This is a genomic window from Microvirga zambiensis WSM3693, from assembly GCF_016735695.1.
In the GTDB taxonomy this organism is placed as follows: Bacteria; Pseudomonadota; Alphaproteobacteria; order Rhizobiales; family Beijerinckiaceae; genus Microvirga; species Microvirga zambiensis.
On sequence record NZ_JAERQD010000038.1, the window covers coordinates 1 to 56324 of the forward strand.

Annotated in this window: 54 protein-coding genes (1 of these 54 running past the window's edge); 26 read left to right on the forward strand and 28 right to left on the reverse strand. The window is 64.9% G+C overall.

Annotated elements, in window-relative coordinates:
* Positions 1-234 precede the first annotated feature (234 nt).
* Both JKL46_RS23440 and JKL46_RS23445 read right to left on the reverse strand, forming a co-directional pair.
* Positions 235-1041, reverse strand: coding sequence for a MetQ/NlpA family ABC transporter substrate-binding protein (locus JKL46_RS23440; protein ID WP_201837928.1), 807 nt, complete (start codon positions 1039-1041; stop codon positions 235-237).
* Positions 1042-1660: 619 nt separating this feature from the next.
* A complete protein-coding gene (locus JKL46_RS23445; protein ID WP_201838021.1) occupies positions 1661-2680 on the reverse strand; it encodes a polyprenyl synthetase family protein in 1020 nt (339 codons plus the stop codon).
* A gap of 108 nt (positions 2681-2788) precedes the next feature.
* Here JKL46_RS23445 and JKL46_RS23450 point away from each other — a divergent pair, with 108 nt between their 5' ends.
* Both JKL46_RS23450 and JKL46_RS23455 read left to right on the forward strand, forming a co-directional pair.
* Positions 2789-3013 (forward strand): putative signal transducing protein, encoded by a 225-nt coding sequence (locus JKL46_RS23450; protein WP_099512649.1) that lies wholly within the window; start codon positions 2789-2791, stop codon positions 3011-3013.
* Positions 3006-3746: a tRNA1(Val) (adenine(37)-N6)-methyltransferase gene (locus JKL46_RS23455; RefSeq protein ID WP_201837930.1), complete on the forward strand. Its 741-nt coding sequence runs from the start codon at positions 3006-3008 to the stop codon at positions 3744-3746. Before JKL46_RS23450 ends, JKL46_RS23455 begins: the two co-directional genes overlap by 8 nt.
* A 33-nt stretch (positions 3747-3779) precedes the next feature.
* Here JKL46_RS23455 and JKL46_RS23460 read toward each other — a convergent pair whose 3' ends face one another.
* Complete coding sequence (locus tag JKL46_RS23460; protein ID WP_201837932.1) at positions 3780-4118, reverse strand: hypothetical protein; 339 nt, start codon at positions 4116-4118, stop codon at positions 3780-3782.
* Between the two features lie 165 nt (positions 4119-4283).
* On the opposite strand from JKL46_RS23460, the gene JKL46_RS23465 reads away from it, so the two are divergent.
* The 7 genes from JKL46_RS23465 (at position 4284) to JKL46_RS23495 (ending at position 13323) form a co-directional block, all read left to right on the forward strand.
* Complete coding sequence (locus tag JKL46_RS23465) at positions 4284-5171, forward strand: S49 family peptidase (RefSeq protein ID WP_201837934.1); 888 nt, start codon at positions 4284-4286, stop codon at positions 5169-5171.
* Between the two features lie 178 nt (positions 5172-5349).
* Entirely contained in the window at positions 5350-6291 is a 942-nt protein-coding gene (locus JKL46_RS23470) for a glycine--tRNA ligase subunit alpha (RefSeq protein WP_201837936.1), read from the forward strand.
* Positions 6292-6335: 44 nt separating this feature from the next.
* The gene (glyS, locus tag JKL46_RS23475) at positions 6336-8798 is read left to right on the forward strand and encodes a glycine--tRNA ligase subunit beta (RefSeq protein WP_201837938.1); all 2463 of its coding nucleotides are present in this window, start codon (positions 6336-6338) and stop codon (positions 8796-8798) included.
* 241 nt (positions 8799-9039) lie between these two features.
* Entirely contained in the window at positions 9040-9675 is a 636-nt protein-coding gene (locus JKL46_RS23480; RefSeq protein WP_201837940.1) for a L,D-transpeptidase, read from the forward strand.
* Between the two features lie 328 nt (positions 9676-10003).
* Positions 10004-12682 (forward strand): pyruvate, phosphate dikinase, encoded by a 2679-nt coding sequence (gene ppdK / locus JKL46_RS23485; RefSeq protein ID WP_201837942.1) that lies wholly within the window; start codon positions 10004-10006, stop codon positions 12680-12682.
* 6 nt (positions 12683-12688) lie between these two features.
* A complete protein-coding gene (locus JKL46_RS23490) occupies positions 12689-12955 on the forward strand; it encodes a hypothetical protein (RefSeq protein WP_201837944.1) in 267 nt (88 codons plus the stop codon).
* 17 nt (positions 12956-12972) lie between these two features.
* On the forward strand, positions 12973-13323 hold the full coding sequence (locus JKL46_RS23495) for a GFA family protein (protein WP_201837946.1): 351 nt from the start codon (positions 12973-12975) through the stop codon (positions 13321-13323).
* A 255-nt stretch (positions 13324-13578) separates the two neighbouring features.
* On the opposite strand, the gene JKL46_RS23500 is transcribed toward JKL46_RS23495, so the two are convergent.
* Positions 13579-13980, reverse strand: a complete 402-nt coding sequence (locus tag JKL46_RS23500) for a hypothetical protein (protein WP_201837948.1) — start codon at positions 13978-13980, stop codon at positions 13579-13581.
* 123 nt (positions 13981-14103) lie between these two features.
* Between JKL46_RS23500 and JKL46_RS23505 the strand changes: the two genes are divergently transcribed.
* The 6 genes from JKL46_RS23505 to acuI all read left to right on the forward strand — a co-directional run bounded on the left by JKL46_RS23505 (position 14104) and on the right by acuI (position 22198).
* Complete coding sequence (locus JKL46_RS23505; protein WP_246529483.1) at positions 14104-14946, forward strand: helix-turn-helix domain-containing protein; 843 nt, start codon at positions 14104-14106, stop codon at positions 14944-14946.
* 104 nt (positions 14947-15050) lie between these two features.
* Positions 15051-16277, forward strand: a complete 1227-nt coding sequence (locus tag JKL46_RS23510) for a cell wall hydrolase (protein WP_343074104.1) — start codon at positions 15051-15053, stop codon at positions 16275-16277.
* Between the two features lie 90 nt (positions 16278-16367).
* Positions 16368-17753, forward strand: coding sequence for a M10 family metallopeptidase C-terminal domain-containing protein (locus JKL46_RS23515; RefSeq protein ID WP_201837950.1), 1386 nt, complete (start codon positions 16368-16370; stop codon positions 17751-17753).
* Positions 17754-17874: 121 nt separating this feature from the next.
* Positions 17875-19341: a M10 family metallopeptidase C-terminal domain-containing protein gene (locus JKL46_RS23520; protein ID WP_201837952.1), complete on the forward strand. Its 1467-nt coding sequence runs from the start codon at positions 17875-17877 to the stop codon at positions 19339-19341.
* A 391-nt stretch (positions 19342-19732) separates the two neighbouring features.
* A complete protein-coding gene (locus tag JKL46_RS23525) occupies positions 19733-20974 on the forward strand; it encodes an MFS transporter (RefSeq protein ID WP_201837954.1) in 1242 nt (413 codons plus the stop codon).
* Positions 20975-21211: 237 nt separating this feature from the next.
* Positions 21212-22198 (forward strand): acrylyl-CoA reductase (NADPH), encoded by a 987-nt coding sequence (acuI, locus tag JKL46_RS23530; protein WP_201837956.1) that lies wholly within the window; start codon positions 21212-21214, stop codon positions 22196-22198.
* A 138-nt stretch (positions 22199-22336) separates the two neighbouring features.
* On the opposite strand, the gene JKL46_RS23535 is transcribed toward acuI, so the two are convergent.
* Complete coding sequence (locus JKL46_RS23535; RefSeq protein ID WP_201837958.1) at positions 22337-23284, reverse strand: LysR family transcriptional regulator; 948 nt, start codon at positions 23282-23284, stop codon at positions 22337-22339.
* A 163-nt stretch (positions 23285-23447) separates the two neighbouring features.
* Between JKL46_RS23535 and wrbA the strand changes: the two genes are divergently transcribed.
* Positions 23448-24050 (forward strand): NAD(P)H:quinone oxidoreductase, encoded by a 603-nt coding sequence (wrbA, locus tag JKL46_RS23540; RefSeq protein WP_201837960.1) that lies wholly within the window; start codon positions 23448-23450, stop codon positions 24048-24050.
* Positions 24051-24210: 160 nt separating this feature from the next.
* On the opposite strand, the gene JKL46_RS23545 is transcribed toward wrbA, so the two are convergent.
* Positions 24211-25182, reverse strand: coding sequence for an L-threonylcarbamoyladenylate synthase (locus JKL46_RS23545; RefSeq protein WP_201837962.1), 972 nt, complete (start codon positions 25180-25182; stop codon positions 24211-24213).
* A 152-nt stretch (positions 25183-25334) separates the two neighbouring features.
* Between JKL46_RS23545 and JKL46_RS23550 the strand changes: the two genes are divergently transcribed.
* From JKL46_RS23550 to JKL46_RS23565, 4 genes are all read left to right on the forward strand, one after another.
* Positions 25335-27113: an acyl-CoA dehydrogenase family protein gene (locus JKL46_RS23550; protein WP_201837964.1), complete on the forward strand. Its 1779-nt coding sequence runs from the start codon at positions 25335-25337 to the stop codon at positions 27111-27113.
* Positions 27114-27117: 4 nt separating this feature from the next.
* Complete coding sequence (locus JKL46_RS23555) at positions 27118-27966, forward strand: SDR family oxidoreductase (RefSeq protein WP_201837966.1); 849 nt, start codon at positions 27118-27120, stop codon at positions 27964-27966.
* Between the two features lie 168 nt (positions 27967-28134).
* On the forward strand, positions 28135-29130 hold the full coding sequence (locus JKL46_RS23560; protein ID WP_201837968.1) for a magnesium transporter CorA family protein: 996 nt from the start codon (positions 28135-28137) through the stop codon (positions 29128-29130).
* 176 nt (positions 29131-29306) lie between these two features.
* Positions 29307-30053: an SOS response-associated peptidase gene (locus JKL46_RS23565; RefSeq protein ID WP_201837970.1), complete on the forward strand. Its 747-nt coding sequence runs from the start codon at positions 29307-29309 to the stop codon at positions 30051-30053.
* 234 nt (positions 30054-30287) lie between these two features.
* Here JKL46_RS23565 and JKL46_RS23570 read toward each other — a convergent pair whose 3' ends face one another.
* Both JKL46_RS23570 and JKL46_RS23575 read right to left on the reverse strand, forming a co-directional pair.
* Positions 30288-31538 carry a class I SAM-dependent RNA methyltransferase gene (locus tag JKL46_RS23570; RefSeq protein WP_201837972.1) on the reverse strand — a complete coding sequence of 417 codons (1251 nt, stop codon included), beginning with the start codon at positions 31536-31538 and terminating at the stop codon, positions 30288-30290.
* Complete coding sequence (locus JKL46_RS23575) at positions 31531-32259, reverse strand: TlyA family RNA methyltransferase (protein ID WP_201837974.1); 729 nt, start codon at positions 32257-32259, stop codon at positions 31531-31533. Before JKL46_RS23575 ends, JKL46_RS23570 begins: the two co-directional genes overlap by 8 nt.
* Positions 32260-32357: 98 nt before the next feature.
* Here JKL46_RS23575 and JKL46_RS23580 point away from each other — a divergent pair, with 98 nt between their 5' ends.
* A complete protein-coding gene (locus JKL46_RS23580; protein ID WP_246529484.1) occupies positions 32358-33071 on the forward strand; it encodes a superoxide dismutase in 714 nt (237 codons plus the stop codon).
* A gap of 264 nt (positions 33072-33335) precedes the next feature.
* Here the strand turns inward: JKL46_RS23580 and dxs are convergent, their stop codons facing one another.
* The 10 genes from dxs to ygfZ all read right to left on the reverse strand — a co-directional run bounded on the left by dxs (position 33336) and on the right by ygfZ (position 44313).
* Positions 33336-35243, reverse strand: a complete 1908-nt coding sequence (dxs, locus tag JKL46_RS23585) for a 1-deoxy-D-xylulose-5-phosphate synthase (RefSeq protein WP_210381445.1) — start codon at positions 35241-35243, stop codon at positions 33336-33338.
* Positions 35244-35344: 101 nt separating this feature from the next.
* The gene (locus JKL46_RS23590; protein WP_009764792.1) at positions 35345-35593 is read right to left on the reverse strand and encodes an exodeoxyribonuclease VII small subunit; all 249 of its coding nucleotides are present in this window, start codon (positions 35591-35593) and stop codon (positions 35345-35347) included.
* A gap of 35 nt (positions 35594-35628) precedes the next feature.
* Entirely contained in the window at positions 35629-38298 is a 2670-nt protein-coding gene (locus JKL46_RS23595; RefSeq protein ID WP_246529488.1) for a DUF2339 domain-containing protein, read from the reverse strand.
* Positions 38299-38353: 55 nt separating this feature from the next.
* On the reverse strand, positions 38354-38872 hold the full coding sequence (locus JKL46_RS23600; protein ID WP_201837978.1) for a tyrosine phosphatase family protein: 519 nt from the start codon (positions 38870-38872) through the stop codon (positions 38354-38356).
* A gap of 200 nt (positions 38873-39072) precedes the next feature.
* Positions 39073-39666: a YfbR-like 5'-deoxynucleotidase gene (locus JKL46_RS23605; RefSeq protein WP_201837980.1), complete on the reverse strand. Its 594-nt coding sequence runs from the start codon at positions 39664-39666 to the stop codon at positions 39073-39075.
* On the reverse strand, positions 39666-40274 hold the full coding sequence (locus JKL46_RS23610; protein ID WP_201837982.1) for a DNA-3-methyladenine glycosylase I: 609 nt from the start codon (positions 40272-40274) through the stop codon (positions 39666-39668). The genes JKL46_RS23605 and JKL46_RS23610 overlap by 1 nt, the downstream gene beginning before the upstream one ends.
* 236 nt (positions 40275-40510) lie before the next feature.
* Entirely contained in the window at positions 40511-40645 is a 135-nt protein-coding gene (locus JKL46_RS36375) for a hypothetical protein (protein WP_281400010.1), read from the reverse strand.
* On the reverse strand, positions 40638-41285 hold the full coding sequence (locus JKL46_RS23615; protein ID WP_201837984.1) for an FMN-binding negative transcriptional regulator: 648 nt from the start codon (positions 41283-41285) through the stop codon (positions 40638-40640). The genes JKL46_RS36375 and JKL46_RS23615 overlap by 8 nt, the downstream gene beginning before the upstream one ends.
* 96 nt (positions 41286-41381) lie before the next feature.
* Positions 41382-43328, reverse strand: coding sequence for a hybrid sensor histidine kinase/response regulator (locus tag JKL46_RS23620; protein ID WP_201837986.1), 1947 nt, complete (start codon positions 43326-43328; stop codon positions 41382-41384).
* Between the two features lie 106 nt (positions 43329-43434).
* Positions 43435-44313, reverse strand: coding sequence for a CAF17-like 4Fe-4S cluster assembly/insertion protein YgfZ (gene ygfZ, locus JKL46_RS23625; RefSeq protein ID WP_201837988.1), 879 nt, complete (start codon positions 44311-44313; stop codon positions 43435-43437).
* Positions 44314-44389: 76 nt separating this feature from the next.
* Here ygfZ and JKL46_RS23630 point away from each other — a divergent pair, with 76 nt between their 5' ends.
* A complete protein-coding gene (locus JKL46_RS23630; RefSeq protein WP_201837990.1) occupies positions 44390-45727 on the forward strand; it encodes a dihydroorotase in 1338 nt (445 codons plus the stop codon).
* A 272-nt stretch (positions 45728-45999) separates the two neighbouring features.
* Here the strand turns inward: JKL46_RS23630 and JKL46_RS23635 are convergent, their stop codons facing one another.
* The 5 genes from JKL46_RS23635 to JKL46_RS23655 all read right to left on the reverse strand — a co-directional run bounded on the left by JKL46_RS23635 (position 46000) and on the right by JKL46_RS23655 (position 49295).
* Positions 46000-46350, reverse strand: a complete 351-nt coding sequence (locus tag JKL46_RS23635) for a GIY-YIG nuclease family protein (RefSeq protein WP_246529485.1) — start codon at positions 46348-46350, stop codon at positions 46000-46002.
* A 183-nt stretch (positions 46351-46533) separates the two neighbouring features.
* Positions 46534-46797 (reverse strand): hypothetical protein, encoded by a 264-nt coding sequence (locus JKL46_RS23640; protein ID WP_201837992.1) that lies wholly within the window; start codon positions 46795-46797, stop codon positions 46534-46536.
* Positions 46798-47155: 358 nt separating this feature from the next.
* The gene (locus JKL46_RS23645; protein ID WP_246529486.1) at positions 47156-47722 is read right to left on the reverse strand and encodes a TIGR02301 family protein; all 567 of its coding nucleotides are present in this window, start codon (positions 47720-47722) and stop codon (positions 47156-47158) included.
* Positions 47719-48168 carry an NUDIX domain-containing protein gene (locus JKL46_RS23650; protein ID WP_201837994.1) on the reverse strand — a complete coding sequence of 150 codons (450 nt, stop codon included), beginning with the start codon at positions 48166-48168 and terminating at the stop codon, positions 47719-47721. Before JKL46_RS23650 ends, JKL46_RS23645 begins: the two co-directional genes overlap by 4 nt.
* Positions 48165-49295: a citrate synthase family protein gene (locus JKL46_RS23655; RefSeq protein WP_201837996.1), complete on the reverse strand. Its 1131-nt coding sequence runs from the start codon at positions 49293-49295 to the stop codon at positions 48165-48167. Before JKL46_RS23655 ends, JKL46_RS23650 begins: the two co-directional genes overlap by 4 nt.
* A gap of 74 nt (positions 49296-49369) precedes the next feature.
* Here JKL46_RS23655 and JKL46_RS23660 point away from each other — a divergent pair, with 74 nt between their 5' ends.
* On the forward strand, positions 49370-50440 hold the full coding sequence (locus JKL46_RS23660) for a citrate synthase/methylcitrate synthase (RefSeq protein WP_201837998.1): 1071 nt from the start codon (positions 49370-49372) through the stop codon (positions 50438-50440).
* A 395-nt stretch (positions 50441-50835) separates the two neighbouring features.
* Here the strand turns inward: JKL46_RS23660 and JKL46_RS23665 are convergent, their stop codons facing one another.
* A complete protein-coding gene (locus tag JKL46_RS23665; protein WP_201838001.1) occupies positions 50836-51855 on the reverse strand; it encodes a diguanylate cyclase domain-containing protein in 1020 nt (339 codons plus the stop codon).
* Between the two features lie 212 nt (positions 51856-52067).
* Between JKL46_RS23665 and JKL46_RS23670 the strand changes: the two genes are divergently transcribed.
* Entirely contained in the window at positions 52068-52313 is a 246-nt protein-coding gene (locus JKL46_RS23670; protein ID WP_201838003.1) for a DUF6894 family protein, read from the forward strand.
* A gap of 271 nt (positions 52314-52584) precedes the next feature.
* Here the strand turns inward: JKL46_RS23670 and JKL46_RS23675 are convergent, their stop codons facing one another.
* The 4 genes from JKL46_RS23675 to pdxH form a co-directional block, all read right to left on the reverse strand.
* Positions 52585-53295, reverse strand: a complete 711-nt coding sequence (locus tag JKL46_RS23675; protein ID WP_201838005.1) for an AbiU2 domain-containing protein — start codon at positions 53293-53295, stop codon at positions 52585-52587.
* Positions 53296-53539: 244 nt separating this feature from the next.
* Positions 53540-53953: a hypothetical protein gene (locus JKL46_RS23680; RefSeq protein ID WP_201838007.1), complete on the reverse strand. Its 414-nt coding sequence runs from the start codon at positions 53951-53953 to the stop codon at positions 53540-53542.
* A 105-nt stretch (positions 53954-54058) separates the two neighbouring features.
* Positions 54059-54781 carry an SDR family NAD(P)-dependent oxidoreductase gene (locus tag JKL46_RS23685; RefSeq protein WP_201838034.1) on the reverse strand — a complete coding sequence of 241 codons (723 nt, stop codon included), beginning with the start codon at positions 54779-54781 and terminating at the stop codon, positions 54059-54061.
* 105 nt (positions 54782-54886) lie between these two features.
* Entirely contained in the window at positions 54887-55495 is a 609-nt protein-coding gene (gene pdxH, locus JKL46_RS23690; protein WP_201838009.1) for a pyridoxamine 5'-phosphate oxidase, read from the reverse strand.
* 107 nt (positions 55496-55602) lie between these two features.
* Between pdxH and JKL46_RS23695 the strand changes: the two genes are divergently transcribed.
* Together JKL46_RS23695 and JKL46_RS23700 are read left to right on the forward strand one after the other, a co-directional pair.
* A complete protein-coding gene (locus JKL46_RS23695; RefSeq protein WP_246529487.1) occupies positions 55603-56016 on the forward strand; it encodes an RT0821/Lpp0805 family surface protein in 414 nt (137 codons plus the stop codon).
* 103 nt (positions 56017-56119) lie between these two features.
* Positions 56120-56324, forward strand: the start of a protein-coding gene (locus JKL46_RS23700) for a DnaJ C-terminal domain-containing protein (RefSeq protein ID WP_201838011.1). Its footprint extends 752 nt past the window's final position; 205 of the gene's 957 nt are visible here — the first part of the coding sequence; its start codon is at positions 56120-56122; its stop codon lies beyond the right edge, outside the window.

Consider the following 56324-nt stretch of genomic DNA (forward strand, 5'->3'; position numbering starts at 1 on the left):
ACTGGCTAGAGGCCCACCGCTATCTCAACATGGAGGATCTGAAAGAGCACAAGAAAGATCAGCTTCGCGAAGCCGCTTAGCCAACCTGCTGAGCCGCCCCGCTTTGCAGAACTTGACGCACACAATCCCCCGGCCTTGTGCCGGGGACCCACGCCTTTGCCGCGCTGTGGTTCCCAAGACGTGGGTGGCCGGGACAAGCCCGGCCATGACGTACGGAGGTTGTTGGGTAGCCGCTCACCAAGCCGGAATGATCGCACCCTTGAAGCGTTCTTCCAGGAACTTGGCGACTTCTGGTGACTGGTAGGACTCGACGAAGATCTTGATCTCCGGGCGGGCGTCGCCCTCGCGGGCGGCGACGAAATTGGCGTAAGGGTTGCCCTCGCGCTTTTCGACCGCGATCGTGTCCTTGCGGATGTCGAGGCCGGCATTGAGGGCATGGTCGGTGTTGATCACCGCCGCGTCGAGATCGGGCAGAGCGCGCGGCAATTGCGCCGCGTCGAGCTCCGAGAATTTTACGCCCTTCGGGTTCTCGGCGATGTCGAGCAGGCTCGGCGACAGGCCCTTGCCGTCCTTGATCGTGATCACGCCCTGAGCGGCGAGAAGGTTGAGCGCGCGGCCGCCATTGCTCGGATCGTTCGGGATGCCGACCTTGGCGCCCTTCGGGAGATCGGCGACCGATTTCACCTTGCTCGAATAGAGGCCGATGGGCTGCACGAAGGTGAAGCCGACGGGCACGATCTTGTAGCCGCGCGCCGCGATCTGCGCATCGAGATAGGGCTTGTGCTGAAAGGCATTGGCATCGAGATCCTTGCGATCCAGCGCCTCGTTGACGAGTGCGTAGTCGGAGAACGGCACGAGCTGAACGTTCAGGCCCTTGGTCGCCGCAACTTTTTTCACGACCTGCGCCACCTCTTCCTCGGCGCCCGACATGACACCGACCTTGATGCTCTTCTGTTGTGCCGCGACCGGCAGTGCAGCGGTGAGAGCGACGCCAAATGCGACGGTAGCGGACAACAGGGTACGACGGGTGAAAACGGACATGGGAGGTCTCTTTCAGACAAAGTGCGTCGCGGCTTCGACACGAAGCCGGACAGGTTGTTCGAGCGTTTGGGAGATTTCAGGCCGCGTTGCGACGACAGCGTTCAGCCAGGAAAGGCTGATCGGAAGGCATGAAAAGGCGGCGCGTCATAGCCATCGATCCTCGTGAACCACGAGGCGGGATTCGCCCGTGGCGCTCCAGCGCATCGTGCGGAAAAGTGGATCCGGTTTTCCGCGCCAACGATGCGCCTTCCTAAAAGCGAAGCATCAAACCCAAAAGTGGTTTCCACTTTTGGGTTTGATGCCCGAGCCTTTGATGACGCGGGGCAAGCTGCTCGTCTCAAATCGCCGCGGTCTAAAGAAGCTGGCTCGTAAAGCTCCCACCTCATCCTGAGGAGCAGCGAAGCTGCGTCTCGAAGGAGGATCCAGCTTGCGCTGGAGACGCCCTGATCCTTCGAGACGGTCACTGACGTGACCTCCTCAGGATGAGGGCTGGGGGTTGTAAACCCTCTATGGGCCAGCCTCCGAGGTGGTGAAAGCCACCTCAAGACAGGGTCGGTTTTAACACCGCGGGATTTTATGTCAACCGTTTTGTTCTGTAAAAAGAACAAGTCTGCTATGCTCAATGCGCCCGGGCGATGCAGAACTCGACCGCATCGAGGAGCGCCTGCTTCATCGGGCTCGACGGGAAGAGGGCGAGGGCGTCGCGGGCCATGGCGCCGTAATGGCGGGCGCGTTCTACGGTGTCCTCCAGTGCCCGGTGGCGGCGCATGATGGCGATGGCCTGTTCGAGATCCGCATCCTCGATGTCGCCCTGTTCGAGCACCCGCTTCCAGAAGGCGCGCTCCTGGTCCGAGCCGCGGCGGAAGGAGAGCACGACGGGCAGCGTGATCTTCCCTTCGCGAAAGTCGTCGCCCACGTTCTTGCCCAGCGTCGCAGCCTTGCCGCCGTAATCGAGGGCGTCGTCCACGAGCTGGAAGGCGATGCCGAGATTCATGCCGTAGGAACGGCAGGCGGCCTGCTCGGCCTTCGGGCGCCCGGCGATGACGGGGCCGACTTCGCAGGCGGCGGCGAAGAGCTCCGCCGTCTTGCCGCGGATCACGGCGAGATATTCGTCTTCCGTCGTCTCGGTGTTCTTGGCGGCAGCAAGCTGCATCACCTCGCCTTCGGCGATCACTGTCGCGGCGGCGGAAAGGATGTCCAGCGCCCGAAGCGAGCCGACTTCCACCATCATGCGGAAGGCCTGGCCGAGGAGGAAGTCCCCAACGAGCACGCTCGCCTCGTTGCCCCACTTGATTCGGGCGGCGATCTTGCCCCGGCGCATGTCGCTCTCATCCACCACGTCGTCGTGGAGGAGGGTGGCCGTGTGCATGAATTCGACGGCGGCCGCGAGCTTCACATGACCGTCGCCCTCGTATCCCGAGAGCCCCGCGGTGGCGAGAGTCAGCATGGGGCGCAGACGCTTGCCGCCGGAGGAGATGAGGTGGTTCGCCACCTCCGGAATCATCGTGACATCCGAGCCCGTGCGCGACAGGATCATCGCATTGACCCGTTCCATGTCGGAGGCCACAAGGGATACGAGCTTCTCGATGCTCGCATTCTTCTCGGGATGCTTGTCTTCGAAAGGAACGACGACGCCCACTGTCACGACCCGGGTTGCCGGCCGGGATGGCCGGTAGGAATATGAACTGGCATGGCACTTTCCATGCTGCAAAGCAAACGCTTACCGCACGGGAAGGATCTCACGCCGATGGTCGAAATCGTCCGAACCAACGATCTCGTTCTGGTCGGCTTCCTACAATCCCTCCTGGAAAACGCCAATATCCCCGTGCTCGTCGCCGACGCGCATATGAACGCGCTTGAGGGCATGATCGGAGTCTTTCCGCGCCGCATCCTGGTGCCGGACGATCATCTGGCGCAGGCCCGCCGCCTGATCGCCGATGCGGGGCTCGAAGGCGAGTTGCGCCATGCCTGAGGTGACCGAGGATCTGCTGCTCGGCGGGCGCATCCGCCTGCACCAACCGGCCAAGGGCCACCGCGCCGGCACCGATGCGGTGCTGCTGGCCGCGTCCGCGCCGGCGCGAGCGGGCGATGTGGTCGTGGATGTCGGGGCGTCTACCGGCGCCGTCGGGCTGATGGTGGCGTCAAGGCAGGGGGAGGGCCGCTTCATTTTTGTGGAGCGTGATCCCGCTCTCGCCGAACTCTGCCGCCAGAACTGCCGGGACAACGATGTGCCGGGAGACATCGCCGTTGCCGATGTGCTCGACAAGGGCTCGCGTCTCGCCGCAGGGCTGCAGCCTGAGAGCGCGGATATCGTCCTCACCAATCCGCCTTTCCTGGAAGAGGGGCAGGCGCGGATCTCGCCGGACAGGGGGCGGGCGGCGGCCCATGCCATGCCGGCCGGCGGCCTCGATGCCTGGCTGAAGGCCTGCACGGGGCTTCTCAAGCCCAAGGGGCGGCTGGTCCTGATCCACCGTGCGGATCGGGTTGCGGAATGCCTTCGGGTTCTGGAGACATGGCTCGGCGGCGTGGAGCTGCGCTTCGTCCATCCGAATTCCGGCCGGCCGGCGATCCGCTTCCTGCTCGCCGGCATCAAGGGCAGCCGGGCTCCCCTGACCATCCTGCCGCCGCTGATCCTGAACGGCCCCGACGGGCTCTTTACGCCAGAGGCCGAGGCCCTGCATCGCGGGGAGACCACCCTCATATGAAAAGGGCGCCTGATGGCGCCCTCTCTTTTCTATTTAATAGCGGTAGCCGGGCCTGCCGACCGTGCGGCAGACCTCGATCGGGCGGCGCACCCAGCGGTAGCCGTTCCAGGCGCGCCGGGGCTCGACCCAGCAGCGGCGGGCCGTGCGAACCGGGCGATAACCCCCATAGGGACGGCCGTAATAGGGACGTCCATAATAGGGGCGCCCGTATTGAACGCGCACGGCCGGGGCCGGGCGGTCATAGCGGTATTCGACCGCCCGGTCCCGGTAGCCATAGCCGGGGTAATAGGGCTGGGCCGCAGCCGGCTGCGCCGAGAGAGCGCCGAAGCCCAGGGCCGCGAAACCAAGAAGACCGAAGACGAGCTTACGCATTGTTTCTTCTCCTCACCTCCGCCGTTGAACCGGAACGATCCGGCGTCACGGCGGGGCTTTTTCCATGGTGAGAGGTTTAAACCTTCCTAACTGAACGAAGCCCGACTATTTCCCTAACGGGATGTTCATCTTGGGAAGCCGGGCCATACGCCCTACATATCGGCCATGGCCTCAACATCCGTTTCCTCCCTGCTCCCGGCGCGGCTGCAATTCCTCCTTCCGGGCAAATTCCGCACCCACCATCCGTATCCGATCGTCCCGGTGGTGCGTCTGTCCGGCGCCATCGGCGCCGTGATGCCTTTCCGTCAGGGGCTCGCCATGTCGAGCGTGGCGCCCCTGATCGAGCGGGCCTTCTCCGTGCCCGGCGCGAAGGCGGTGGCGCTGGTCATCAACTCGCCGGGCGGTTCGGCGGCCCAATCGCACCTGATCTTCAAGCGCATCCGCGCCTTCGCCGAGGAGAAGAAGCTCCCCGTCATCGCCTTCGTGGAGGATGCTGCGGCCTCCGGCGGCTACATGATCGCCTGCGCGGCCGACGAGATCTATGCCGATCCCGCCTCCATCGTCGGCTCCATCGGCGTCGTCTCCGCGAGCTTCGGCTTCCATGAGCTGATCGAGCGCATCGGCATCGAGCGGCGGGTACACACGGCCGGCAAGAGCAAGGCGATGCTCGATCCGTTCCGGCCCGAGAACCCCGACGACGTGGTGCGCCTGAAGGGCCTCCAGCGCCGGATCCACGACGTCTTCGCCGATCTCGTCCGAGAGCGTCGGGGCGAGAAGCTCAACGATTCCTACGACGATCTCTTCTCCGGCGCCTTCTGGGTCGGGGCGGAGGCGCTCGATCTCGGCCTCATCGACGGCCTCGGCGACATCCGCACCATCCTGCGCCAGCGCTTCGGCGACAAGGTGCAGTTCCGCATGATCGAGCCGGCCCGTCCGCCGCTGCTCGGCCGCCTCTTCGGCCGCCGTTCGCTCGGCCAGAGCAGCCTGATCGACCCCCACGAGGTCGTCGGCGCCCTGGAAGAGCGTGCCGCCTGGGCGCGGCTGGGGCTTTAGCACGGCGTCATCCCCGGGCTTGTCCCGGGGACCCACGTCTTTGCAGCGTTGTGGTTCCAAGGCGTGGGTGGCCGGAACAAGTCCGGCCATGACGGCGACGTTGCCCCAACGCTTGACTTAAACCGCCCATCATCCCAAGGGTTCGCCTGACCTTTTCAAAGACGAACCGGACGCCGACATGACGAGCGAACCCGCGCATATGAACCCTGCGCGCTCCTTCCAGGGCCTGATTCTCACGCTCCAGCGCTATTGGGCCGAACAGGGCTGCGTCATCCTCCAGCCCTACGACATGGAGGTCGGCGCTGGCACCTTCCATCCGGCCACGACCTTGCGGGCGCTCGGCCCCAGGCCCTGGCGCGCGGCCTATGTGCAGCCTTCCCGCCGCCCCAAGGACGGGCGCTACGGCGAGAACCCGAACCGGCTCCAGCACTATTACCAGTTCCAGGTCATCCTGAAGCCGAACCCGCCGAACCTGCAGGATCTCTATCTCGGCTCGCTCAAGGCCATCGGCATCGACACCGCCCTCCACGACATCCGCTTCGTCGAGGACGATTGGGAGAGCCCGACGCTCGGCGCCTGGGGGCTCGGCTGGGAATGCTGGTGCGACGGCATGGAGGTGTCGCAGTTCACCTACTTCCAGCAGGTGGCGGGCTTCGAATGCTCGCCGGTCGCGGGCGAATTGACCTACGGCCTCGAGCGCCTCGCCATGTATCTGCAGGGCGTCGAGTCGATCTACGACCTCAACTTCAACGGGCTCGACGGCGATCAAAAAGTCACCTACGGCGAGGTCTTCCTGCAGGCCGAGCAGGAATATTCCCGCCACAATTTCGAATATGCCGACACGGAGATGCTGTTCCGGCATTTCCGCGACGCGGAGGCAGCCTGCCGCAAGTATCTCGCGGACGGCGAGCCGAAGGCGGGCTCCAACGACAACCGCCACCTGATGGCGCTGCCGGCCTACGACCAGTGCATCAAGGCGAGCCACATGTTCAACCTGCTCGACGCGCGCGGCGTGATCTCCGTCACCGAGCGCCAGAGCTACATCCTGCGCGTCCGCGAACTGGCGAAAGCCTGCGGCGCCGCATGGCTGAAGACCGAGGGCGGAGGCGTGGCGGCTTGAGCCTTCACCCTCTCGCTTCTCTCCATCAGACATAAAGTTTTCCGATGCCCGATCTTCTCCTCGAACTCTTTTCCGAAGAAATTCCCGCCCGCATGCAGCGTCGTGCGGCGGAGGATCTGAAGAAGCTCGTCACCGATGCGCTGGTCGAGCGCGGCTTCCTTTATGAGGGCGCCAAGGCCTTCGCCACGCCGCGGCGGCTCGCCTTGCATATCGCGGGCCTGCCCGTGAAGGGGCAGGACGTGCGCGAGGAGCGCAAAGGGCCGCGCGTCGGCTCGCCGGAAGGCGCGATCCAGGGCTTTCTGAAGGGTGCGGGACTCACCTCCATCGAGCAGGCGAAGATCGAGAGCGATCCGAAGAAGGGCGAGTTCTACGTCGCCATCATCGAGAAGCCCGGCCGCTCGACGCCGGACGTGCTGGCGGAGATCATTCCCGCCATCGTCAAGAACTTCCCGTGGCCGAAATCCATGCGCTGGGGCGCGGCTTCCGCCGAGCCTGGTTCGCTGCGCTGGGTGCGTCCGCTCCATTCCATCGTCTGCACCTTCGGGCCCGAGACCGAGGATCCGGAAATCGTGCGCTTCGAGGTCGACGGCATTGCAACCGGCGACGTCACGCAGGGCCACCGCTTCCTCGCGCCGGGCGAGATCCGCGTGAAGCGCTTCGACGATTACGCGCCGGCGCTGGAGCGCGCGAAGGTCGTGATCGACACCGACCGCCGCAAGGACATGATCCTGCACGACGCGAAGGACCTCGCCTTCGCTCAAGGCCTCGAGCTCATCGAGGACGAGGGCCTGCTGGAGGAGGTCGCCGGCCTCGTCGAATGGCCCGTGGTGCTCATGGGTTCCTTCGACGAAGCCTTTTTGGACATCCCACCCGAGGTGATCCGCACCACGATCCGCGCGAACCAGAAATGCTTCGTGCTGAAGCACCCCGGCAACTCCTCCCCCCTTGTGGGGGAGGCCGGGAGGGGGGTACTGGCGCCAAGTTCTGAAAGCGCAGCGCCCATACCCCCCTCTCCAACTCTCCCCCACAAGGGGGGAGAGGGCTCCAGCGCGCTTGCGAACAAGTTCATCCTCGTTTCCAACCTCGTCGCATCCGACGGCGGCAAGACCATCGTCGGCGGCAACGAGCGCGTGGTGCGCGCGCGTCTCTCCGATGCGAAGTTCTTCTGGGAGACGGACAAGAAGGTGAAGCTCGAAGACCGGCTCGAGAAGCTCAAGAGCATCGTCTTCCACGAAAAGCTCGGTACGCAATACGAGCGCGTGGAGCGCATCGCGGCGCTCGCCAAGGAGCTCGCGCCGATCGTCGGCGCCGATCCCGCATTGGCCGAGCGCGCCGCGCGTCTCGCCAAGGCCGATCTCGTCACCGAGATGGTCGGTGAATTCCCAGAGCTGCAGGGCCTCATGGGCCGCTATTATGCGAGCCTGCAGGGCGAGCACGCATCCGTCGCTGCGGCCGTCGAAGAACACTACAAGCCGCTCGGTCCCTCCGACCGCGTGCCGACCGATTCTGTGTCCGTCGCTGTCGCGCTCGCCGACAAGATCGACACGCTCGTCGGCTTCTGGGCCATCGACGAAAAGCCGACGGGATCGAAGGATCCTTACGCGCTGCGTCGTGCGGCGTTGGGTGTGATCAGGTTGGTGCTAGAAAATAATATCCGACTGAACTTTGCTTCCAATCCGCTGAGGGCTGACGCCACTATCCTTATCTTCGCAAGGCTCTTGCAGGTGGCTCATCTCTATCGCAACGGTCAGCTCGCTGCTTTTAAGCGGATTGGAGAGCAATTTGAGGGAAGGACATTCCCGGCAAATGATTCATTCGACGTCAACACTTTAACTGGCACCCCGGTTTATGGCGCCGAGACAATTTTTGTTGGGCACCGTGCTGGTGAGATTAAGCTGCGTTCAGGCAGTCTTGAAATTGAAACTTATAATTTCGAGCTGGTCGGTAGATTTAGTAGCCTAGCTGAAATTCAGGCCGACCTCCTCTCCTTCTTCGCCGACCGCCTAAAAGTCTATCTCCGCGACCAGGGCGCGCGGCACGATCTCATCGATGCCGTGTTCGCGCTCGAAGGGCAGGACGACCTCCTCATGATCGTCCGCCGCGTCGAGGCGCTCGGTCGCTTCCTCGACACGGAGGACGGCAGGAACCTGCTCGCCGGTTATCGCCGCGCGGCCAACATCCTGCGCATCGAGGAGAAGAAGGACGGGCGATCCTACAGCGAGGCGCCCGATCTCCAGGTCGTCAACGATCAGGGCCAGATCGAGGAGAAGGCGCTCGCCGTGGTTCTCGCCAAGGCGAAAGAAGAGGCTGCCGCGGCGGTCGAGAGCGAGGATTTCGAGGGCGCCATGCGCGCCCTGTCCCGCCTGCGCCAGCCGGTGGATTCGTTCTTCGACAAGGTCACCGTCAATGCGGAGGATCCCGCGTTGCGGGCGAACCGCCTGCGGCTACTGAACGATATCCGCGAGGCGACCCGCACGGTGGCGGATTTCTCCCGCATCGAGGGATGATTCCGCGAGAAGGGTTGCACTACGCGCATGGGGCAGCCAAGGTCAGTTATTGAGACGGCTTGGGTGATCTTGAACTGTGCCAGAGCCTAGCCGGTTATCCGGCCCTATCCATGACCGCCGATCTTTCAACTGCACCCAAGCCGTCTCAGTAATTCATGTTAAGGTGTGGCGCAGGGGGCACAGCCAACCGACTCCCTAGGCTCTAGGTAGGCGGCAACTGAATCACTTCAGAAGACCGACCATGATTCGACGCATCCTGATCGCCGCTCTCCTGAGCGCTCCCCTCGCTGCCTGCCAGACCGCGCAACAGCCGGTCGCCACGGCAAATGATTCTGCTTGGTATATCGGGGCCATCCCGGACAAGCCGCACAACATCCCGCTGGTCGACCGCCGCAAGATGGAGGCCAAGTACGCCCGCCAGAATGTGGAGTACAAAGGCCCCGAGAAGGCGGGCTCCATCGTGGTCGATATCGACGAGCGCATGCTTTATCTCGTCCAGCCCGAGGGCCGGGCGATCCGCTACGGCGTCGGCGTCGGCAAGCAGGGCTTCTCCTGGAAGGGCATTGCGTCAGTCGGTCGCAAGGGCGTGTGGCCGAACTGGTCGCCCACCAAGACCATGGTCGGCATCAGGCCGGACCTGCCGCGCCACATGGAAGCCGGAATCGACAATCCGCTCGGGGCCCGCGCCCTCTACCTGCACCAGAACGGCGCCGACACGCTCTTCCGCATCCACGGCACCAACGAGCCGTGGTCCATCGGCGAGCAGGTCTCCTCCGGCTGCGTGCGCATGCTGAACGAGGATGTGGCGGACCTCTACGAACGCGTCCCCGTGGGAACGACGGTCTACGTCAAGCGCAACGGGCGCTACCGGGTTTGATACAAGGCGGCCTCCGGGCCGCCTTTTTGTTTGCTCGTCCGTCACGGCCGTCCCCGGACTTGATCCGGGGATCAGTCCCAGCCATCCCGACGTGGTGAAGCGCCGCGCTTTTCGGGCCGAGATCACCGGCACAAGGCCGGTGATGACATGCTGGGAACTCAGAGCTCCGCTGCGCGGCCCCGGAATGACAGGGTAGGAGAGAGGCGGCGGCTCTACCCCCATCGGAAAATGCCGGAACCGTGGCTGTTCAGCTTGCGTTTGGGCTCCACATGTTTCAAGCCAAATCCTGCGCTGCAGCAGGGCGTGTTCAGAGCCAAGGGATCGAGCGATGACGCAGTGGGTCTATACCTTCGGGGACGGTAAGGCCGAGGGCCAGGCGGGGATGAAGAACCTGCTCGGCGGCAAGGGGGCCAATCTGGCCGAGATGTCGAACCTGGGCCTGCCGGTGCCTCCGGGCTTCACCATCACCACGGAAGTCTGTACCTATTACTACGACCACGGCCGCGCTTATCCGCAGGAACTTAAGACCCAGGTCGAGAAGGCGCTCGACTACGTCGGCAAGCTCACCGGACGCACCTTCGGCGATGCCGCCAATCCGCTCCTCGTCTCCGTCCGCTCAGGCGCCCGGGCCTCCATGCCCGGCATGATGGACACGGTGCTCAATCTCGGCCTCAACGACGTCACCGTCGAGGCGCTGGCCAAGGGCGCGGGCGACGAGCGCTTCGCCTACGACTCGTATCGCCGCTTCATCACCATGTATTCCAACGTGGTGCTCGACATCGAGCATCACCATTTCGAAGAGATCCTCGACGAGTACAAGGACCGCAAGGGCTACACCCTCGACACCGACATGAGCGCCGCGGACTGGAAGGCCATTCTCCCGCGCTACAAGGCGCTGGTCGAGAAGGAGCTGGGAAAACCCTTCCCGCAGGAGCCGCAGGAGCAGCTCTGGGGCGCCATCGGCGCCGTGTTCGGCTCGTGGATGAACAGCCGCGCCATCAAGTACCGCGAGCTGCACGCCATTCCGGCGAGCTGGGGCACGGCGGTGAACGTGCAGGCCATGGTCTTCGGCAATATGGGCGAGACCTCCGCCACCGGCGTCGCCTTCACCCGCAATCCATCCACCGGCGAGAAGGAGCTCTACGGCGAGTTCCTGATCAATGCGCAGGGCGAGGACGTGGTGGCCGGCATCCGCACGCCGCAGGACATCACGGAGGCTGCGCGTGTCGCCTCGGGCTCCGACAAGCCCTCGATGGAAAGGGCGATGCCGGATGCCTATAACGAGCTGGTGCGCATCTACGGCATCCTCGAGAAGCATTACCGCGACATGCAGGACATGGAGTTCACGGTCGAGAAGACCAAGCTCTGGATGCTCCAGACCCGCAACGGCAAGCGCACGGCGAAAGCCGCGCTCCGCATCGCGGTGGAACTCGCAAGCGAAGGCCTGATCACGCAGGAGGAGGCGATCACGCGCGTCGAGCCGGCGGCCCTCGATCAGCTCCTTCATCCCACCATCGATCCGAAGGCCGAGCGCAAGATCCTGGCGACCGGCCTGCCGGCTTCTCCCGGTGCGGCCTCGGGCGAGATCGTGTTCAACTCGGATGATGCCGAAGCGGCCAAGAAGGCCGGCCACAAGGTCATCCTGGTGCGCGTCGAGACGAGCCCTGAAGACATCCACGGCATGCATGCGGCGGAGGGCATTCTCACCACCCGCGGCGGCATGACCTCGCATGCGGCGGTGGTCGCGCGCGGCATGGGCAAGCCCTGCGTCTCCGGCGCGGGCCAGATCCGCGTCGATTACGCCGCGCAGACGCTGACGGTTGCCGGGCAAACGCTGAAGAAAGGCGACATCCTCACCATCGACGGCTCCAACGGCCAAGTGCTGCTGGGCGAGGTGGAGATGCTGCAGCCGGAGCTGTCGGGCGAGTTCGCAACCCTCATGGGCTGGGCCGACAAGGTGCGCCGCATGAAGGTGCGCGCCAATGCGGAGACGCCGCTCGACGCCAAGACCGCGCGCAATTTCGGCGCGGAAGGCATCGGCCTGTGCCGCACCGAGCACATGTTCTTCGAGGGCGACCGCATCGTCGCGGTGCGCGAGATGATCCTCTCCGACGACGAGGCCGGCCGCAGGGCCGCACTCGCGAAGCTCTTGCCGATGCAGCGCAAGGACTTCGCCGACTTGTTCTCGATCATGAGCGGTCTGCCGGTCACGATCCGCCTGCTCGATCCGCCGCTGCACGAGTTCCTGCCGCATTCGGAGGAGGAGATGCAGGAAGTCGCAAAAGCGATGAACGCCTCTGTCGACAAGCTTAGGCACCGCGCCCGCGAGCTGCACGAGTTCAACCCGATGCTCGGCTTCCGCGGCTGCCGTCTCGCCGTGGCGTATCCCGAGATCGCCGAGATGCAGGCGCGCGCCATCTTCGAGGCGGCGGTGGAGGCAGGCAAGACGACGGGGCAGCCCGTTGTGCCCGAGGTCATGGTGCCGCTGGTGATGACGAAGCCGGAGCTCGACCTCGTGAAGGGCCGCATCGTCGCCATGGCGGAAGCCGTCGCGAAGGAAAGCGGCGTTAAGGTCGAGTATCAGGTCGGCACGATGATCGAATTGCCGCGCGCGGCTCTGCGTGCGGCCGAGATCGCGGAATCGGCTGAGTTCTTCTCGTTCGGCACCAACGACCTGACGCAGACGACGCTCGGCATCTCGCGCGACGATGCGGCTTCCTTCCTCGGTCCGTACACGCAGAAAGGCCTGCTGCCCGCCGATCCGTTCGTGACCATCGATCAGGAAGGCGTGGGCGAGTTGGTGAAGCTTGCGGTCGAGCGCGGCAAGAAGACGAGGGCGAACATCAAGCTCGGGATCTGCGGCGAACATGGCGGCGATCCGGCCTCGATCCATTTCTGCGAAGAGACGGGCCTCGATTATGTGTCCTGCTCGCCCTACCGCGTGCCGATCGCGCGACTTGCGGCCGCGCAGGCAGCGCTCGGCGGCAAGGCCGCGAGCCAGGCGTAAAGTCCGATGGCGTTGTCGCGCACCCGTCTCATCTACATCGCGGCGGTGCTGATTTCCGGCATCGTCATCGGCCTCGTCCTGCTGCAGCGGCCCGCGTGGCAGCAAGCCGCCGTGCCGCCGGCGGCCTGGCCCTTCGCCGTGTCCCTGCCGCTCGATCTCGCGATCGGGCAGCTCGCGGCGCAGGGCAAGACGGAACCTCTGACGATGGGCGACCGCTTCGTTGCGGTGATCGGCGCAGGCCTGATCGTCACGCTGATGGTGGCATTGGGGTAACGAAAAGGGGGGAAGACATGGCGCTGCACAAGGGTTCATGCCATTGCGGCAAGGTGGCCTATGAGGTCGAGACGGATCTCAGCCAAGTGATCGAATGCAATTGCTCGATCTGCCGGCGCAAGGGCTACCTGCTCACCTTCGTTCCGCGCGCGGCGCTGAACGTGCTGCGCGGAGAGGAGGATCTCTCCACCTACACCTTCAACACGCACACCATTCATCATCGCTTCTGCGCCAATTGCGGAGCCGCCACCTTCGGCGAAGGCAAGATGCCGACCGGTGAGCCGATGGCGGCGATCAACGTGCGCTGCCTCGAGGCGGTGGATATGGCTGACGTCAAACCGGTCCCGTTCAACGGGCGAGATAGGTAAAGGCAGTTCCATATCGTCATCCCGGACGGCGTGAGCCGAGCCGGGATCGCTGGACGAGAATGGCGCGGTGTCCCCTCCCTCCTTGTGGGGGAGGGCTAGGGAGGGGGGTGCTGGCGCAAACCTTTATTGGCTATTGCTCACACCCCCCTCTCCAACTCTCCCCCACAAGGGGGGAGAGGGCCTGTTGCGCCACACTCGTCTCACGATCCCGGATCTCGCTTCGCTCGTCCGGGATGACACGCGATGTGTGGGCGTTCACGCCATCGCCTCCCGCGACCGCCGCAAGCCCACGTACTGAAACTCCGCATACATCAGCACCACGAGCGCTTGCGCAATCACGAAGGCATAGCCTGCGCTCGTCGGCGAGACCCAACCGCTTGCGAGCAGCAGGACGCTGTCGAGGACCCAGAGCGCGTTGCCGAGCACCACGGCCCAGGCGATGGGCTTGCTGATCGTCTCGCGCAGGCCTAGCCAGCCGATGAAGGCGGCGTAGGGCAGCAGGACCAGGCCCGCGATGCGCAGCAGCATTTCCGGCAACCCGAAGATTCCGCTCAAGGGCCCTGCGCCGATCAGCATCATGAGGCCGAAGAGGGCGCTGGTGGTGGCATCGGCCACGAGAGCCTGGCGCAGGAGCGGGGAGGATTGGATGTTCATCATGGCTGTCTCCTTGTCGACAGGTTGAGAGCTTCAACCTTGCCGCAAGGATTTCGGATGGATTGCGCGCCGTCGATTACCTCCGAGGTCATGGAAGATGAGACGGTCGCGCGTTATGGTCCGTTCATGACAACAGCGAGCACCCAATCCGTGAGCAATGACCGACATGTGGGCGATTACCTGCGCGAATGGCGTCAGCGCCGTCGCCTGAGCCAGATGGACCTCGCCCTCGAGGCCGAGATCTCGACGCGGCACTTGAGCTTTCTCGAAACCGGACGCTCGCAGCCGAGCCGCGAGATGGTGCAGCTCCTGGCGGAGAAACTCGACATGCCGCTTCGCGAGCGCAACATCATGCTGGTCTCGGCCGGCTTCGCGCCGGTCTATTCGGAGCGCTCCCTCGACGACCCTGCGCTTGCGAGCATGCGCAAAGCCGTGGATCTGGTGCTGAAGGGGCACGATCCCTATCCGGCGCTCGCCGTCGACCGGCACTGGTCGCTGATCTCCGCCAACGACGCGCTCGTGTCGCTGATCGGCGACGTGGATCCGGCCCTCATGAAACCGCCCGTGAACGTGCTGCGCCTGAGCATCCATCCGGCGGGGCTCGCGCGGCGCATCGTGAATTTCACCGAATGGCGCAACCATCTCGTCGCGCGCCTGCACAAGCAGGTGGATGCGACCGGCGATGCGAGGCTCGCCACTCTGATCGAGGAACTGCGCGCCTATCCGACGCCGGATGCGGCGGCGCGCGGGCCGAAATCGAGCCACGATTATGCCGGCATCGTCGTGCCGCTGCAGCTCATGACGGGGGAGGGCGTGCTGACCCTTTTCAGCACCACAACGATCTTCGGCACGCCCGTCGACGTGACCCTGTCTGAACTCGCCATCGAGGCCTTCTTCCCGGCCGATCAGGAAACGGCGGATGCCTTGCGGCGCCTCGCCGAAAAGCGTCAGGCTGCCGCAGCCGGGTAGGGCCTTAACCACCCATCAACCTTAACCCGCGATAACTTTAAGGCATCGGAGCCCTCCTGCTGGATGCTCCGGGATGTTCACGAGTTTATTGCAGGGTGTGGCGCGTGCGTCTTCCGAACCGTCGATCTCGGGTGAAATGGATCTGCGCCACCACGGCCCCCTGGGCGCTGGCGACCGGCTTGCTGATCTCGTTTACCGCCTCTGCCAGCAACGACCTGCATTCCGGCGTGAGCTTCTCGCCGCGCAGCGCCACCGCCCGTCTCGTCGACACGGCGCTCGTGCCTCCGACGGGCGCCTCCATCGCGGACGGAAGGCTCGGGATCGAGCGCGACGTGCTGCGCTCCCTGCCGCGCTACGACCTGCCCGTTGAGGCGGCCGATTCCGAACCGCTCAAGGCCGACCGGAAGGCGGATGCAGGACCGGATGCGATCGTCGACCGCTCGGCCAAGGGCAATCCGCTCGTGGCGCCCCAGGCCACCCTGTCGCGCCGCGCGAAGCAGCTGCGCCCGATCCTCAGCCAGATCGGAAGCGCAAAGCTGCTCTACAGCCGCGATGAGAACCTTCTGCCCCCCACAGTTCTCATGGAGGGGCAGCTCGAAGCGACGGAGACGGAGCAGGTTTTCGAGCCCTGGCAGGCGCCGGAATACACCACGACCCGGCAGGCGACCTCGGTCCAGTCGCCGGCGGCGGCCGCCGCCGGTTCGACGGGCGCCGCGGCGAGCCCGACGACCCCCATGGTGAAGCGGGCGATCGCCCTGTCCTCTGCGACGCCGGCGCCCATGGATGCCACGCCCATGGAAATCGCGGCAGCTCCCGTCTCCCTGCAATCGCCCCGCCTCGACCGCCCCGGCGACGTGACGCTGCTGCCGAAATCCGACGACGAGGATCGTCCGCGCTATGCCGACCTGATCGATCCCGACAACCTCAACAAGGAGCAGCGCTGCCTTGCCGAGGCGGTCTATTTCGAAGCCCGCAGCGAGTCCGTGGAAGGGCAGGCGGCCGTCGCCCAGGTGGTACTGAACCGGGTGAAAAGCGGCCTTTATCCCTCGAACATTTGCGGCGTGGTCTACCAGAACCGCCACCGGCATCTGGCCTGCCAGTTCACCTTCGCCTGCGAGGGCAAGGCCCTTCGCATCCGCGACACCGAATCCTGGGAGAGGGCAAAGCAGGTGGCGAGCGCCGTTCTCGAGGGCAAGACCTATCTCGCCGATGTGGGCGGGGCGACCCATTACCATGCGGATTATGTGAAACCCTACTGGGCGCGCCGCCTGAAGAAGATGGACGTGATCGGCCGCCACATCTTCTACAAGCTGAAGCCCGGGCAGACTTAAGGAAAAATCCCATCCTGTGTGTTTCGGCACTTTTAAAAATGTAATAACGTAATAGAACGATGCGCATGGCCGCTTTCGGGGGGAAGGCACATGGCAACTGTTCGCAATTTCGTTCCAGGCTCCGGCTACGGAAGCCAGTACGTCGATTCCATCATTTGGGGCAATACGGCTTGGGATCTGAGCACCGGGCCGGTCAAGGTCTGGCTCGGAGAGAGTGAGGATGTCGACCGGGCGCTCGACATTCATGGTCCAAGCGACATGCTTCAGAGTGGCGACCAGACTTACAGCTGGAATCTCGACGAGGCGGAGACCTTCGCATACGCTCTGAACCTGTTCTCGTCGGTCTGTGGCATCACGTTCGCCGTGGCGGATTCCGTCGAGGATGCGAACATGGTCTTCTGGAAGGTCGCCATCGATGGGTTGGTCGGCCGCCACGAGATCCCGACCCAAGACCAGAACTGGGGCTATTTCAATTCGGAGGCCGAATCCTGGCAATATCGCTATATGGGCGGCGATGGCCTTCACACCGTCATCCATGAGCTTGGGCACGGCCTCGGCCTGTCCCATCCGCACGATGGAGGTTCAGAGCCGGACGCGACGACCTTCCCCGGGGTCAGCGATCGCTTTTCCGTCGGCGACTTGGGCCTGAACCAAGCCATCTGGACCGTCATGTCCTACAACACCGGTTGGGACTTTACCGGGTATAATCTGACCTATGGCAACCAGGGCGGGCTCGGGGCCTTCGACATCGCGGCATTGCAGGCGCTCTATGGCCCGAACTATACGACGGCCACGGTCAATGACACTTATACGCTGCCCACCGGCACGACCGGGTGGTCCTGCATCTGGGACGCCGGCGGAGCCGATACGATCGCTGCAGCGCCCGATTCCTTCGGGTCGACAATCGACCTTCGCGCGGCAACCCTGCGGAACGGCGACCCGAACGCGGGCGGCTTTCCCTCGTCCGAAGATTTTGTCGCCGGAGGCTTCACGATCGCGAATGGTGTATTCATCGAGAATGCCACAGGCGGTGGCGGGCCCGATGGTCTGATCGGCAATGCCGGCGGCAATACGCTCACCGGCAACGCCGGCATGGACACCCTGTGGGGCGACGGCGGCAACGACGTGCTCAACGGTGGCGCGGGCAAGGACTATTTTGTCTTCGACACGAAGCCGAACAAGAGCTCGAACAAGGACCATATCGCCGATTACAATGTCTCCGCCGATACGATCTGGTTCGACAACGCGGCTTTCTCGAAGCTCGGAAAGGGCTCCTACGACAAGCCGGTCAAGCTCAAGACCGATATGTTCGTGAAGGCCTCCAGGGCCCAGGACCGGGAAGACCGGATCATCTACGACAGCAAGAAGGGCGTGCTCTATTACGACCCGGACGGCACCGGCAGAAACAAGCAGGTCGAGATCGCGACCCTGAAGAAGGGGCTCAAGATGACCTACGCCGAGTTTTTCGTGGTTTAACGGCCCATTCCGGGACAGTTCGCGGGATTCCTGGATTGCGACGTCATGTGCGCAGGTGCACATCTTGTACGTAACGTAATTTCATATATCCATTGGGAAACAGATTCGAGAGGTTTCCCCTATGGCAGGCTTTCGTCAAATTCCTGGCGCCGGTTACGGCAGCGCTTATATCGACGGACTCATCGCGGGCGGCGCAGTTTGGGACACGAGCGTCTCACCGCTGACGATGGGGTTCGGCAATAGGTGGGACGCGCCTATGTGGGTGAGCTATCACGGCCCCTCCAAGACAGGCAGCAACGGACAACCCTATGTCCCGTACGAAACCAATCCTCCCGGCAGTCGATGGGCGGTGGGCAGTTGGTTCGACCCGGATTTCCCGCCGATCCTCAATGCCGTTGACGAGCTCCTGAAGATCACCAACATCAAGTTGAGCCCGGCCTGGGAGAATTATGGGCAGAACCCGCGCGCCGACAATCTCATCCTCTGGCAGACGACCCTGCCGATCGAGTCCACCAGCCGAGTGTGGGTGAGTGCGGATTCTCCTCAAGAGGTCTTCGACAGGAATCTGCCGAGCAATGTCGATCAGGCGTGGCTTTATCTGCATTCCGGCGACGGAGCATGGAGCTATCCGAACAAGGGCGGCATGGGCTACACGATGCTGCTGAACATGTTCGGTTCCGCCCTCGGCCTGGAACAGGCCTATCGCGGATTCCCCGGGGTGACGAGTGCGTCCGATCCGGGCCCGCTCGGCCTCAACCAGGCGCCATTTACCGTCATGTCGGGCAATTGGAACTATCAGGGCTTCGGCGACCCAATGGGGAGATGGGGCTCCATGAAGTCCTATGGCGCCTTCGATATCGCCGCCCTTCAGAAGATCTACGGCACCAACACCACGGCCGCTGCGGGCAACGACGTCTACACGCTCTCGTCGAACAACTACTACACCAATGTCTGGGGCGGCGATTCGGGTTCCGGCTGGACCTGCATCTGGGATTCTGGCGGCATCGACACGATCAGCGGCGGGATCACGTTCCAGAACGTGAAGATCGACGTGCGTGCCGCGACACTGGCCGACAACGATCCGAACGCCGGCGGATTTCTCTCGCAGCATACCGACGTCGCCGGCGGTTTCACCATCGCCAATGGGGTTGTCATCGAGAACGCCATCGGAGGCAACGGCAACGATACGCTGATCGGCAACAGCGCCGCCAATCGGCTCAGCGGCGGCAAGGGCAAGGACACCCTCACCGGTTTGGGCGGGCGCGACAGCTTCGTCGTCAATACCAAACTGGACAAGTCCCGAGACACGATCACCGACTTTTCCGTCCGCGACGACACGATCTGGCTCGACAACAGCATCTTCAAGAAGCTCGGAAGCAAGGGATCGGAAAAGTCCCCTGCGAAACTCAAGGCCGCCTTCTTCAAGATCGGGACCAAGGCAACCGACAAGGACGATTACGTCATCTACAACAAGAAGACGGGCGTGCTGTCCTACGATGCGGACGGTTCGGGTAAGGGCAAGGCCATCGATTTCGCCATGCTCAAGAAGAACCTCGCGCTCAAATACGACGACTTCGCCGTCATCTGAGGGGGAGGGGCGTCAAGCTTGGGCGAGCTCAGCTTGAGTTCTGACGAGGGCCTGCACAACGTCATTCCGGGGCCGCGCAGCGGAACCCGACTCGAAGGGCCGCGCCGCAGGCGTGGAAACCCATAACCACGACGGCTCAAGAAGAGATGAGCGGCGGTGCGCCGCATTCTGCAAGGTTGGTGGTTATGGGTTCCGGGTTCGCGCCAAAGGCGCGCCCCGGAATGACGGCGCAGACGCAGACTTAAGTCACGACCCATGCTCCGAATGGCCGCTCGCGTGCCTTTGCGACCTATAACAAAACCTCATACCAAAACCGACAAACTTTCAATGTTGCTGATGGACGACTTGGGGTAGTCTGCGCGCCCCTGCCTGTCCTTGAAGGGCCGAGTGCATGTCAGCATCTCCCGTTCGTTCCCGCGTCTCGCCGGAAATCATCGTCCTCGCCGGCTGCCTGATTGCGCTGATCACCTTCGGCCCACGCGCTTCCGCAGGCCTGTTCCAGCTGCCGATGATCACAGAATATGGCTGGGGCCGCGACACCTTCGGCTTCGCCATCGCGATCCAGAACCTGCTCTGGGGCGTCGGCCAACCCTTCGCGGGCGCGATCGCCGACCGGTTCGGTGCCTTCCGGGTGCTCTGCACGGGCGCGCTTCTCTACGCTCTCGGCCTCGTCGTCATGGCCTACGCGACCACGCCCGGGGTGCTGCATATCGGCGCCGGCGTGCTGATCGGCTTCGGCCTGTCCGGCTGCTCGTTCAACCTGGTGCTCGGCGCCTTCGGCAAGCTCCTGCCGGCCAAGTGGCGCCCCATGGCCTTCGGTGCCGGCACGGCTGCGGGCTCCTTCGGCCAGTTCCTGTTCCCGCCCATCGGCAACGTGCTGATCGATTCGTTCGGCTGGCATCAGGCGCTTCTGGTCTTCGCCGCGAGCGTGCTGCTCGTCATGCCGCTCGCTCTGGCGCTTGCGACCCGGCCGACCGGTGACGCCGCTCAAGGTGAAACCGCATCGGTTCCGAACCAGTCGATCCGCCAGGCCCTGACCGAGGCGTTCCAGCACCGCTCCTATGTGCTGCTCGTGCTCGGCTTCTTCACCTGCGGCTTCCAGCTCGCCTTCATCACCGTGCACCTGCCGGCATACTTGAAGGATGCGGGCCTCTCGGCCGCCATCGGCGGCTGGACCCTTGCGGTGATCGGCCTTGCCAATGCGGTCGGCTCTCTCGCTTCCGGCTGGCTCTCGACCCGGATGTCGAAGCGCTGGCTGCTCGCCTGGATCTATCTCGGCCGCTCCGTGGCGATCGCGGCCTTCATCATGGTCCCGGCGTCTCCCATCACCTCGATCCTGTTCGGCATCTCCATCGGCCTGCTCTGGCTCTCCACCGTGCCGCCCACATCCTCCCTCGTGATGCTGATGTTCGGCACCCGCTACATGGCCATGCTCTACGGCTTCGCCTTCTTCTCGCATCAGGTCGGCGGCTTCCTCGGCGTCTGGCTCGGCGGCGTGCTCTACGAGATGAACGGCAATTACAGCATGGTCTGGTGGCTCTCCGTCGTGCTGGGCCTCGCCTCGGCCCTGATCAACCTGCCGATCAAGGAACGGCCGGTGCAGCGCGAGCCCGTCCTGCAGCCGGCGGAGTAGGAGCATCTAACACAACATCTCCTCATCCTGAGGAGCCGCGAAGCGGCGTCTCGAAGGAGGTTTCAGAGCACGCTGGAGACGCCTCGTCCTTCGAGACGCTACGCTCCTCAGGATGAGGCTGGTTTTGTTAGGCATTCTAAGTCCCGCACTGCTGCGAAGGGCTAAGCGTTTGTTCCTTGCCACGATCCTCCGCCGCGCCACAAATGGGTGCGGGCAAGGAATGCGGAAGGAATCGGCATGAGCGCTTTCAAAGCCGTCGTCATCGACAAGAACCAATCAGGCCAGAGCGTCGCGATCCGCTCGTTCGACGAAGCTGATCTCATGGACGGCGACGTCACCGTGCGCGTGTCGCATTCGACCCTGAACTACAAGGACGGCCTCGCCATCACCGGCAAGGCGCCGGTGGTGCGCCGCTTCCCGATGATCCCCGGCGTCGATCTCGCCGGCATCGTCGAAGCCTCCTCCAACCCGGAATTCAAGCCCGGCGACGCCGTCGTCCTCAATGGCTGGGGCTTGGGCGAAACCCACCTCGGCGCCTATGCGGAGAAGGTGCGGGTGAAAGGCGACTGGCTGATCCCGCTGCCGCAAGGCCTCTCGGCCGAGCAGGCCATGGCCATCGGTACCGCAGGTTACACGGCGATGCTCTGCCTGATGGCTTTGGAGCGCCATGGGCTGAGCCCTGAGCGCGGTCCCGCCATCGTCACCGGCGCCGTCGGCGGCGTGGGATCGGTGGCTGTGGCATTGCTCGCGAAAGCCGGTTGGCACGTGATCGCGTCGACCGGGCGGCCGGAGGAGGCGGATTACCTGAAGGGCCTCGGCGCGACTGAGATCCTCGACCGCGGCGAGCTGGCAGGACAGCCCCGGCCGCTCGCCAAGGAGCGCTGGGCGGCCGGCGTCGATACGGTCGGCTCGACCACGCTCGCCAATGTCCTGTCCATGACGAAATACGGCGGCGCCATCGCCGCCTGCGGTCTCGCGGGGGGAATGGATCTTCCTGCCACCGTCGCGCCCTTCATCCTGCGCAACGTGGCGCTGCTCGGCGTCGATTCCGTGATGGCGCCGAAGGCCTTGCGGATCGAGGCCTGGAACCGGATCGCCCGCGAACTCGACCATGACACGCTTGCTGCCATGACGACTGTTATTCCGCTCGATCAGGTGCTGGAGGCTGGGCAGAAGATCGTCGACGGCAGGATCAAGGGGCGGGTCGTGGTGGAGGTTGCTTAGCCTGATGAGCCAACAGCTTCCCCACGTCATCACCGGCCTTGTGCCGGTGATCCCGATGCGGTGAAGCGCGACGCTTTTCGGATCGGGATGGCCGGGACGAGCCCGGCCATGACGCCATGAGGCGCGAAACCTTGGCGACTAGACCGCCGGCACCGGCATCGGCACTTTCTTCCCCGCCCCCTCGATCTGCCTCTTCTGCTTGGCGATCTCGCCTGCCATGAAATCCATGAAGGCGCGCACGCGTGCCGATTGGCGCAGGTCGGGATGGGTGAGGAGCCAGAGGCCGGCGGAGAAATCGGGGTTGCTGTCCGCGAGCCGCACGAGGTTGGGGCTGGCATCGGCGATGAAGCAGGGCAGGGGGCCGATGCCGATGCCCGCCTCCACGGCCTCGGAGAGCCCGAGCACCGTGTTGACCTTGTAGACGATGTTTTCGGGAGCCACGTGCTCGCGCACGAAACGGGCGACCTTCATGGCAGCCAGATTGTCGCCGAGCGCGAGCCAATGCCGGTCGAAGAGATCGGCGATGGTCACGTCCTCGGGGCCCTGCACGTCGGGAAAATCCTCCACCCGGCCATAGATCGCCCAGGCGATGGTCGCCACGCGGCGGCCGACCAGGGTTTCGGGCGGATCGTCGGTGGCGCGGATCGCCACGTCGGCGTCGCGCTTCGACAGGTTGAGCGCCTGGTTGGCGAGGACCACGTCGAGCCGCATCTCCGGGCAGGCCTTGATGAAGCGGGCGAAGATCGGCGTCAGGAGGTGGACGAGGAGGGTGTCGTTGGTGGTGACCCGCAATTCGCCCGCAGGCGCCACGGCCTGGCCTGCAAGCTTGCGGGTAAAGGAGGTGACGTTCTCGTCCATCTGTTCGGCGAGAGCCGACATCTCCTCGCCGGCGGGGGTGAGGACATAGCCCGTCCGATGGCGCTCGAAGAGCTTGATCCCGAGATTGTCCTCCATCTGGCCGAGCCTGCGGAAGACGGTCGAGTGGTTGACCCCGAGTCGATCTGCGGCGCCGGCGAGGCCGTTGGCCTCGGCGATGATCTTCACCAGTCGGAAATCGTCCCAGTCGAGATGCTGCTGCTTGGCCATCTTTATGCATTCACGCAAGAGGAACCCTGCATATCTACCACTGGTTTTGCAGAGAGGAAAGCTTATCCTCCTGACCGTCCAACAACGGCAGGCGATGTTCCTCCGGCTCAAGGCAACCGAGGCCGGACCGGATCGTTCTGCATCCAACCATATTGGAGTTCACATGGCCAAGGTTCTGGTTCTGTATTATTCGTCCTGGGGGCACATCGAGCAGATGGCCTATGCCGCCGCCGAGGGCGCCCGCGAGGCCGGGGCCGAGGTCGTGGTGAAGCGCGTGCCGGAGCTCGTGCCGGCCGAGATCGCGCAGGCTGCCCATTACAAGACCGACCAGAAGGCTCCCATCGCCACGGTCGAGGAGCTGCCCGAATACGATGCGATCATCATCGGCACGCCGACCCGCTACGGCACCATGACGGCGCAGATGAAGAACTTCCTCGACCAGACCGGCGGTCTGTGGGCGCAGGGGAAGCTGATCGGCAAGGTCGGCTCGGTCTTCACCTCCACCGCCACCCAGCACGGCGGCCAGGAAGCCACGATCCTCACCACGCTGCCGGTGCTGCTGCACCACGGCATGGTGGTGGTCGGCCTGCCTTACTCCTTCCAGGGCCAGATGGGCGTCGACCAGATCCGCGGCGGCTCGCCGTACGGCGCCTCGACGGTTGCCGGCGGCGACGGCTCGCGCCAGCCGAGCGAGATCGATCTCGACGGCGCCCGCTTCCAGGGCAAGCACGTGGCCCAGATCGCGGCGAAGCTCGCTGCGAAGTAAGAAGCGGCTTCTGTCCCCTAAGCCCTCATCCTGAGGAGGACCGATAGGTCCGTCTCGAAGGACGAGGGCGCCTCCAGAGATCGCTGGATCCTCCTTCGAGACGCAGCTGCGCTGCTCCTCAGGATGAGGTTGAGTGTGTGACCATGGTCTAAGGGGTTAGCTACCGCTCCGCTGCGGCCCGTCTCAGGCGGTCATTGATGGCCTCGCCTAGACCCGATTCAGGAATCGGGCTGACCGCGATGGTCGCAGCACCCGAGGCATCGAGCTGCCTCAGATAAGAAAACAGATGAGCGGCGGCCTCCACGAGGTCGCCGTTTTTGCTGAGGTTGAGGGCGGCGCGGGCCGCCTCGGTGCCCTCAGGGGCCTCCGCGCCGAACAAAAGGGCCGCCTCGCCCGGCCCGATGCTCACCGCGTTCAGGCGAACCTGCGCCCGGGGCGCGTAGTGGGACGCCATCATCCCCGGCGCGAGCAGCTTGGCACCGGCCTCCGGGCCGCCTTCGAGCTTCATGCCGATCAGCGCCTCGATGGCCTCGCGCGGCACGCCGCCGGGGCGGAGCAGGCGAGGGGCGCCGCCGAGGCACGAGACGATGGTCGATTCGACCCCGACCGGGGAGGCTCCGCCATCGAGGACGGCCTCGATGCGTCCGTCAAGGTCACCGAGCACATGGTCGGCGTCCGTCGGGCTCACGCGGCCCGAGCGGTTGGCGGACGGTGCTGCAACCGGGCGCGCGGTTTGTTGCAGCAGTGCATGGGCGAGGGGGTGGGCCGGAACGCGCAGGCCCACGCTGTCGAGGCCCGCGCGGGCGAGATCGGAGATCGTGCAGGTCGGCGCCACTGGCACCACGAGGGTGAGCGGTCCGGGCCAGAACGCCTCTGCCAGCTTTTGCGCCGTATCGTCGAACACGCCCTGCCTTTTCGCGGATTCGAAGCTGTCGAGATGGGCGATCAGGGGGTTGAAGCTCGGGCGCTCCTTGGCGGCATAGATCCGGGCCACCGCTTCCGCATCGGTCGCGTCGGCGCCGAGGCCGTAGACCGTCTCGGTCGGGAACGCCACGAGGCCGCCGCTCCGCAGGATGGCGGCTGCCCGAGCCAGTCCGGAGGCATCGGCCGACAGGCGCTCCGTTTGGCGCATTGACCCGTGATCGTTCACGTCTAAACTATTCCTTGCTCCAGGGGGATTCCCTTGCGGGATCTGCTCTTACGAGATTGGCCCTTGCCGGGCGGGTTTAACGGCGCGAGAACACGCGTCAACATGAAAAGCCCCATGTTCGAGAGGAAACGTCGATGACCTACCGCGCGCCTGTCCAGGACATTGTCTTTACCATGCGGCATGTGGCGGGCCTCGACCGGGCTGCGGCAGACGGGATCTATGGCGATCTCTCGGCGGATCTGGCGCAGACGATCCTGGAGGAGGCGGGCCGCTTCGCCAACGATGTGATCGCGCCGCTTAACGCCGAAGGCGACCGGCGCGGCGCGACCTTCAAGGACGGCGCGGTCACCACCGCGCCGGGCTGGAAGCAGGCCTACAGGGCTTGGGCGGAAGCCGGCTGGAATGCGCTTCCAGGTCCGGTGGAATACGGCGGGCAGGGCCTGCCGACGCTGTTGAATTCCGCCTGCGTCGAAATGTGGAACTCCGCCTCCATGGCCTTCGGCATCGGCCCCGTGCTGACCATGGGCGCCATCGAGGCGCTGGTGCAGCATGCATCGGACGATCTGAGGAGCCGCTATCTCGACAAGCTCGTCTCCGGCGAATGGACGGCGACCATGAACCTCACGGAGCCGCAGGCCGGCTCCGATCTCGCAGCGATCCGCTCCCGCGCCGAGCGCGCCGGCGACGGCACCTACCGCATCACCGGCCAAAAGATCTTCATCACCTATGGCGAGCACGATCTCACCGACAACATCGTGCATCTCGTGCTGGCGCGCCTGCCCGATGCGCCCGCCGGCACGCGCGGCATCTCCCTGTTCCTGGTGCCGAAATTCTTGGCCGACGGCACGCGCAACGACGTGCGCTGCCATTCCATCGAGCACAAGCTCGGCATCCATGCCTCGCCCACCTGCACCATGATCTTCGGTGATCACGGCGGCGCCGTCGGCTGGCTGATCGGCGAGGAGAATCGCGGCCTTGCCTGCATGTTCACGATGATGAACAACGCCCGCCTCGCGGTCGGCCTGCAGGGCGTGGCGATCGCGGAGCGCGCCTATCAGCAGGCGCTTGGCTACGCCAACGAGCGCCGGCAGGGGCGCGCCATCGGCGCTCACGATGGCATGAGCCCCATCATCGCGCATCCGGACGTGCAGCGAAACCTGCTCACCATGAAGGCGCTGACCGCGGCTGCACGCGCGATCTGCTACATGACGGCGGAAGCCATCGACCGCGCGCATCTCGAACAGGATCCCGCGCGCAGGAAGAAGGCCAACGAGCGCGCTTCGCTGCTCACGCCGGTGGCAAAAGCCTTCTCGACCGATATCGGCATGGAGGTCGCGTCCCTCGGCGTGCAGGTCCATGGCGGCATGGGCTATGTCGAGGAGACGGGCGCCGCGCAGCACCTGCGCGATGCACGCATCGCACCAATCTACGAGGGCACCAACGGCATTCAGGCCATCGATCTCGTCACCCGCAAGCTGCCGCTTTCCGGCGGCGAGACGGTGCGTGCGCAGATCGCCTCCATGCGCGCGATCGTGACGCGCCTTCTGAAAGAGAACATTCCGGCCTTCGGCGCCACCGCGCCGCGCCTGCGCGATGCCGTCGAGAGCCTCGACCGCGCGACGAGCCATCTGCTGCAGGCGGTCTCCTCCAACGCGCAGGGCGAGGCACTCGCCGGCGCGACGCCATATCTGCGCCTCTTCGCGCTGGCGCAGGGCGGCGCGGCTTTGGCCGAGATGGCGCTCGCCGCCAACGCGCAGGCTGCCGCCGGCGACGGCGATCCGGCCCATGCCGGACGCATTGCCCTATGCCGTTTCTTCGCCGAGAACATCGCCATCGGCGCGAAGGGCCTCGAGGATACCGTGCTCGGCGGCGCGGGGTTCCTGCAGGACGCAAATCTGGCACTGGCGAGCTGAACCCATGAGCCTCAACGGAAAAACACTCTTCATCACCGGCGCCTCGCGCGGCATCGGTCTTGCCATAGGGCTTCGTGCCGCGAAGGACGGCGCCAACGTGGTCATCGCGGCGAAGACCGCCGAGCCGCATACGAAATTGCCCGGCACGATCTACACGGCGGCGCAGGAGATCGAGGCTGCTGGCGGCAAGGCCTTGCCGCTCGTGGTCGACGTGCGCGACGAGGAGGCGGTGAAAGGTGCTATCGACAAGACGGTCGAGACTTTTGGGGGCCTCGACATCGTGGTCAACAATGCGAGCGCCATCAGCCTGACGCCGACGCCGCAGACCGACATGAAGCGCTTCGATCTGATGCATCAGATCAACACGCGCGGCACCTACATGGTCTCGAAATACGCCATTCCGCATTTGGAAAAGGCCGAGAACCCGCACATCCTCATGCTCTCGCCGCCCCTCGACATGAGCGAGAAATGGTTCGCGCCGCATCTCGCCTATTCCCTGGCGAAATACGGCATGAGCCTGTGCGTGCTCGGTCTGGCCGGCGAGCTGCGGGGCAAGGGCATCGCGGTCAATGCGCTCTGGCCGCGCACGACCATCGCGACCGCCGCAGTCAGGAACCTGCTCGGCGGCGATGCGCTCGTCCAGGCGAGCCGCACGCCCGAGATCCTGGCCGATGCGGCCTACGCGGTCTTCGGCAAGCCCTCGAAGAGCTACTCGGGCCACTTCCTCATCGACGATGTTTTCCTGGCAGGTGAGGGCGTCACCGATTTCGAGAAATACCGCGTCGACCCCTCAAAACCGCTCGCGCCCGATTTCTTCGTGCCGGACGATACGCCGCCGCTGTCATCTCTGTGACAAATGTCAGGTTCTTTGTCATCCTCAGGCCAAGCCGAAGGCGAGGGAAGGGGATCCCCTCGAAACGCCGCGCCTGATTGTGGATCCCCTTCCCCTTCGCTACGCTCCGGCCGGGGATGACAAGGCGACGGGATCCAGGTCAATAGAGTTGAAGAGGCAGGAACGCGTATGATTCTGATCCACAGGCCGGCGGAGTTCATCGGGCCGCATGGCGAGTCGCTCGATCGCAATGTTCTTCCGCCCGGTGAGCCGATTCCTGCCGATGCCCTGTGGATCGACCTGATCGAGCCGACCCGCGAGGAGGACAAGCTCGTCGAGGCCCATCTCAACGTCGAGATTCCGACGAGGGAAGAGATGGCGGATATCGAGCCGTCCGAGATCCTCTACAACGAGAACAACGCGCGCTACATGACGGCGCGCGTGCTGTGCAGCTCGGACACGGAGACGCCGCGGCTCATCGACGTCTCGTTCATCCTCACCGAACGGGCCCTCGTCACCGTGCGCTACGGCGAGCCGCGATCCTTCAACATGTTCATGGCCCGTGCCGTGAAGCCCGGCGGCTGCCGGCACCAGCCGGAAGCCGTGCTCGACGGCCTGCTCGAGACGATCATCGACCGCGCCGCCGAAATCCTGGGGACGATGGGAACGCGCATCGACCGCCTGTCGCAGGGGATCTTCGAGAACGAAAAGAAGGGCACGCGCCGCGCCGCCTCCTATCGCGCGGCGCTGCGATCCATCGGCCGCAAGGGCGACATCATCTCCAATGTGCGCGAGAGCATGGTGTCGGTCGAGCGCATGCTGCTCTTCCTCTCCGCCAGCATGCCGCGTCCGCAGAAGACCGCCGGCTACAAGACCGAGTGGCGCACGGCGCTTCGCGACGTGCAGTCGATCGAGGAGCACGCGACTTTCCTGTCCAGCAAGGTGCAGTTCCTGCTCGATGCGACGCTCGGCTTCGTCACCATGGAGCAGAACGACATCATCAAGATCTTCTCGGTCATGTCGGTGATCTTCCTGCCCCCGACGCTGGTGTCGTCGCTCTACGGCATGAACTTCAAGCTCATGCCCGAGCTCGACTGGGAGTTCGGCTATCCCTGGGCCATCGCCCTGATGATCCTCGCCGCCGTGCTGCCCTATCTGTTCTTTAGATGGAAGCGGTGGCTTTAACCACGACACCGTCATTCCGGGGCGGCCAAAGGCCGAGCCCGGAACCCATAAACGCGACGTTTCAAGAAAGTGCGAGCAGCGTCGATCTTCTTTTTGCAACGTCAGCGGTTATGGATTCCGGGCTCCGCTGCGCGGCCCCGGAATGACAGCGTCGGGTAAGTTAAGGGAGGCAACTCATGTGCGGCCGCTACGTCATCAGCGTCGATCCCGAGACCTATCGGATCGAATACGGCTTTACTGAGCGGCCGAACTTTCCCGCCCGCTACAACGTGGCTCCGACGCAGCCCGTGCCGATCGTGCTGGAGGACCGCGGCGTGCGGCATTTCATGCTGGTGCGCTGGGGCTTCCTGCCGTCCTGGCTGAAGGACCCGAAGGATTTTCCGCTCGTCATCAACGCGCGCGGCGAGACCCTGCAGACGAAGCCCACCTTCAAGGCCGCGCTGAAGCGGCGGCGCTGCATCTTCCTCGCCGACGGTTTCTACGAGTGGCGGCGGCAGGGGCGCGAGAAGACGCCGTTCCTGATCCGCATGCGCGACCGTAAGCCGATGCCGATGGCGGGCCTGTGGGAGACCTACAGCAGCCCCGACGGATCGGAGATCGACACCGCCGCCATCGTGACCACGGACGCCAACGGCACTCTCTCGGCCGTGCACGACCGCATGCCGGTGATTCTCTCAAAGGACGACATCGCGGCTTGGCTCGACGTGCGCGACGAGCGCGCCGACGTGATGCCCCTCGTGCGCCCCTGTCCCGACGACTGGCTCGACATGGTCCCGGTCTCGAGCCGAGTGAACAAGGTCGAGAACGACGATGCCGGCCTGATCGAGCCGCTGAGCGCACCGGAGCCCGCGCCGGTGAAGGAGAGCAGGAAGGCGAAGAAGCCGCTCTCCAGCGACGAGGACGAGCAGGGGAGTTTGTTTTAGGTTTTTCCAGAGCGTCATCCCGGACTGCGAAGCAGATCCGGGATCGCATGCAGGATGAGGCGCTGGGACCCTCTCCCCCCTTGTGGGGGAGAGTTGGAGAGGGGGGTGTGAGCGCGAACCTATCAAGCTCCGGCGCCAGCACCCCCCTCCCCCACAAGGGGGGAGGGAAATAGCGCCTCACTCGTCTCACGATCCCGGCTCTCCGCTGCGCTTCGTCCGGGATAACGATGTAGATTACCGCCGCTTCTTCGCCACGTCGCGCCGCAGGATCCCCACGACTTCCAGATGCGGAGAATACTTGAACTGGTCGACCGGGATCACGCGTTCCAGGCGATAGCCGCTGCTCATCAAGATCGCGGCGTCGCGGGCGAAGGTGGCGGCGTCGCAGGAGACGCTGACCACGAGCGGAACTTTTGAAGTCGCAAGCTGCTTCGCCTGCGCTTCGGCGCCCGCACGCGGCGGATCGAGCACGACCGCGTCGAAGGCGTTGAGCTCGGGCATCAGCAGCGGGCGGCGGAAGAGGTCGCGCGCTTCCGTCGAAATGCGGCGAAGGCCAGGCGTCGCACGTGCTGCCTTGTCGAGCGCGGTCATCGAGCCCTTGTCGAACTCGACCGCATGAACCTCCGACTTTTCCGCGAGCCTCAAGGAGAAAGGCCCCGCTCCGGCGAAGAGGTCGGCGACGCGCTTGGCTTTCGCGCAGGCCTCCGTGACGAGGCCCGCGAGCACGTCCTCGCCTCGCTTCGTCGCCTGCAGGAACGATCCGGGAGGCGGCACGACCGACGTGCGCCCCATGACAATGGCAGGCGGCCGGCGCTCCACGATCACGTCGCCATGAACCGACAGGCGCGAGAGATCGAGGGAGCCTGCGAGATCGATCAGGCTGAGGCGATCCGCATCCTTCAACGGCCCGTGCCCGCGCACATCCACGTCGAAGCCGGTCTGCGTCGCGGTGATCTGGATGTCGAGCGGCTTGCGCGGGCCTTTGAGGTGCTCGCCGATCACGCGTGCGATCGCCGGTGCCCGGTCCTTCAAGGCGGGTTCGGTGATCGGGCAGAAGGCGATCTCGACGATCCGGTGGCTGCGCGGGGCCATGAAGCCCACATGCATGGCGCGGTCGGGAAAGCGCACATGCAGCGTGACGCGCCGCCGCCCATCGCCATGGGCATCGACGAGATCCTCGACGGGCGCCTCGATCCGCGCCTGCTTCAGGGTATGGACGAGCGTGCCGTGCTTCCAGGCCTGGTAGAATCCGTACTGCATGTGCTGCGTCGCGCAGCCGCCGCATTCGTCGAAATAGGGGCAGAAAGGCGTCTCGCGCTCGGGCGACGGCACATCGATGCTGACGAGATTCGCATGCGATCCGTCGCGCTCGATGGTGACCGTTTCCCCCGGCAGCACTTTCGGCACGAAGACGGGGCCCGACGACGTATCGGCGATTCCGTCCGCTTTCGCGCCGAGGCGCTTGATGATGACTTGTTCAGCCACGATGGGCTCCCAATAAGAATTCGCGATTGCCGTCCCCGCCTTCGATGGGCGAGGGGACGAGCCCGATGATGGTGAGGCCGAGCGAGGCGACGAATGCGGAGATATCCTCGCATACGGCGCGATGCACTGCCTCGTCGCGCACGATGCCCTTCTTCACGTTGTCGCGCCCGGCCTCGAATTGCGGCTTCACCAGAACGGCGAGGTCCGCGCGCGGTTTCAGCAGGGCGATTGCAGGAGGCAGGACGAGCTTCAGCGAGATGAAGCTCACGTCGGAGACGAGAAGGTCCGGTGCTCGGGGAACGAGCTCCGTGGTCAGCGCACGGGCATCGGTGCCCTCGAGATTCGTCACGCGCGCGTTGCCGAGAACAGTCGGGTGGAGCTGGCTGTGCCCCACATCCACCGCGTAGACATGGGCGGCGCCGCGCTTGAGCAGGACTTCCGTGAAGCCGCCCGTGGAGGCGCCGATGTCGAGGCAGATCCGGTCCTTCGGGTCGATGTGGAAGGCATCGAGGGCGGCCGCGAGCTTGAGGCCGCCGCGGGACACGTAGGGGTGCGGCTGCTCGGCGGTGATGACAGCCTCCTCGGGCACCGCATCGGAGGCCTTGCGGATCACGGCCCCGTTCACGGTGACGAGGCCGGCCGCGATCGCCTCCTGCGCACGGGCGCGGCTCGCGAAGAAGCCGCGCTCGACCAGAACCACATCGGCACGCTTGCGGGTCATGGGAGTCTCAAATCCATCACGATCTCTTCATGGGCCGGAACCAAGGTCCGCCCTAGAACATCTTTCGTTCACAATTCACACAGGCCAACGGAGATCCCATGATCAGCCGCCGACATCTCCTGACGGGTGCGACCCTTCTCGCCGCCAGCGCTGCCATTCCCCGGGCCTGGGCGCAAGCCCCGTCGGGGCCCTACAAGCTGGATCCCTTGCCCTATGCGCCGTCGAAGAACGAGCCGCATATCGATGCCCAGACCATGGAGATCCACCATGACAAGCACCATGCGGCCTATGTCAACAATCTCAACGCGGCGCTCGCCCAGAACGCCGAGGCGGCCAAGATGCCGCTCCAGGACATGCTGGCGAACCTGAGCAAGGTGCCCGAATCGATCCGCACGGCCGTGCGCAACAATGGCGGCGGGCATGCCAACCACACCATGTTCTGGCAGATCATGGGCGGCTCCGGCGGCGAGCCCTCGGGCGAGGTGAAGGCCGCCATCGACCGGGATCTCGGCGGCTTCCAGAAGTTCCAGACCGATTTCAACACGGCGGGCGAGCGGCAGTTCGGCTCGGGCTGGGTCTTCGTCACGGTCACCCGCGACGGCAAGCTCGCCCTGGTGGCGAAGCCCAACCAGGATACACCCCTGATGGAGGGGCAAAGGGTCCTGATGGGCAACGATGTCTGGGAACACGCCTATTACCTGAAATACCAGAACCGCCGGCCGGACTACCTGAAGGCGTGGTGGAACGTGCTCGACTGGAACAGGATCGGCCAGCGCTATGCGGCGGCGAAGGCGGGGACGCTGACGGTTTAAGCTCCACTGTCATTCCGGGGCCGCGCAGCGGAACCCGGAACCCATAGCCGCTAACGATGCAGTCAGCGGCGCAACGCCGCTCATCTCTATCTTGAGCCGTCGTGGCTATGGGTTCCGGGCTCGCCTGCGGCGCCCCGGAATGACAGCGCGTGGCATCCTCGACGTCATCACCGGCCTTGTGCCGGTGATCTCGATGGATTGAGGCGCCGCGCTCCAAAGCATCGGGATGGCCGGCACAAGGCCGGCCATGACGTGAGAAATACTCTAAGCCCTGACCTTGCGGCTCTCTTCCTGCCCCAGCGCCTCGAACACCTTGCTCACGATGCCGGCGGCATCGAGCCCGGCCTGGGCATACATGCGCTCGGGCTTGTCCTGGTCCTGATAGATGTCGGGCAGGACCATGGAGCGCACCTTCAGCGTGCCGCGGTCCAGGGCTCCCTTGTCGGAGAGAAGCTGCAGCACATGGGAGCCGAAGCCGCCGACGGAGCCTTCCTCGACGGTGATCAGCACCTCGTGGTCGCGGGCGAGCCGCAGAATCAGCTCCTCGTCGAGGGGCTTGGCGAAGCGGGCATCGGCCACGGTGGTGGAAAGCCCGCGCGCCTCCAGTTCCTCTGCCGCCTTCAGGGCCTCGCCGAGGCGGGTGCCGAGGGCCAGGATCGCGATGCGGCTGCCGTCCTTGACGATACGGCCCTTGCCGATGGCAAGCGGCACGCCCTGTTCGGGCATATCGACGCCCACGCCCTCGCCGCGCGGGTAGCGGAAGGCGATGGGGCCTGAATCGTAGGCCGCGGCGGTCGCCACCATATGCACGAGCTCCGCCTCGTCGGCGGCCGCCATCACCACCATGTTCGGCAGGCAGGCGAGATAGGCGATGTCGAAGGAGCCCGCATGGGTGGCACCGTCGGCGCCCACAAGTCCGGCGCGGTCGAGGGCAAAGCGAACGGGCAGGTTCTGGATCGCCACGTCGTGCACGACCTGGTCGTAGGCGCGCTGCAGGAAGGTGGAATAGATGGCGCAGAAGGGCTTGTAGCCCTCCGTCGCCATGCCGGCGGCGAAGGTCACCGCGTGCTGCTCGGCGATGCCCACGTCGAAGGTGCGGGCGGGGAATTCCTTGCCGAAGAGGTCGATGCCGGTGCCGGAGGGCATGGCGGCCGTGACGGCGACGATCTTGTCGTCCTTCGCCGCTTCCTTGATCAGGCTCTCGCCGAACACCTTGGTGTAGGAGGGGGCGTTGGCCTTGGCCTTGGTCTGCGCGCCGGTCACCACGTCGAAGGTGACGACGCCGTGATACTTGTCGGCGGCGGCTTCCGCCGGCGCGTAGCCCTTGCCCTTCTTGGTGACCACGTGGACGAGGACCGGTCCGGTCTCGGTGTCGCGCACGTTCTTCAGGATCGGCAGAAGGTGGTCGAGGTTGTGGCCGTCGATGGGGCCGACATAATAGAAGCCGAGCTCCTCGAACATGGTGCCGCCGGTCCAGAAGCCGCGGGCGAATTCCTCGGCCTTGGCGGCCTTGTCGTAGAGAAATTTCGGCAGCTTCTTCGCCAGCTGCTTGGCGGTCTCGCGGATGCCGCGATAGGTGCCGCCGGAGACGAGCCGGGCGAGATAGGACGACATGGCGCCGGTGGGCGGTGCGATCGACATGTCGTTGTCGTTGAGGATGACGATGAGGCGCGAATGCATGGCGCCGGCATTGTTCATGGCCTCATAGGCCATGCCGGCCGACATGGCGCCGTCGCCGATCACGGCGATCACGTTGTTCTTTTTGCCCTCCAGATCCCGCGCTACGGCCATGCCGAGGCCGGCCGAGATCGAGGTCGAGGAATGGGCCGCGCCGAAGGGGTCGTATTCGCTCTCCGACCGCTTGGTGAAGCCCGACAGGCCGTCGGCCTGCCGAAGGGTGCGGATCCGGTCGCGGCGGCCGGTAAGGATCTTGTGGGGATAGGCCTGATGGCCCACGTCCCAGATCAGCCGGTCGCGGGGCGTGTCGAACACGTAATGCAGCGCCACCGTCAGCTCGACGACCCCCAAGCCCGCGCCGAGATGCCCGCCGGTGACGGAGACCGCGCCGATGGTCTCGGTCCGCAGCTCGTCCGCCACCTGCCTGAGCTGGTTCTCGGGCAGATGCCTCAGATCGTCGGGGGTCTTGATGGTGTCGAGGAGGGGTGTGGACAACGTTATACTCGCCAAGCTTCAGCCGGAGGCCGTCCCAAGGAGATAAGGTCCGGGAGGGCCTCGGTCAAACGCGACACGAAGGCCGTCCCTGCCAAGGCGGGTTATTCCGCAACGTCAAGCGGAGCCGTTCCGGAGGCTGCGCCGTCGGGGCCGATGGTGATCTTCTCGATGCGGGCCTCGGCCTTCTTGAGCAACTGCTCGCAATGCTTCTTCAAAGCTTCGCCGCGCTCGTAGATCGCGATCGAATCCTCCAGGGGCACATCGCCGCGCTCGAGGCGGCGGACGATGTCCTCGAGCTCGGCCAGGGCCTTTTCGAAGGGGAGGGTCTTGATGGAGGCGGTGTCGGTCATGCGGATGTCCGTCAAATGTCTGTCCTCAAGCGATATCACGATGGGATTGCGGCATCGCTGGGTCGGCGTGCGAGGAGTCTCTGATAGACGAGACCGATGCCGATGAGAACAAGGCCGAGGCCGATAAATGACAGGGCGCGCATCACGCCCTCCAGATTGGCGAGGTCGACGACGAACACTTTCAGCACGGCGAGAATGAGATAGACCCCTGAGGCGAGGCGGGCGAAGCGGTTGTTGAAGACGAGGCCAAGGCCGAGCAGCAGGATGCCGATGGCGATAAGCGCGACGGAATAGCTCCATTGCTCGCCCTGCGTGAAGCCCACCCAGGAGGCGAGCTGCGGCCCGGCGAAGACCCGCCTGATCGCGAGCCCGAGATAGGCCGAGAGCAGGAGAAGGCTCAAAATGGCCGAGGACAGGCCGTACCAGCGGGGCCGGGCGCGGCGCTCGACGAGGGCCAATCCGGCGGCGAGCAGCGCCGGCAGGAGATAGGCCGGGATGAGGGCGTTGAAGACCGGCCCGCCGGGGATCTCCTCCTCCGACAGCAGCGGGTTGGCGATGAGCAGGAGCCCGCCGGCACAGAGCGTGAGCGACAGGACCTTGAAGATCAGCGAGCCAAAGCGATAGACCGGGTCGCTCTGCCGGAGATCCATGCGGGTCAGGAGAATCGCGAAGACCAGGCTTTCGGTCGCGACGAGGCCGATTTCCAGGACATCCGTGGTGGCGGCCAGCGGATCGCCGGCCCGCAGGGCGTGGCGGATCTCGAAGAAGACCAGGAAGGCGGCAAAGGCGATGCCGAGGCTCTCCGTCAGCCGCACGACCCAGTCGCGGCCCGTGCGCTCGAGCATGCGGCTCGCGACGATGAATGAGAGGGCCGGAACGCCATAGCCGAACAGGAGCCAGTTGATCAGGATCGGGCCGGGATCGCCGCCGACGATGGTCGGATCCCAGATGAGCCGTCCCAGAACCAGCAGGCCGATGGCGCCGACGGCATATCGAAGCGCGGGGATGGAGACCCTTACCGCGACCCAGGCCGTTCCCAGGCCGGTCAGGGCGAAGGCGACCGTGAGCATGCCCTTGTCGAGGGCGAAGGTCAGGCCGAGGGCAAGCGCCGCCAGCGCAGCCGAAGCCGTCGCGCCGAGCGCGAGCCGCAGGGCGCCCGCCTCCTCGAACACCCGGCGGTCGAGGAAGCGGGATGCCGCCGTGAAGGCAAGCGCGAGGATTCCGGCGACGAGGGCGAAGGACAGGCTGCGCTCGAGCTCCGCCACCCGCCAATAGGCCGCGATCAGCACGAAAAGCGGCCCGACGGTCGCGGCAATCGCATACCAGGCGGCGGTCGGCAGGTTCAGGTGGGGCCTGTGCACGAGGCGAAGCAGCGAAGAGCCGGCGATGGCGGCGGGCGCCAGGATTGCGAGGGCGAGATAGGCCGAGAGGGCGTGCGGCCGGACGGCGAAGGCATCGCCGCTCTGGTAGAACAGGTTTTCGGGCGTGCCGCCGATCTCGCTGCGGATCGGCCAGACCAGAAGCGCTCCCGCGACGGTCAGGGCGGCGGAGGCCGCAGCCGGGGCCGCCGGCGCGAATCGCAAGCTTGTGGTCAGGAGGATCAGAACCAGGGCGGCGACGAAGACCGGGCGTCCGTCCCCGGCGATCACGGAACCCGATATGGCGATGCCGGCGAGGGCAAAGGCGAAGAGCAGGCCGCTGGCGGCCCAGTCCGTTCCGGAATCCTCGTCCTCCGCATGCCGGTAGGGGGCGACGACCAGGAAATAGGCGGCAAGCCCTGCCTGGAGGACGAGATGCACCATCGCCGGCAGGGCGTCGCTTCCGTCGAGGATGAAGATGAGGAACGTCCAGGCCAGGACGCCGGTGGCGGCCGCAAGGGCCAGCCAGCGCCACAGGCGCAGGCGCGCGACCCCGTAGGCGGGCAGGACCACGAAGGCGAGATAGATCACCAGCGCCCAGGGCTGAGGCTTGTCGGAGGAGACGAGGAGCGGACTTCCCATGGCGCCGAGCAGGCCGAGTGCGGCGAGGATCGGGCCGTGGAGCGTCGAGGCGACCATGGCGAGGACAGCCACGAGGCCGAGCAGCACGAAGGTCGTCGCCGGGCCGATCAGATCGTAGAGCGCGTAGGCCGCATAGGCCGAGGCGAAGGCGCTGCAGGTTCCGGCCGCGGTGAGGATCGCGGGCACGTTGGCCTGCGGAAGGGCGGGCAGGACGAATTCCCGCTCGCGCCGGCGCAGCCACTCGCCGGCGCCGATGAGAGCCAGCGCGAAGAGGCCGCCGAGCGCGATTCGGGTCGCGGGGCTGAGCAGGTTCTGCTCGATGGAATAGCGCACGAGAAAGATGCCGCCGAGCGCAAGCGCCACGCCGCCGACCCAGACCGCCCAGCGGGCTCCGAGCTTCTCCTCGAGATCCTGGCGCGCGGCTGCCGCCTGCGGGATTGCCGCCTGAATGGTCGGGACGGAGACGGCCGGCCGGGGCGGTTCGGCGGCGAAGGTGGGCTTTTCGACCGGCGCCTCGGGCTCGGCGGCCGGCGGGGCTTCCGCTGCCGGAGTGACAGGCTGGATGCCGGCATGGGCCAGCTGCCCTTCGAGATGGGCGATGCGCTGCTGCAGGATGTCGAGCTTGGTCCGCGCGGAGAGGCCGAGGACAAGTCCCGCGATGGCGCAGACCGGAATACTGAGCACCAGCAGGGCGAGGAGGATCATTTCCACGAGATGGCCTCGGACGTCTCAAGCGCGCGGCCGTTCCGGATGGAATCGGCTAGCAATCGTTAAGCTGTAACATGAAGGGCGTGCCCTCCATAGCCTCGGTGCCCCGGCCGATCGTGTGGATCGCGTCGACCATCCGGCCCTGCCGGCCGAGAATGTCGTCGGCAAGCGCTATCAGGCGGGCGTTCGGGGTCGCGCTCGGGGAGGCCGCGCGGAGGATTGCGGCAAGGTCCGCCTCGCCCCGCTCCGGCGCGAGCGCGCAGGCCGCGATATAGGCGGCGGCGGTCGAGCGGCTGATTCCCGCCCAGCAATGAAACAGGAGCGGGCTCTCCCGGCCCCAGGCGCGGACGAAGGCAAGCAGCGTCTCGATATGCTCCTCCGCCGGCAGCACATAGCCTTCCCGCGGCTCGACGATGTCGCTGACGCCGATGAAGAGATGCCGCTCCGCCGCAATCGCCGCCGGCCGCTGGACCTCGGCGCCGACACCCATGAGGCTCACCACATGGCTCGCGCGGGTCGCGGTCACGGTGTCGTGCAGGCGGGAGAGGGGACAGACGTGAAGGGTCGGCATGGGATTGGTCTCAGGATTGGCGGGCAGGTTTGCATGCGCGCAATACTCCCTCTCCCGTTTGGGAGAGGGTTGGGGTGAGGGAAGGCCGGCGCAGGATACGGCACTGAGCGTCCCATTTCCCAAGCGTCAATATTCGAGTTTCATTCTGAAATCGCACACCCTCACCCCTACCCCTCTCCCATCCGGGAGAGGGGATTGCGTCACCCCCCCAACGCCCCCGTGACCGTCCGATGGTAGCGCTCCTCCGCCTCCGACACCGGCCAGGGTTCGAGCAATGTCAGCACCGTGCGCGGCAGGGGATCCGGACGGCCGAAGAACTTGATCGCCTCCTCGCGGGAAAAGCCCGCGAGGTGCGTCGCCTCGAGAAAGGCCGCCTGGCGGTCGGCCTGCTTGATGAAGCGCTTGAGTGTTGCGGCGGGTTGCGCCGGCAGTCCGAAATGAAGATGGATCGCCGCGAGCAGGCCTGACTCGATGGTCTTGTAGGCATCGCCGATCACCGCCTTGAACGGCGAGATGATGTCGCCGATCACATATTCCGGTGCATCGTGCAGAAGCACTGCGAGACGCCGCTCGCGCGACATGTCCGGATCGATGTGGCTCGCGATCGCCTCCACGAGCAACGAGTGCTGCGCGACGGAGAAGATGTGTCCGCCGATTGTCTGCCCGTTCCAGCGGGCGACGCGGGCGAGCCCGTGGGCGATGTCGTCGAGTTCGACGTCGAGCGGCGAGGGGTCGAGCAGGTTGAGGCGGCGGCCGGAAAGCATCCGCTGCCAGACGCGCGGTTCCTTCGCCATCAGAGCGCCTTGGCGAGCGCCGCGCATTCCGCGTGGCGGAAACAGCCGGTCAGGTGATCGTTGGTCATGCCCACCGCCTGCATGAAGGCATAGACGATGGTGGGGCCGACGAAGTTGAAGCCTTCCTTCTTCAGCGCCTTCGAGATTTTTCGCGAGATCTCGGTTTCCGTCGGCACGTCCTTGCGGGTCTTCGCATCGGTCTGGACCGGACGTCCGTCGATGAAGTCCCACAGGAAGCGCGAGAAGCCGCCGCGCTCCTGGATGACGAGCCAGGCGCGGGCGCCGGCGATCGTCGCCTCGATCTTGGCACGGTTGCGCACGATGCCCGTGTCGAGCATCAGCGCTTCCACCTGCGCTTGGTCGAACCGGGCGATCACGGCAGGATCGAAACCGGCGAAGGCTGTGCGAAAATTCTCGCGCTTGCGCAGGATGGTGATCCAGGACAGGCCGGCCTGGAAGCCGTCGAGGATGAGTTTCTCGAACAGCGCGCGGTCGTCGAATTCCGGCACGCCCCATTCCGTGTCGTGATACGCGACATAGAAGGGATCGGTGCCGGGCCACCAGCAGCGGGTCTTGTGGTCGGGATGCAGGATCAGTCCGTCGCTCATGGCACGTGTTTAGCGGGACTGTAAGGAAACGGGAAGATCCGGCTCATAAGTAACCACCTCATCCTGAGGAGCAGCGAAGCTGCGTCTCGAAGGAGGCTCCAGTGATCTCTGGAAACGCCCTCGTCCTTCGAGACGCCGCCTACGGCGGCCCTCAGGATGAGGGCTTAGGGCGTACAGTTGGGCCAAAATTGGGGGCTCAGCCCGGCGCCAGCGGCTTGCGATAATAGACCACCCGGTCAGAGCATGGCCTGCGCCTCGGCGCGGTGCTCCTGCTCGGAGCCTTCGGGCCACAGCGCGTGCCGGAGCGCGCTCCATTCGTCGAGATTCTGCAGGGTGCAGAGCTCGATCCTCACGCCGTTCCCATCATTCACGAGGGCGGGCTCCGCGCGCATCGACCATCTCGGCCATCCGATGGGCCTCGTCCTCCTGCGACAGCCGCAAGCCTTCCGCAACGCCCTGGCGGTCGGCCTCCGACCGGTTCTGGCTCACCTTCCACTTGCCCTCGATCCGCGTGATCTCGATCTCGACCCCGACGATGCCTTTCAGCTGCGCCGCGACGAAGGGAGGGGGCGCATCGCTGACGGCCCAGGGCTCAGACCGCAGGTTCTCCTGGGTTTCCGTCATGGCGGCGATCTGCTGCCGCAGCCAGTCCGGATCGTCCTTGATCCGGATGCGGCCGCGGGCCTGCACGATGGCGTAGTTCCAGGTCGGCACCACCTTGCCATGCTCGCGCTTGGCCGCGTACCAGGACGGGGTGATGTAGGCCTCGGGCCCCTGGAAGACGACGAGCGCGTCCTGGTCGGGGTCGAAATCCTGCCATTGGGCATTGGCGCGCGAGAGGTGTGTCTTGAGCGTCCCCATGGGCGATGCTTCGGCATCCAGCACGAAGGGAAGGGGATTGGCCAGAAGTCCCGTGCTGCCGAACGTCACCAGCAGGCCGAGGGGATGGGCCTTGATGAGGGCATGCTGGACCGCAAGGCTGTCCTCGCGGAAATGAGGCGGCTGATACATGGCATTTCCGTCCGATTTCGCGCGGATGCTAGCGTTTCACGCGAGCGCGAACCAATCAAAAATCCCGATATTGCGCATCACATGCTGCGATAGGCGTCACCCGCCGGTGCGCAGCGCCCGCAGCTTCTCGGAGAGCTCCGTCCAGCGATAGGGCTTGCTGATGAAGGAGACGCCCGCGCCGAGCCCCTCGGAGGGCAGGGCCGACATGGGATAGCCGGAGGCGAGCAGAATCTTCAGGTTGGGCCGCATCTCGCGTGCCCTTCGCGACAGTTCGACCCCGTTCATTCCATTCGGCATGATCACGTCGCTGAACAGCACGTCGATGACGGCGGCGCCCTCCAGCACGGCGATGGCCTCATGGGCATCGGTGGCCGTGACGACGTCGTAGCCCAGGCTGTCGAAGATATCGCTGGCGACCTCGCGCACGGAGGGATCGTCCTCGACGATCAGGACGGTCCCGGCACTGTCCCGTGCAGTCCGCTCCGCGGCGACGTCGCTTTCCGTCGGCTCTTCCCCACGCTCCTGAGCGGGCAGCAGCATGATGACCCTGCTGCCCTTGCCGGGCTCGCTCTCGATCTCGATATGGCCGCCCGACTGGGTCACGAAGCCGTAGACCTGGCTCAAGCCGAGACCGGTGCCCTTGCCGACTTCCTTCGTGGTGAAGAAGGGCTCGAACACGCGTTCCACCATATCCGGAGTCATGCCGATCCCCGTATCTTCCACGATGATCGACACATAGGGGCCCGGCTGCAGGCTCGCGGCGGTACGATCCCCGTCGCCGAGGGTGACATCGCCGGTGGCGATCGTCAGAGAGCCGCCATTCGGCATGGCATCGCGGGCATTCACGACGAGGTTGAGAACGGCCGACTCGAATTGCGGCCCGTCGACGGAGATCCACTTCACCCGCGGGGCGAGCGAAAGCTTCAGCGCGATCAGCTCGCCGCAGGCGCGGCGAAGAACCGTCTCGAAGCCTTCGATGAGCGTGTTCGGATTGTGCGAAACAGGCTGCAGCGGTTGACGGCGGGAGAAGGCGAGAAGCTGCTGCGTCAGCTTCGATCCGCGCTCCGCCGCGCGCTGCGCGCTTTCGATCAGCTTGACGTCCCGCGGATCGCGCGCATTGCGCGTGAGCAGATCGAGATTGTTGACGATGATCGTCAGAAGATTGTTGAAGTCGTGGGCGACGCCCCCGGTGAGCTGGCCGACCGCCTCCATCTTCTGGGCCTGGAAAAGCGCGGCCTGCGCCTGTTGCAGAGCCTCCTGCGCCTGCCGCCGTTCGGTGATGTCGCGGGTGATCTTTGCAAAGCCGATCAGGGTGCCCATGTCGTTGTGGATCGGGTCGATGACGACGCTCGCCCAGAAACGCGTGCCGTCCTTGCGCAGACGCCAGCCTTCAGCCTCGAACTTGCCTTCGCGCACCGCCGTATCGAGCGCGCGACGCGGCAGGCCGCTGGCGCGGTCCTGATCAGTGTAGAACTGCGAGAAATGCCGGCCGACGATGTCTTTTTCCGAGTACCCCTTGATCCGCTGCGCCCCGGCATTCCAGTTCGTCACATAACCTTCCGGGTCGAGCATATAGATCGCGTAATCCGTGACGCCCTGGACCAGAATGCGGAAGCGTTCCTCGCTCTCCTTGAGCGCCTGCTCGGATTTTTTCCGCTCGGTGAGGTCACGGGTGATCTTGGCGAAGCCGAGGAGGCTGCCGCCGGCATCGCGGATGGGGTCGATGACCACATGCGCCCAGAAGCGCGTGCCGTCCTTGCGCACACGCCAGCCTTCGGCCTCGAACTTGCCTTCGCGCGCCGCCGTGTCGAGTGCCCGTCGCGGCAGGTTCGTCGCAAGATCTTCCTCGGTGTAGAAGCGCGAGAAATGATGTCCGAGGATCTCGCTTTCCTTATAGCCTTTGAAGCGCTGCGCTCCGGGATTCCAGCTGACCACGATACCCGTCGGATCGAGCATGTAGATGGCATAGTCGGTGACCGCATCGACGAGGAGTTGGAAACGTCTCTCCAGCGTCTTTGTCGTATCCCCTGGCACAGCATTCATCGAAAATTCCCCAGCGGGACCGTTTGTGCGTCTTCGCGGCACATGATCCGGCCCAGTGGTCTATAACCCTGACGGGTTCCCCTTGTTCCGCAAGCTTCGCTAGAACTTAAGGCGCAGGGTCGGCCCCGCCCGGAAACGGGAAGCCGATCCAGGATGGCTTCTCCAGCCGCACGGGGATGCCGCCCGCCCGGATGGTCTCGCCGGCCTTGAGGGCATCGTCGGCCCGGTCGAGGCGGATCATCAGCAGGCCCCGTCCTTCCGCTCCGGTACCCGTCTTGCCGAGCGCCTTGTTCCCGGCCGTGACCTCGACCCCGACTTCGGCCGCGAAGCCGCCTTCATAGACGGCCGGCACGATCCGGGTCCGGGCGGTGCCTCGGTGCTGCATGCGCGAGACGACCTCCTGGCCGACATAGCAGCCCTTGTCGAAATCGACCCCCTGGAGCTGGTCCATCAGGGCCTCGTGCGGGAAGGCGTCCCCGAACAGGAAGTCGCGCCCGCCTTCGGGCACGCCGAGCGCGATGCGGTGGGCGTGGTAGGCCTCCGCCGGGTCCCTGGCGAATTCCGCCGCGTCCTGCGCCGCGACGATGGCGCGCCAGCCGAGAGCGGGGAGGCGGGGGTCCTCGGCGACGAGGCCGGTTTCGTCCTCAGGCTTCGGAACATCCCAGCCGGCTACGACGGCGAGGCTGTCGGAGAGGTCCTCGACAGCCACCTTGGCCCGCAGCTTGTAGAAGCCGAGGCGCTTGGCCAGATCCGGCGCGAAGACCTTCAGAACGTCCAGGTAATAACCTCCGCCGATCTCGGCCGGGGCCTGGAAGACGAGAAAATCGAACAGGATCTTGCCTTGTGGCGTGAGCAAGGCGCCGAGGCGCGCGGCGTGCGCGGACACACGGTCCAGGTCGCAGGTGATCAGGTTGTCGAGAAAAGTCTTGGCGTCCTCCCCCGAAACCCTTACCACGCCCCGGTCGGCCAGATGGACTGACGGCATATGCCCCGCTCCCTTGTTCTCACACAGTAGCGTCACATATGCCCCTTCCGCAGCCGCCTCAAGAGATGAGATTGCTATGCCCAAAACCTTCGACCTGATCCTCAAAGGCGGAATCGTCGTGAACCACGACGGACGCGTGGAGCGCGACATCGGCGTGCGCGCCGGCCGCATCGCCGCCATCGGCGACCTGTCGCATGCATCCGCCGGGCGAGAGATCGATTGCCGCGGCCTGCATATTCTGCCGGGCGTGATCGACAGCCAGGTGCATTTCCGTGAGCCCGGCCTCGATCACAAGGAAGATCTCGAAACGGGCTCCCGCGCCGCCGCCATGGGCGGCGTCACGACGGTGTTCGAGATGCCGAATACCGATCCTCAGACGACGACTCCCGAAGCGCTCGCCGACAAGGTGCGGCGCGGCCATCACCGCATGCATTGCGACTTCGCCTTCTGGGTCGGGGGCACGCACGAGAACGCCAACGACGTGCCGGAACTCGAGCGTCTGCCCGGCGCCGTCGGCATCAAGGTCTTCATGGGCTCGTCGACGGGCTCGCTCCTCGTCGAGGACGACGAGGGCATCGCCAATATCCTGAGCCGCACCCGCCGCCGCGCCGCCTTCCATTCCGAGGACGAAGCGATGCTGCGCGAACGCAAGAACCTGCGCGTCGAGGGCGATCCGCGCTCGCATCCGGTCTGGCGGTCCGCGGAGGTGGCGCTCGCCTGCACGCAACGCCTCGTGCGCATTTCGCGCGAGACGGGCGCGCGCATCCACGTGCTGCACATCACCACCGCCGAAGAGATGGCGCTCCTGCGCGATTACAAGGATCTCGTGACCGCTGAAGTCACGCCGCATCACCTGACCCTCGCAGGCCCTGAGGATTACGAGCGTCTCGGCACCTACATCCAGATGAATCCGCCCGTGCGCGACGAGCTGCATCGCGCCGCGCTCTGGCAGGGGCTGGACGAAGGCATTGCCGACGTTCTCGGCTCCGACCACGCGCCGCATACGCGCGAGGAGAAGGACAAGACCTATCCCAACACGCCTTCCGGCATGACCGGCGTGCAGACTCTCGTGCCGATCATGCTCGATCATGTGAATGCGAGCAGGCTTACGCTCGAGCGCTTCGTCGACATGACGAGCGCAGGCCCCAAGCGCCTTTTCGGCATCGCCAACAAGGGCCGCATCGCGGTGGGCTACGACGCGGATTTCACCGTGGTCGATCTGAAGCGCACCGAGACGATCACCAACGACTGGATCGCCTCGAAATGCGGCTGGACGCCCTATGACGGCAAAAAGGTCACCGGCTGGCCCATCGGCACGATCGTGCGCGGCAACGTGGTGATGTGGGACGGCGCGCTCGAGACGCCGTCGCAGGGCGAGGTGGTGCGGTTCGAGGAGACCCTCGGCGGCTCCTGAACGGAACCCGAGCGCAGCTTCTGTGCTCTAGCGGCGCATCGCCGATGCGTTGCCGCCGAGCGCGAGGCGCAGGCCGAGGCCGACCATGATGAGGCTGGCGAAGCCTTTACCCCCATAGCCTCATCCTGAGGAGGGCCGTCAGGTCCGTCTCGAAGGACGAGGCGTCTCCAGCGCCCGCTGGACCCTCCTTCGAGACGGTCGCTTCGCGACCTCCTCAGGATGAGGTCGAGTTTATGCTCCTCAGGAGGAGGTTGAGGTTACATGGATTTGCGTTAGTCCCCGTCGGAGCCTGACCGACGGCCCGAGCGATAGCTTTTCGACAATCCTGGAAGAGCGTCGAAATCTCCTCTGATCAACGCTTCCTTCTTGGCTCGCGACCAGCCTTTGACCTGTCTTTCATACGCAATGGCTTCGATGATGCTGTCGAAATGGGTTGAGTGGACAAGCACTACGGGACGACGCCTAGCCGTGTAGCCTCCGAAATAACCCTGATTGTGCTGACTGATGCGCGTTTCCAGATCGTCGGACCGGCTTGTTCCAATGTAGTAGCTGCCGTCAGCGCAGCGAAGGATGTAAAACCAACAGCCACCCATTTTTGCACCTGCATCGCCGTCCTGCAGCATCCGCCGGCGAGGCTGACTTGCAAAGCTCCGGCCTCATCCTGAGGAGGTGCGAAGCGCCGTCTCGAAGGAGGGTCCAGCGCTCTCTGGAGACGCCGCCTGCGGCGGCCCTCAGGATGAGGGCTCAGTAAGCAACAGAGCGATGAGTCAGTCTCTCACGATGCAGCCGCCTTCGACGAGCCGCCTTCAATGCTTCAGCGACATCGCCATCGAGAAAGCCCCCGTGCGGATCTTGTCCGGCAGGGTGGCGGCGTATTCTGCAACGGCATCTTCGCCATAGGTGGCGACGAGCTCGGTAAAGGCCGCGAAGAGGGCGGCCTGGGCCATGCAATCGCCGTCGAGCCCGTCGAGCTCGGCCTCGGCGAAGGCATCTGTCACATAGCTCAGGGCCGCCTGCTTGAGGGCGCTGAGTTCGGTAAGCTCGTCGTGAGGGACGTCGTTATCGTTCATGATCCAGGCCCCTTTGAAGGGGCGGCGCGCGAGTTCGGTTGAATCATTTGTAGACGTCGCGCCGACCCGCCGCCAGCATCACCTTGCAAGGAGGTTAACGCGAGAGGGACTTTCCGGAAAAATGTGGATAAGAGGCGTTGCTGCAACACCTGTTTTGCTCCCCTCTGTCCCCACCACGTCGTGGCCGGCCTTGTGCCGGCCATCCCGATACGGTGGGGCTCAGCGCGTCTCATCATCGGGATCACCGGCACAAGGCCGGTGATGACGTGGTGGGTGTGACGGGACGGTCTCACACGGTTGCAGCCAATTCTGAGCCAGACTCTCCGATGAGAGCTGAGCGAGCGGTCCGTGCTTCCTGTCACCCGCCGTAGCGCCCGGTGATGCTGCGCGCGAGCTGCTCGCCTTCGCCCAAGAACCGGACGGAGGCCTCCTGCGCGGACGGCGTGCAGACCCGGTAGGTGAGGGCATAGGCCTGGTAGCCTTTGTTGTAGGCGCCGGCGAGGCGCTCGCGCCGGCCGGGCGTGGTTCCCTCGGCCTCGAGCAGGATCTGCATGCGCCGGCCCCATTCGGGTGCGTCGGGGGCGCTGCAGAGCGGGCGCAGCATGGCGAGCGACCCCATGATTTCTGCCAGCCGCAGCAGCTCCTTCTCGTAGGGAGCCGGCGGCGGCTCGACCACGGGGGCCGGCTCCGCCTGCTGTTGCGGCGCCTGCTGCGGGCGCTGCGATTGCTGGGGCCGTCGCTGCTGTTGCTGCTGCGGCGGACGAAACTGCGGCTGCGTGCGGTATTGCTGCTGCGGGACCGGCTGTCCTGGCTGCGGCTGCGGCCGGACGCCGAAGAGGCGCTCGAAGAAGCTCTGGGCCGCTGCGGGCGAGGGCGCGGCCAGCAGCAGGGCGGGAACGGCGAGAAGCAGACCCGCACGCCTCAAGCGTCGGAATCCATCCGCGCGAGCCTGAAGACCTGCGCCAGAATTCCGGCGAGCCCCGCCGTCATCGGCAGATCGGCGATGTCCCGTTCCGTGACCCAACGGATTTCCTTTGCTTCCGGACCTGTCTGGGGTTCGCCCGAGACCCAGCGGGCAGCATGGGCGGCGATGACGACATGATGTCTTATATGGCCTTTCTCGTCCCTTTCAATGAATTCGACGGGCGCGATCAGGCCAATAAGCTCGGCCTTAACTCCGACCTCTTCGCGAAGTTCCCTCAACGCGGTCTCGGCCAGCGTCTCGCCGGTCTCCACCATGCCGCCGGGCAGGGAGAACAGCCCCTCGCTCGGCGGCTTCCCGCGCGCGGTGAGCAGGATCCGCCCATCCCGGATCACGGCGACGGAGGCGGCAAGGATCGGGCGGGTGGGGTAGAGGCGGTCGTCGGTCACGAGGATGTCCGGGCAGAAGGGTCATCGGTCGCGATATAGCGCGCCCGCGGCCGGATGAGAGTCGCCTGGCTGCGCTGCTCGATGGCGTGCGCCAGCCATCCGGCGGTGCGTCCGATTGCGAAGAGCGTAAACGCCGCACCCACAGGCAGTCCATAGGCCCGCTCCATCATCACGAGCGCCACATCGATGCTTGGCCCGGCATTCGAGGCCATGGTCATCGCCCTTAAGGTCGTGGCGTCGGAAGCAAGCAGGGGAACACCTTGCAGAAGGGCGGCCGCCCGAGGGTCGCCCTCCGGGTAGAGACGGTGGCGGGTGCTGGGGGAGGGCGAGGTTTTCGGGTTGTCGAGATAAGCCCGGAACCGCTCGGTCATGCCGCCGTGATAGGGGCCGCTGAGCGCCGCGAGGCCCGCGATCACCGCATTGCGCAGCGACGCGCCGGTTGAGGCCGTGACCCTCACGGCGAAGGCGGAGGAGCTGAGCTCGTGGTCGGCACAGAGCACCAGCGCGCGCCTGATCGTCTCGGCGGCGCGCGGCGGGGCTTTCCAGGCCGAGGCCAGATGGCGGTGGAGGGGCTCGGTCCCGGGATCGGCGCCGCTCGCCGCCGCAGCGACGAGGCGCAGGATCGCGGCCACCTCCGCTGCCCGGGTTTCCTTAGGGGCCGGCTCGGAGAGAAGGCGAACCGCCTGCGCGACGAAGTCATGCGGGCCGAAAGCCGCTGCGGCAAGCAGGATCGGTAGTCGCGAGGGGCGATTGAAAGCGTCCTTGTCCAAGCCGCCGATCAGGAGATGCGCGATCTCCTCGAGCGTGGCGGTCCCGGCGAGGGCGATGGCGTCCTGCCCGCGATAGAAGAGCCGCCCGTCCCGGATCTGGGTGATGCTCGTCTCCAGCACGGGCAGGCCCCAGTCGAGAGCGGTCGCGGCCGCGACGGCAGGGCGGCGGAACCGCGCCTTGCGCTCGGCCAGGGTCTCCACGTCTTCAAGAGCATAGAGACGCTGGCGCGGATCATGCGGCGAGGAGAAGGAGCGGATCAGGCCCCGGCTCACATAGGCATAGAGGCTCGCCCGGCTGATGCCGAGGCGGGACGAGGCCTCTTCGGCGGTCGCGAGGTCGAGGGATGAAGCGTCCATATGTTGATATGTTGATTCAAGATTGACCGCACGGCAAGGCCGGCGTGAAGCTCTTCGGAACAAGGAGAAAGCTCATGACAATCGGACTCGACGACGTGGTGGCAGCCGAGACGTCCCTCAGCCATGTGGACGGCGAGGCGGGACGCCTGATCATTGCCGGGCACGATCTGGAGGAACTCGCCGGTCATGTGGCGTTCGAGGACGTCACGGCGATGCTCTGGGAGGGATTGGTCCCGAACGCCTCGGCTGACCCGCGGGCGCTTCTGGGCCAGGCCCGCAAAAGGGCATACGCCCATCTCGCGCCGCTCGCTTCGCAGCTTACCGGCCTCACGCCGGTGGAAGGCATGCGCCTGCTGCTGGCTGGCCTGCCCGACGCGGAGGACGACCATGCCGCCCTGGCCGTCGGCGCTGCGGGCGTGGCCGCCGCCATGGCCGTGCGGGGCGCCCAGGGCCTCGCGCCGGTCGCGCCCGATCCATCGCTGAGCCATGCCGCCGACATCCTGCGCATGATGCGCGATGCGCCGGTCTCGGCTGGCGAGGCAAAGGCCCTCGACACCTATCTCGTGACGGTCATCGATCACGGGCTAAACGCCTCCACCTTCACGGCGCGGGTGGTGGCCTCGACCCAGGCCGGTCTCCTCTCCGCCGTGGTGGCGGGGCTCTGCGCGCTCAAGGGGCCGCTCCATGGCGGGGCGCCCGGTCCGGTGCTCGACATGCTCGACGCGATCGGCTCGATCGACAATGCGGAGGCCTGGCTCGACGACGCCATCGTTCGGGGCGAGCGCCTCATGGGCTTCGGCCACCGCATCTACAAGGTGCGCGATCCGCGGGCGGATGTGCTCATGGCGGCCGTCGGGAAACTGAAGGGACGGGACAACCGCATCGCCTTTGCCGAGGCCGTGGAGATGACCGCCCTCAGGGTGCTGCAGCGCCGCAAGCCGGGACGCCGGCTCGACACCAATGTGGAATTCTACACCGCCATCCTGCTCGACGCCCTCGGCGTTCCGCGCGAGGGCTTCACCCCGCTCTTCGCGGCAGGCCGCAGTGCGGGCTGGGTCGCCCATGCCATCGAGCAGGCCGGAACCGGCCGCATCATCCGTCCGCAATCGCGCTATGTGGGAGCGTGGCCGGCGCAGGCGGCGTAATGCCAGTCCTCAGGCGGTTGGAGAAGGCATCCCGCTGCTCGTTTGATATCCTGAGTGTCTGGCTCGTAAACCTCGCACCTCATCCTGAGAGTCCGGCTCATAGAGGGTTTCTGCCCCCTCAGCCCTCATCCTGAGGGCCGCCGCAGGCGGCGTCTCGAAGGACGAGGGCGCCTCCAGTGCTCTCTGGAACCTCCTTCGAGACGCAGCTGCGCTGCTCCTCAGGATGAGGTGAGTGATTTATGAGCCAGCCTCTCAGGATGAGGGCTTAAGTGGCAGAATCCGTTTATGAGCCAGATTCTCAGGAGGACTCGAGCTTCCGTCTCGATCCACGATTCCTTAGACCAGCTGCTCCTGGTCGGTGAGTTCGGAGATGGCGGTGGTATCACCGGAGTAGGTCATTCTGCAGACCAAACCGCGATACGATCACGACCTTCCCGCTTGGCATCGTAAAGCGCGGCGTCCGCATGGCGGACCAGGGTATCCACGCTATCGACGTCATCAGCGCCGACGGTGGCCAATCCCATGCTCGCGGTCACACGCTTGTCGATGCCGCGGGGGTGGGGGATGGCCGCCGTCTCAAGGGCGGCTTTGAGGACCTTGGCGAGGCCCAAAGCCTCGTCGCCGTTCATGTCGGGAAGGATGAGGGCGAATTCCTCTCCCCCATAGCGCGCTGCCAGGTCGTCTGCCCGGCGCGCTGCCTGTGACAGGATCCGGGAAAACTGACGAAGAACCTCATCGCCGGCTCTGTGGCCGGCGTGATCGTTAAGAGCCTTGAAATGATCGAGGTCCAGCATCAGAAGGGACAACGGTTGCCTTGTGCGCTGAAGCCTCAGCCAGGCTCGATCGAGAGCGGCATCGAAGGCGCGTCGATTGGCCAGATCGGTCAAGCCGTCTCTTTCGGCTGCCCGACTCAATTCTTGATTGTGGCGCCACAGCTCGAGCTCGTCCATCGCAATGGCGCCAAGGTCCGCCAAGGGCGAAAGGTTGAAGGTGTCCGTAGGTTGCGGCTCGTGCTTGAGAATGCACAACGAGGCTACCGCAGCTCCGTCATGCGTGAGGAGCGGTACGCCTGCGTAGAAGCGGAAGGGGAGAAGGGCGACGATGGGGTGCCCCTTCAGCCGTGAATCCGTCCTCATATCGCCAACGACAAGAGGCTCTCCGGACGCGATCACAATCTGACATATGGACTGATCTCGCTCGATCCATGGGGCAACGCCGTCCCCGCGGATGGATTTCATCCATTGATAGCGATCGTCGATGAAGCCCAGGAAGGCAGCATCCGCCGCATAGAATTGGGCAGCCAATCGCGTAACGCGATCAAACCGTTCGTCACGGGGGGTATCGAGTATTCCGCAGGAATACAGGAAGTCGAGGCGCTCGGCTTCATTCGATGGCGGCTGAGGCACGGCAAACACGTGAGATGTCCTGTCGAGCGGCTGGTGAAATCATGTTCCAATGTCATTAGAGGATTTCACCCAGGCAATCAAAGGAGCGCCAACTGACTTATCCGTTGCCCGTTATGGATGTGGTGTCGCGGGAGCAGGTCATGGCGAGGGCATCGCAAATGAAGCTGAACAAAGGATGCTCTCCCCGGTTGATACTCACAGATCCATGGCTTGGAGTGCTGATGCCCCGCTATTTCTTCGACACCTACGATGGTGAAAACGCCCACTCTGATGAGGCTGGTCAAGAACTGCCCGATAACGACACTGCTAAGCAGGAGGCTCAAAAGGCGCTCCCGGATATGGCCAAGGATGCCCTCCCGGATGGGAACTACCGAACCTTCGTCGTGAACGTCCGGGACGAGGAAGGGCAAACCGTTGTTCGTGCCGCCCTTTCGTTGGTCATGGCAGAGGGGCCGTTCGACGACTAAGGCATCAGCAAAAAGAAAGCGCCCCTCGAAAGAGTGGGCGCTTTAGGATCCGACCGTAGAGGCAGAAACGGTTTCGGTCCTTACCCCGTAACGGGTTTAGCGATCCCCATCTGTCATCCACCCGACAGTTCGACAATCACCCGTCTGCACTCAGACGTCGCATTCGACCCGCCAGGCTCGGAGAGGGCGGTGGTGTCGCGGGAGTAGGTCGTGGGGAGGGGATAGCGGAAAGAGCATTAGAGGGAATTGAAGTCCAATGTTGGAGTTTTGCTCAGAAGTCTGGCGGGGGCCATTGGACTGAGCCGAAAAAATGCTGGGCCGCTGACTGGGCATCAAGCCTGAATGCTTCGTAATCCACATCTTGGCCAGATGCAGCCCAAGCCAACGTTGAGATCGCTTTAATCGCGATCGCAATCAGTTCTTCATTGTCGGCAGCCTGTGCCAGCTCAAACGACTGATTACGCTCCTGTCGAGTCTTCAGAATAGGATGGGCTATATGCTTGTGTCGGTGATTCCTGACACACTTGAGAGTGTCGGAGATTTCTGCGCTGCCAATGAGGTCCAACGCCGCCTTTAGAGGCTCTAATTTGGCAGCATTCTGCGCCCCGCCCGGATAACCAGCTTCAATTCTCTTCGCGACTAGCCTCAGCACGTCGTGACTGTCGAGGAGAGCTGCAATAGACGGTAGTCCGTATCCAGAGAGTTCCGCCCCATCCCAAAGGCGGCATACATGGGAAATTTCAAACTGAACAATTGTAACAACAAATGTTACAATCGTGTTGTCTGGCGTTGCAGCCCAGTATTGATCGAAGATAGGGACTATCGCACGCCGTTGTTCGTTCAACCTAATTACTTCAAGCAACAGATCTTTTGTGTGTTCAAGCCGCATATGTACGATCTGAATTCTTTCGTCAGGCGCGAGATCAACAAATGGGTTGTCCTTCGGCCTCAGATTGCGGCCTTTCCTTTCATCTTTGTTCATTGCTATCCCCGGCCTACCATATATTGGCTACCATAGCCCAATAGCTTTCTGCAAAGCCGCGCGGAAGGTACAGCCGGGCTCCGATGGCAGTGCCTTGATCGCCGCCTTGACCAAGAGCACGAACACGGCCCCGCCCATGAACTCGCTCGCCTACTTCCCTCCCTGTCCAGAAGAACGGAGAGAGGCGCGGCCTGCCATCGTGATGCGATAATGGCCCGGCCAGCGCAGGCAGTGCGAGGCACCTCTACTGCGCCGGCTCCTCCGCCCGCTGCGCGAGGCACGGATCGAGGACGATGAAGTCCGGATTGGGCCGGCTGTAGCCGCCCGCGACCGTCACCACGTCGCCGACCTTCATGTCGTTGGTTTGATAGGTGACGCACAAAACCTTCGGATCGGGCGGGGTGCCGCACAGGCCGAGATAGGCCAGCGTGCCGTCGAAATGGACGAGGGCGAGGGGGCCGGTGACGCTGAAATCGACGCGGGTCTCGCCTGTTTCCCGGTCCCGGGTCAATGCCCGGACCTCATGGCATTGCGGCGTGTAGGCGGGCTTCATGTCCGGATCGGCGAAGGGGCTCTTCTCCGCATCCTCCTGGCCGAGGGCCGATGCGGCGCCGAGGGCCAGAAGTATCGCAAGAAAAGGGACTAGAGCTGTTTCCACTTGCGTGGAATCATCTCTCTTCTTTGATTTGCCGCATTTTTTGACGGCGAACCGGATCCACTTCGCCGAAAAATGCTTTAGCCGCGCGGACATGTGTCAGCCGTATCAGACGTGCTGGCCGCCGTTGATGTGGAGCTCCGCGCCGGTGACGTAGGAGCTCGCATCGGTGCAGAGGAAGTAGATGGCCTTCGCCACCTCGTCCGGCGTGCCGAGGCGCCGCAGCGGCAGCTGCTCGACGATTTTTTCCGTGCCCGGCGAGAGGATCGCGGTGTCGATCTCGCCCGGAGAGATGGCGTTCACGCGCACACCGAGAGGTCCGAAATCGGCGGCCATCTCGCGGGTCAGCGCGGCGAGCGCCGCCTTGGAGGTGGCATAGGCCGCGCCCGCGAAGGGATGGACGCGGGAGCCGGCGATGGAGGTCACGTTGACCACCGAGCCCCTGGCGTTGGTGAGCTCGTCCTGGAGGCCGCGGGCGAGCATGATCGAGGCGAAGAAATTGACCTGGAAGACCTTGAGCCAATCCTCGTAGCGGGTGTCGACAGCCCCGAGCCGCGAGCCGCCCTGTCCCTTCGGCGAGATGCCGGCATTGTTGACGAGGGCGTGCAGGCAGCCGCCCTCGGCGGCAAGCCGCCCCTTCACCTCGGCGATGGCGCGAAGGGTGTCCTCGGCATTCGCCAGATCGACCTGGAGATGATCCTCCGGCCCCATTTCCCACGGGCAGTTCTCCGGAAAGCCGTGGCGGGAGCAGGTGATCACGCGCCACCCGGCCGCGGAGAAGCGCTTGACCGTGGCATGCCCGATCCCCCGGCTGGCGCCTGTGAGCAGCATGATGCGGCGGGAATTGCTGGCGGAGGAGGACATCGGGGGATCTCTGTTGAGCGGGGCAGACCCTTATCCCGGTTCGGAATCAGGGTCTACGGCGATGAGGGTCGATCAGGGATAAAGCCGCACCTTCCGCCAGCCGTCGCCCTCGCGGGTGAAGACCACGCGGTCGTGGAGCCGGAACGGCTTGTCCTGCCAGAACTCGATGGAGACGGGCGCGATGCGGAAGCCCGTCCAGTAGGGCGGGCGCGGCACCTCGCCGATGGCGTATTTCGCCGTGTTCAGCGCCACCGCCTTTTCGAGCGCGAAGCGGCTCTCGAGCGGGCGCGACTGCTGGCTCGCCCAGGCGCCGATGCGGCTGTCGCGCGGACGGCTCTGAAAATAGGCGTCCGCCTCCGCATCGCTCACCAGAGTGATCGGCCCGCGGGCGCGCACCTGGCGGCGCAGGCTCTTCCAATGAAGCACGACGGCGGCCTTCTTCTGGCCCAGGAGCTCGCGGCCCTTGTTCGATTCGGTATTGGTGTAGAACACGAAGCCGTTCTCGTCCGCGCCCTTCAGCAGCACCATGCGCACGTTCGGCAGGCCGGTCTCGTCCACGGTGGCGAGCGCCATGGCGTCGGGGTCGTTGGGCTCGGCCGCCTCAGCCTCGGCCATCCAGGCCTTGAACAGGGTGAAGGGCTCTTCGGCTTCAGTAAAGTCACCTGTTGTTAACGGGTTCACTGCTTATCTCGTCCTGTGACATGAGGTTTGGGGACCGACGCGTGACGTGGATCAATGCGCGCCGTTATAGATCAGAAGACATCCTTCGCGAAGCCATGAAGCTGGCGATGGCCGGCTTGATCGCGCTGTCCGCGGGCGCATGCAGCTATTCCTTCGGCCTCTCGGGCCTCGACGAGGATGAGCCGAAGTCGACCGGCGCCATCGCCACCAGGGCCGTCACCCATCTGTCCCCGGATCTCGACGAAGAGGATTGGCGCAGGGCCAAGGCGGCCCTCGCCGTCGCGCTCGATCCGCAGGGACCCGGCACGCAGGTGTCGTGGGACAACCCTTCGAGCACCCGCAAAGGCACCTTCACGCCAACCGGCGCGCCGTTCGTGAAGGATGACGAGATCTGCCGGGCCTTCTCCGCCCATCTCGGCGGTCCATCCGCATCCGCCGTGCAGGGCACGGCCTGCCGGCCGTCCGGAGGCGAGTGGGCGATCAAGGACATCAAGCCTCTGAAGGGCACGGCAAAGGCCTAGCTCCCGCGAAAAGGGCGTTGCAAACGGGCAACACTTTGCCCATATGACCGTCAAACCCGTTAAGCCTTCACGGCTTTCAATCTGACGGTTCCAGGATTCCACAATGCGCAACCCCTACGACGTTCTAGGCGTATCCCGCTCCGCGAGCGAAGCGGAGATCAAGAAGGCGTTCCGCAAGCTGGCCAAGACATATCATCCGGACAGCAACAAGGACGACCCCAAGGCCAAGGACAAGTTCGCGGAGGCGAATTCCGCCTATGAGATCCTCGGCGATGCGGGAAAGCGCGGCCAGTTCGACCGCGGCGAGA

Bases quoted from the DNA above. Each gene is read 5' to 3' on its own strand.
- JKL46_RS23505 (WP_246529483.1), top strand. From the start codon at position 14,104: ATGACAACAGCGAGCACCCAATCCGTGAGCAATGACCGACATGTGGGC.
- wrbA (WP_201837960.1), top strand. From the start codon at position 23,448: ATGGCCAAGGTTCTGGTTCTGTATTATTCGTCCTGGGGGCACATCGAG.
- JKL46_RS23525 (WP_201837954.1), top strand. From the start codon at position 19,733: ATGTCAGCATCTCCCGTTCGTTCCCGCGTCTCGCCGGAAATCATCGTC.
- JKL46_RS23600 (WP_201837978.1), bottom strand. From the start codon at position 38,872: ATGCCGACCCTTCACGTCTGTCCCCTCTCCCGCCTGCACGACACCGTG.
- JKL46_RS23520 (WP_201837952.1), top strand. From the start codon at position 17,875: ATGGCAGGCTTTCGTCAAATTCCTGGCGCCGGTTACGGCAGCGCTTAT.
- JKL46_RS23610 (WP_201837982.1), bottom strand. From the start codon at position 40,274: ATGAGCGACGGACTGATCCTGCATCCCGACCACAAGACCCGCTGCTGG.
- JKL46_RS23655 (WP_201837996.1), bottom strand. From the start codon at position 49,295: ATGGACGCTTCATCCCTCGACCTCGCGACCGCCGAAGAGGCCTCGTCC.
- JKL46_RS23460 (WP_201837932.1), bottom strand. From the start codon at position 4,118: ATGCGTAAGCTCGTCTTCGGTCTTCTTGGTTTCGCGGCCCTGGGCTTC.
- JKL46_RS23695 (WP_246529487.1), top strand. From the start codon at position 55,603: ATGGCCGGCTTGATCGCGCTGTCCGCGGGCGCATGCAGCTATTCCTTC.
- JKL46_RS23620 (WP_201837986.1), bottom strand. From the start codon at position 43,328: ATGAATGCTGTGCCAGGGGATACGACAAAGACGCTGGAGAGACGTTTC.
- JKL46_RS23565 (WP_201837970.1), top strand. From the start codon at position 29,307: ATGTGCGGCCGCTACGTCATCAGCGTCGATCCCGAGACCTATCGGATC.
- JKL46_RS23590 (WP_009764792.1), bottom strand. From the start codon at position 35,593: ATGACCGACACCGCCTCCATCAAGACCCTCCCCTTCGAAAAGGCCCTG.
- glyS (WP_201837938.1), top strand. From the start codon at position 6,336: ATGCCCGATCTTCTCCTCGAACTCTTTTCCGAAGAAATTCCCGCCCGC.
- JKL46_RS23660 (WP_201837998.1), top strand. From the start codon at position 49,370: ATGACAATCGGACTCGACGACGTGGTGGCAGCCGAGACGTCCCTCAGC.
- JKL46_RS23630 (WP_201837990.1), top strand. From the start codon at position 44,390: ATGCCCAAAACCTTCGACCTGATCCTCAAAGGCGGAATCGTCGTGAAC.
- JKL46_RS23455 (WP_201837930.1), top strand. From the start codon at position 3,006: ATGCCTGAGGTGACCGAGGATCTGCTGCTCGGCGGGCGCATCCGCCTG.
- JKL46_RS23450 (WP_099512649.1), top strand. From the start codon at position 2,789: ATGGTCGAAATCGTCCGAACCAACGATCTCGTTCTGGTCGGCTTCCTA.
- JKL46_RS23640 (WP_201837992.1), bottom strand. From the start codon at position 46,797: ATGAACGATAACGACGTCCCTCACGACGAGCTTACCGAACTCAGCGCC.
- JKL46_RS23555 (WP_201837966.1), top strand. From the start codon at position 27,118: ATGAGCCTCAACGGAAAAACACTCTTCATCACCGGCGCCTCGCGCGGC.
- JKL46_RS23615 (WP_201837984.1), bottom strand. From the start codon at position 41,285: ATGTATCAGCCGCCTCATTTCCGCGAGGACAGCCTTGCGGTCCAGCAT.
- JKL46_RS23580 (WP_246529484.1), top strand. From the start codon at position 32,358: ATGATCAGCCGCCGACATCTCCTGACGGGTGCGACCCTTCTCGCCGCC.
- ygfZ (WP_201837988.1), bottom strand. From the start codon at position 44,313: ATGCCGTCAGTCCATCTGGCCGACCGGGGCGTGGTAAGGGTTTCGGGG.
- JKL46_RS23595 (WP_246529488.1), bottom strand. From the start codon at position 38,298: ATGATCCTCCTCGCCCTGCTGGTGCTCAGTATTCCGGTCTGCGCCATC.
- JKL46_RS23605 (WP_201837980.1), bottom strand. From the start codon at position 39,666: ATGGCGAAGGAACCGCGCGTCTGGCAGCGGATGCTTTCCGGCCGCCGC.
- JKL46_RS23465 (WP_201837934.1), top strand. From the start codon at position 4,284: ATGGCCTCAACATCCGTTTCCTCCCTGCTCCCGGCGCGGCTGCAATTC.
- JKL46_RS23470 (WP_201837936.1), top strand. From the start codon at position 5,350: ATGACGAGCGAACCCGCGCATATGAACCCTGCGCGCTCCTTCCAGGGC.
- JKL46_RS23545 (WP_201837962.1), bottom strand. From the start codon at position 25,182: ATGCGCCAAACGGAGCGCCTGTCGGCCGATGCCTCCGGACTGGCTCGG.
- JKL46_RS23635 (WP_246529485.1), bottom strand. From the start codon at position 46,350: ATGCTGCAGGACGGCGATGCAGGTGCAAAAATGGGTGGCTGTTGGTTT.
- JKL46_RS23535 (WP_201837958.1), bottom strand. From the start codon at position 23,284: ATGGCCAAGCAGCAGCATCTCGACTGGGACGATTTCCGACTGGTGAAG.
- JKL46_RS23575 (WP_201837974.1), bottom strand. From the start codon at position 32,259: ATGACCCGCAAGCGTGCCGATGTGGTTCTGGTCGAGCGCGGCTTCTTC.
- JKL46_RS23550 (WP_201837964.1), top strand. From the start codon at position 25,335: ATGACCTACCGCGCGCCTGTCCAGGACATTGTCTTTACCATGCGGCAT.
- JKL46_RS23495 (WP_201837946.1), top strand. From the start codon at position 12,973: ATGGCGCTGCACAAGGGTTCATGCCATTGCGGCAAGGTGGCCTATGAG.
- JKL46_RS23490 (WP_201837944.1), top strand. From the start codon at position 12,689: ATGGCGTTGTCGCGCACCCGTCTCATCTACATCGCGGCGGTGCTGATT.
- JKL46_RS23440 (WP_201837928.1), bottom strand. From the start codon at position 1,041: ATGTCCGTTTTCACCCGTCGTACCCTGTTGTCCGCTACCGTCGCATTT.
- JKL46_RS23670 (WP_201838003.1), top strand. From the start codon at position 52,068: ATGCCCCGCTATTTCTTCGACACCTACGATGGTGAAAACGCCCACTCT.
- JKL46_RS23500 (WP_201837948.1), bottom strand. From the start codon at position 13,980: ATGATGAACATCCAATCCTCCCCGCTCCTGCGCCAGGCTCTCGTGGCC.
- acuI (WP_201837956.1), top strand. From the start codon at position 21,212: ATGAGCGCTTTCAAAGCCGTCGTCATCGACAAGAACCAATCAGGCCAG.
- JKL46_RS23685 (WP_201838034.1), bottom strand. From the start codon at position 54,781: ATGCTGCTCACAGGCGCCAGCCGGGGGATCGGGCATGCCACGGTCAAG.
- JKL46_RS23480 (WP_201837940.1), top strand. From the start codon at position 9,040: ATGATTCGACGCATCCTGATCGCCGCTCTCCTGAGCGCTCCCCTCGCT.
- ppdK (WP_201837942.1), top strand. From the start codon at position 10,004: ATGACGCAGTGGGTCTATACCTTCGGGGACGGTAAGGCCGAGGGCCAG.
- JKL46_RS23560 (WP_201837968.1), top strand. From the start codon at position 28,135: ATGATTCTGATCCACAGGCCGGCGGAGTTCATCGGGCCGCATGGCGAG.
- JKL46_RS23515 (WP_201837950.1), top strand. From the start codon at position 16,368: ATGGCAACTGTTCGCAATTTCGTTCCAGGCTCCGGCTACGGAAGCCAG.
- JKL46_RS23675 (WP_201838005.1), bottom strand. From the start codon at position 53,295: ATGAACAAAGATGAAAGGAAAGGCCGCAATCTGAGGCCGAAGGACAAC.